This window comes from Bradyrhizobium sp. NAS96.2 (assembly GCF_001908235.1).
Classification (GTDB): domain Bacteria; phylum Pseudomonadota; class Alphaproteobacteria; order Rhizobiales; family Xanthobacteraceae; genus Bradyrhizobium.
Window position 1 is genome coordinate 1 of record NZ_LGHK01000054.1, and the last position, 40,586, is coordinate 40,586.

Consider the following 40,586-nt stretch of genomic DNA (forward strand, 5'->3'; position numbering starts at 1 on the left):
CGCAGCCTGTAAACGGAGCCCGCACCGTTGCCGGCCGCCCCCCGCGGCCCGCAAGGCGGCGGGGCCTGTAGCTCAATGGTTAGAGCCGGCCGCTCATAACGGTCTGGTTGCAGGTTCGAGTCCTGCCGGGCCCACCAAGAATATCAGTGTCGTACTGGGTCCTCGTTGCCCGTCGCGCGACGACCGCACCAGATGCGCGTACTCTTCGTTCGTGCGCAAGTTCGCGAGGACGTCGGACCAACTCGCAGGATGAGTCGATGCGACAGTATCTGGAAGATCCGCCATCCGGTTTGGCCGCCATAGACGGCTTTTTGACCTGACCGCGCGGAACGCCTGCCGCTCGCCACTCCCTTCTCCGTCGGCGGGAAAGCTGTCCGCCCTATCCAACTGCGTTGATGTGCGAACGGACGAGTGGACGATCCAGAAAGGGACGCCTCCCTCAATCGAAAAAGAGGCAATTGCAAGCTACCAGAGCCATTGGCCAAAAATCGGTCGTCGGCGTTGCTAACGCTTTTGAATTCACCGGCGATGCAGAAGTGCCGTTTGACGATTATCGGGATACCCGTGCTACTCCACCGTCAGCTCGCGGAGGCGGTCTGCACCGCGATCTTGTTCTGCGCGATGATGGCTTCGGCCCGCGCGAGATTTTCCAGGAGGCGCTGGCTCGTCAAGACAAGGAAATAATAGCCGAACTGCGGGTTCTGGAAGTAGATCTCGAGCAGCTTTTCATAAGTGATGGTTAGAACGTGCCCGTCCTCGATACATTCGATGGTCGCGGTCCGGCGGTTGTCAGGCGTGAGGAAACCGAGTTCGCCCATCAGGCGGCCCGGCGGAACATCGACGTTGATTTCAATGACTCGGAATCTGCCGGTAACTGTCAGCAGCATTTCGTTGGCTGCGTCACCTTTCTTCATCAAGATTTCGCCCTGGCGATACTTGCGCTGGGTCATGAACGGCTTGAGCCACTCCATCGACATGTCGCCCTGCGTTGCCGTGCGCGCCTTCTTCACCAGAGCGAGCATTTGATGAAGGCGGTAGGCGTTGATGGGAACCATCAGGAGATAAAGCAGAAACGTTGTGATGGCTCCAGTGAGCGCACCGAAGATGGCAAAGAATACGCAACCGATCATGTTGGCGACTCGGAGCGGGACCATGGTCTGCGTCAGAAGGGTGGCGACAAAGAAGGTCGCGCCGACCAAAGCGAACATGTTTGCCAGGGTGATGTTGTGCAGAAAGATTTCCAGCAGGCGGCTGAAGATGGCGTTCCAAGTCACGTCATTGGGATCGAGACCGATCTGAATCAGAATCTTCGCGAACCTGAGGTTGTCGGTTGCCGCATCGAGAATGCGATCCAGTATGCTGGACACGTCTGCGCTGATCATCATTTGGTTTCGCCAAAGTGTTGTGTAAGCCAATACCGGCAGCGGCTATTCCGGATGAAACCGTTGCGCCCGTCAAGTCGAACGAAAGACTCGGCAAGCGCGAGATGGAGTGAACGGGGATACCGCGACCATCCAGCCTCCTTCAAGCGGCACCGGAAGCATCGCATGCATCACCAGGGCAAGGACGGCGCCACCCCATGCATCGCCAAATATACAGCAGGCGCGCAAGCTCCGACCGGCAGGTCCAAGCTCCTTGCCATAGATTCTCGTTCCCATCCCCGACTTTTCCGTGACGAACATCACTCCGTGGACTATCCTCAGCGATAGGAGGCGACACGGGGCTGTCGCCCGCCTGGCAGAATTAGAACTGCAGCCGACCGGATATTCGGATCAGGTATGATCCAATCGATCCGGACCGATTCGATCGGCCAATCGCCTCCCTTCGCATCGGGACCGGTGAGGATCACGACGAGCTTCCGCTGCAGTCGCATAAGGGCAGCTGGATCGACGGGCGAGATCGAAACAGGCCTTCACCTTGATGCAGATGCCGCCCTAGATGCAGCTCTCGAATGCCAGCCGCTCCGTCGGCGTCAAATGCAAGCCGTGCTTGGTGCGCCGATCCAGGAAGTCGGCAGGCAACTTGGCCCACTCCTTCGCGCGCAGATACGCCGCCTCGCATTCATAGAAATCGCCGCCGAAATGCTGGCCCAGATCGGCCAGGATGCGGGTCGAGCCGAGCAGCTCGCGCGCGCGTGTCCCGTAGAGACGCGCATAGTGATGGATCAGCCTTTGCGGCAGATCGGGATAGTCGCTCGTCAGCGCGCGGGAGAAATCATCGAAGCTGCCGCCGATGTCGCCGCCCGGCAGCGGCCGGTGCGCGGTCCAGGCCGACGACAGTTTTGGAAACCACGGCGCCAGGCGCTGCATCGCCTGCTCGGCGAGCCGGCGATAGGTCGTGATCTTGCCACCGAAGATCGAGAGCAGCGGCGGCGCGCCCTCGGCGCCGTGAACCTCGAACACATAGTCGCGCGTCACGGCCGACGGATTGTCGGCATTGTCATCGTAGAGCGGCCGAACGCCGGAGAAGGCGTGCACGATCTCGCTCGGCTGCGGCGGCGTCCGGAAATAGCGTCGCAGCACCTGCAGCAGATAATCCGTCTCGTCCTCGCCGATCGCGACGTCCTCGGCACGGCCCTGATAGGGAATGTCTGTCGTGCCGATCAATGCGAGATCGTCCTCGTAGGGATTGACGAAGATCACCCGCCGATCGGTATTTTGCAGCAGATAGGCCTGCGGCCCGTCCCAGAATTTCGGCACCACGATGTGACTGCCCTTCACCAGCCGCACGCTCTGGGCAGAGTTCAGCCCGGTCACGCCCTGGATGACATCCTGCACCCATGGCCCGGCGGCGTTGACCAGCGCGCGCGCCCGCACAACCTGCGCGGTGCCGTCATCGCCCTGCATCTCGAGCAGCCAGGTCTCGCCGTCCCGGCGCGCACGCACCGCCCGCGTGCGCGGCAGGATGCGGGCGCCGTTCTGCGCGGCATCGATCAGATTGAGGATCACCAGCCTGCTGTCATCGACCCAGCAGTCTGAATATTCGAAGCCCCGCCGGAACTGCTTGTGCAGCGGCGCGCCCTCCGGGGCCTGCGACAGATCCAGGCTGCGGCTCGCCGCCAGCTGTTTGCGGCCGCCGAGATGGTCGTAGAGCAACAGTCCGGTGCGGACCAGCCAGGCCGGCCGCTGCTCCGGCGAATGCGGCAGCACGAAGCGCATCGGCCAGATGATGTGCGGCGCGGACGCGAGCAGCACCTCGCGCTCGATCAGCGCCTCGCGCACCAGGCGGAACTCGTAGTATTCGAGATAGCGCAGCCCGCCATGAATCAGCTTGCCGGAGCGGGACGAGGTGCCCTCGGCGAAATCATCCTTCTCGCAGAGCAGGACCTTCAACCCGCGGCCGGCGGCATCACGGGCGATGCCGGCGCCGTTGATGCCGCCACCGATGACCGCGATATCGACCAGCCCGTGATCCCTGCCTGCGACCGGCGCAGTGCCCGTCATCGTTTGCTGCTACGCCGTTTCTCGGCGCGACGCGGCGCCGCCTTGGCCGTCGCGCGGGCCTTGTTCGGCTTCGGCGCCTGCAAGCCGTAGGTGGAGAACCCCTTCGCGGTGTCGGCGATCTCCTCGTCGGACAGGATGATCCGCGAGTCGAGCGCGAGCGAGAGGTAGTATTGCCGCGCGATGGTCTCGAGCTCGACCGCGAGCCACATCGCCTTGTCGAGATTGGCGCCGAGCGCGATCATGCCGTGGTTGGCGAGCAGGCAGCCATTGCGGCCCTCCAGCGCCGCGATCGCGTGGTCGGACAATTCCTTGGTGCCGTAGCGCGCGTAGCCGGCGCAGCGGATGTCGGTGCCGCCGAACGCCGCCATCATATAGTGGCAAGCCGGGATCGGCTTACGCGCGATCGCGAGCACGGTCGCGTAGGTCGAGTGGGTATGGACGATGGCGCCGACATCGGGCCGGGCGCGCGTGATGTCAAGATGGAAGCGCCATTCGGTGGACGGCTGCAGCGGCCCCTCCCACGTGCCGTAGTCGCCCTCGAGCGGCATCGACGCGATCATCTCCGGCTTCATCGAATCATAGGGGGTTGCCGACGGCGTGATCAGCATCCGGTCCTTGTAGCGGGCGGAGATGTTGCCTGATGTCCCCTGGTTGAGACCCGACGCATTCATCCATCGGCACTTGGCGATAACAGCCTCGCGCAATTGTCGTTCCTCACGGGTCATACGGACTGCCTTTCTCTTCAACACGGCTTGCTCTTCAGCACGGATTGCGTGGCGGCTCGCCGGCCAGGAAGCGGCGAACCTCTTCGGCCGCCTGCTCGGCGGCCACGGTGACGGTACGCACGGAGGCGCCGGCGATGTGCGGCGTCAGCGTGACGTTGGGAAGTCGCAAGAGCGGCCAGTCCTCGGGGACGGGCTCGACCGCGAAGGTATCGAGCATGGCGCCGCCGAGATGGCCTGATGCCAGCGCGTCATGCAGCGCCTCGTAATCGACCAGCGGGCCGCGCGCGGTGTTGATCAGGAACGCGCCCGGCTTGATCCGCGCCAGCGCGTCGCGCCCGATGAAGCGGGTGGTCTCCGGCGTCACCCGCGCGTGCAGCGTGATGACGTCGGCGCGGCCGAGCAGCTCACCGAGCGCGACATGCTCGACGCCGTCATTGCGGTCCTGGGCGCTGAGCTGGACATAGGGATCGGCGACCAGGATCCTGCAGCCGAACGCCTTCAGCAGCTTGACGACACGGCTGCCGATCGCGCCGTAGCCGACAATGCCGACCGTCATCTCGCCGAGCTCGCGCCCGGTGCGGTCGGCGCGATAGAGATCGCCGCGCCACTCCCCGCCACGCAGCGCCTCATGACCGCTGCGGATCAGGCGTGTCTCGGCGAGAATGGCGCCGATGGTGAACTCCGCCACCGCACTCGCATTGCGGCCGGGCGTATTGACCACCAGCACGTTGTGGTCGCGCGCCGCCTGCATGTCGATGTTGACAGGGCCGCCCCGCGACACCGCAATAAACTTCAGCGTCGGCAACCGCTCCAGCATCGACCGCGAGATCGGCGCCAGGTGGGTGACGAGCAGCTCGGCATCGCCGATGAAGTCGATGATCTCGTCAGGCTGCCCCATGAATTCCTTCAGGCCATCGAGCTTCGAGCCGGCGTAACCGTGCTCCATCGGCTCGTCCGGCCAGGGCTGCTCCAGGGAACGGATATCGACGCCATTGCCGCAGGCCGCGCGGATATGCTCGGCGAACACCGACGGCAGCATGAAACGGTCGCCGACGATGGCGATGGACTTAGACATGGTCGCCTCCGGCGCGCAGCGCGGCGAGTTGCTTCCAGACCGGCCGCGACGCCAGCCGTGCATCGAGATAGGTCGGGAAGATGCTGGCGTAGCGCTTCGCCAGCGCGGCATCGGGCGATTGCGGGGCGCTCAGATGCGGCGTAACCCACTGCTCTGCGCAGGCGCGCATGTCGGGATAGGCATCGATCGCGACCGCGGCGATCATCGCCGCACCTGCCGCGCCGGCCTCGGCGCGGCTGCAGATCCGGACGTCGCAATCCAGCGCGGCCCCGAGGATGGCACCAAGCGCACGGCTCTTCGCCGCGCCGCCGGTGATTCGGACATCGCGCGGCAGCGACCCCATCGCGGCGTAGCAATCCCGTGCGGCGAAGGCCAGGCCCTCCATCACGCCGCGCATCAGGTCGCCATAGCGATGGCGCGAGCGCAGGCCGAAGAATTGCGCGCTGGCCTCGTGCGCGACGAACGGGCCACGTTCACCCGCATCTGAAATAAACGGATGGAACAGCACCTCGCCGGGCTTGGCCCGCAGCACCTGATCGTCGAGCCGGCGGATCAGCTCGGTCCGCGTGCGCGTCACGCCCTCCGCCGCCAGCAAGTCGCAGGCGAGATCGAGCATCCAGTCGATGTTCAGCGTCGCCGCCATGTTGGACTGCATCTGGGCATAGTGACCCGGCACCGGGAACGGCATGGTGTAGCCGGTTGCCTCGCGGTTCAGCGTCACCGCGTCGGCGCTCGACACCAGCCGCATATGCATGCCGGTCGAACCGATGATGGTGCAGCCGACCTCGGGTGACGGATCGTAGAGCCCGGCCCCGAGTGCGTTGCAGATCACGTCGACATAGCCGAGGCAGACCGGTACGCCTTCCGGCAGGCCGATCTCGATGGCCGCCGCCGTGGTGAGCGGATGCGTCATGACCGCACCGTCGACGACTTGCGGGAACAGGTGCGTCAGGTCGGCAATGCCGATCAACCCTGCGGTCTCCGCATCGAAGCCGCGCTTGCGGAAATCGCCGCAGGAGAACGTGGCTTCCGACGGATCGGTTGCACGCTCGCCGGTGAGCAGGAAATAGAGCCAGTCCTTGCAATGGAACGCGGTTGCCGCCCTGGCGATCGCCTCGGGCATATGCGCCTGCAGCCACGCCAGTTGCGGCCCCTGCTGGCAGGCATTGAGCCCGGAGCCGGTGCGGCGGTAGAGCAGCCCGTTGCGCTCGCTGGCGCGGATCTCCTCGACCAACCGCCCCGCGCGCGAGTCGAGCCACAGCAGTGCCGGCGCAACCGGCCGCCCGTCATCATCGATCAGCCAGGTGCCGTCGCCCTGCCCGGTCACCGCGATCGCCGCAATGCGTGCGGACAAGTCGGGCACCGACTTTGCCAGCGTGCGAATGACCGCGACCGTATCGGTCCAGGTCCGCGCCATGTCCTGCTCGACATGGCCGCCGGCCAGGCTGCTATACGCATTCGGCCGCGAGACGTCGGCAAGCTGCTCGCCGGCCAGTGTAAACGCCACCGCCTTGATCAGCGAGGTGCCGGCATCGATGCCGATGATGACGTCGCGGCTTGCAGAAGCAGCCATGGTCAGGACACCTCCGCATGGCGAATGCAGGTTCCGTCGTTGCCGAAGATGTGCAGGTGGCGCGGCTCCAGCGCGAACGGCACGATATCGCCCGGCCGCGCGGCGACGCGGCCCGGCGTGACCGCGATCAGCATGCGGCCGTTGCAATCGCCGGCGACATGCGACTGATCGCCGAGCCACTGGTTGGAGACGACCTTCACCCTGACATCGCCGGTCCCGACCGCGATCTTCTGCGGACGAATGCCGATCCGCACCTGCGGCGTGCCGGCGAGCGCACTCGCCGCCTCGCTGTCGAGCCCGGCGCCGTTGACGTCGAAAGCCATGTCGGTTCCGACCGACAGGCGGAAGCCGCCATCCGAGCGCGTCACGCCGGCGTCGAGCAGGTTCATCGGCGGCTCCCCGATGAAGCTCGCAACGAACAGATTGGCGGGCCGGCCCTTCAGCTCCTTCTCGCTGGCGAATTGCTGCAGCACGCCGCCTTCCATCACCGCGATGCGGTCGGCCAGCGCGCTGGCTTCGGTCTGGTCGTGGGTGACGAAGATCGCAGTCATGCCGCGCTCGGCCAGCAGGCTCTTGATCCGGCCGCGCAGCACCGCGCGCAGCTGCGGCTCGAGCTGCCCCATCGGCTCATCGAGCAGATAGAGATCGGCATCGCGCACCAGCGCCCGCGCCAGCGACACGCGCTGCTGCTGGCCACCGGAGATCGCGCGCGGATAGCTGTCGAGGATGTCCTCGATCTCGACCAGGCGGGCAATCTCGTCGACACGCCGCGTCACCTCAGCGCGCGGCAGCTGGGCGGATTTCAGTGCGAACGCGATATTCTCGCGGACCGTGAGCGGCGGATAGAGCGAGTAGCCCTCGAAGGCCATCGCGACCTTGCGCCGCGCCGGCGGCAGCTCGTGAATCCGCCGCCCGCCCAGCGCGATCGATCCGGCCGAGACGTCCTCGAAGCCTGCGATCATCCGCAAGGTCGAAGTCTTGCCGCATCCCGACGATCCCAACAGCGCAACGATCTCGCCCTTCTCGACCGCCATATCGAGCGCGCGCACCGCGTGCACCGGCGCATTGCCACGGCTGCGATAGACCTTGTCGATGCCTCGAAGCTCGAGCATGTCCATGACCATCCGCTCCTATGCCGCCTTGAGCCGGTGCGTCGGCCCGATCCGCAGCCCGGTCGCGCGATCGAACAGCATCGCAGCATCACTCGCGAAGCGGACGAAAACGCTATCGTCGGCCGCGCCCTGCGGCGCATCCGGCGGCAGCGCCGCCAGCCACTCCGTTCCATCGGCGAGACGGAGCAGCAGCACCGCCTTTTCGTGCATCGGCGTGATCGCAAGGATACGCGCCGGGATGGCGCCGTCGCCGGACGCGGATGAGACCGCGAGATCCTCCGGCCGGACGCCAAGCCAGCATGAACCGGGCGACGCTGCGCCATCGGCCGCACCGAGCCGCATCCTGGCGCCGGCAACCATCGCCGACAACATGCCATGCTCCGCGACTGGAGATACCTCGGCGAGGTTGATGGTCGGATCGCCGAACAGCCGCGCGATCGCAACCGACGCGGGTTGGGCATAGATATCGGCAGGCGTTGCGACCTGCGCGAACCTTCCATCGATCAGCACCGCGAGGCGGTCGGCGATCGCCATCGCCTCGCGATAATCCTGAGTCACGTAGAGCACCGCGGCGGTGCCACGCCGCAGCAGGTTCGGCAGCTCGAGGCGCATCTCGTAGCGCAGCTTGGCGTCGACGTTGCGCAGGGGATCATCCAGCAGCAGCACGTCCGGATTGCCGATCAGCGCACGCGCCAACGCGGTGCGCTGCTTCTGCCCGTTCGACAATTCGCGCGGGGCGTGGCCAAGCACGTGCTCGATCTTGAGCAGCTTGCTGATCGCGGCAACCCGGCTGGCGACTTCGCTGCCGCTGGCACGCAGGCCGCTTGCGATATTGTCGCGGGCGGTCATGTGCGGGAACAGAGCAAAATTCTGGAACGCCATGCCGATGCCGCGCCGCTCGGGCGGCGCGCCGACGACCGAGCGGCCGCCGACCAGGATGTCGCCGTCGTCGGGCTCGAACATGCCCGCGATCATGCGCAACAATACGGTCTTGCCGCTGCCGGATGGTCCGAACACCGCCACGATCTCGCCGGGCTCGACCGCGAGCGACAATCCGTCGGCGGGCCGCGCCGCACCGAATGCCTTGCTCACCGCATTGATTTCGAGACGCGCCATCGGATCAGCCTTTCACCGCGCCGAGCGAGAGACCTTCGACCAGATAACGCTGCGCATAGAGCGCGAGCAACAGCGTCGGCGTCACCGACAGCACGATCGCCGCAGCGATCTGGCCATACTGGATTCCCGACGCGGTGACGAAGGCGAGCGCGCCGACCGTCACCGGCTGCTTGTCGGCGGACGCCAGAATCAGCGCGAAGACGAAATTGTTCCAGCAGAAGATAAACGACAACAGCCCCGCCGCGGCGATCCCGGGTCCTGCCAGCGGCACCGCGATCCGGGTGAAGGCCTCGCGCCAGGAATGGCCCGCCAGCCGGTAGGCATGCTCGATGTCAGGGCTGATATCCTCGAAATAGCCGCGCACGATCCACAGGATCAGCGGCAGCGCGATCAGCTGATAGACCCAGACGATGCCAAAGTAAGTGTCGTTGAGCCCGAGCTCCTGATAGTACAGCGACAGCGGCAGCAGCACGAGCAGCGGCGGCGCGAAGCGGAACGACAGCAGCGTGAAGGCGATGCTCTCGCCGAGGCGGAATTTGAAGCGCGCGAAGGCATAGGCGGCCGGTACGCCGAGCAGCAGCGCCAGCAGCACCGCCGCGCTCGACAGCACGACGCTGTTGAACAGATTGCGCATGAAGGAGATCTGCAGATTGCCGGCCGCGGTGCGCAGCTGGCCGGAGATCAGCGCCTCGTAATTCGCAAACGTCGGCTCGAACAGGATCCGCGGCGGAATCCTTAAGATCTGCTCGTTGGTCTGGAACGACATCAGGAAGATCCAGACGATCGGAAACATGAAGAAGATCAGGATCAGCGTGAGCGCCACGCCGCGGAAGATGCGACCGGCAAGGCTGGAATGTTCCATCGCGCCGCTCCCCCTCACGCGTGGCCGTGCGCACGCGCGCGCAGCCGCAGCCAGTTCTTGATGAAGATGTTCGACAGGATGTTGGTGATCAGCCAGAGGATCATCAACAGCGCCGCCGACCTGCCGACATTGGTGTACTGGAAGAACTCCAGATAGGCCTGCACCTGGAACACCATCAGCCGGTCGCCCGGTCCGCCCTGCGTCATCGCATAGATGATGTCGAACTGCTGGATCGAATCGAGCAGGCGGAACAGCGATGCCGTGATGATGTAGGGCGCCAGCATCGGCAGCGTGATCCGGAAGAAGACGAAGCTCGCCGGCACGCCGTCGAGCGCCGCGGCTTCGAACGGCTGCCGCGGCAGCGAGCGCAGGCCTGCCAGCAGCAGGATCATGATGAAGGGCGTGTAGACCCAGACGTCGACCAGCACGACCGTGAACAGCGCGCTCGACGGATCGGAGGCCCATTTGAAGTCGGTGACGCCGAACAGGCCGACCAGATAGGACAGAATGCCGAAGCTCGGATTGGTCATCAGCTTCCACATCAGCGCGGCGATCGCCGGCGCCGTCATCAGCGGCAGCAGCAGCATGATCGACACCGCATTGTGGAAGCGGGTCGGCCGCCGCAGCAGCAGCGCGATGCCGAGGCCGAGCAGAAGCTCGAGCACGACCGTCACCGCGGTGTAGGTGATCGAGATCCGGAACGTATTCCAGAACGCCGGATCGGACAGGAAGTCGATGTAGTTGCCTGCACCGATAAAGCCGCGCAGGTAAGGCAGGTTCAGCCGGTAGCGCTGCAGCGAATAGACCGCCGCGGTCACGAACGGAACCAGGATCGCCACGCAGACGAGCAGCGCCGGCAGGCTCAGCAGATAGGGCAAGAGGCGCACGCGCGGCCTTGGTTTGGCCGGCGCTGCCTGCGCGTTCGTCTGGAGAAGTTGGACCATGCTCATGATGATAGGAGATCGCGTTCCACTGGCAAACGCCGCCGGCTCGGATGGGACAAGGCTCCGAGCCGGCGGATGGGTGCGGTGCGGGGGATCAGGCACCGCACAGTTGACCCGTCAGCCGAGACCGGCCTGCTTGAGCTGGCGGTTGATGCTGTCGGCGAGCTTGTCGAGCCCTTCGTCGACGCTGACCTCCTTCGCCACCATCTTCTGCAGCGAGGCGGCCCATTCCGTCGTCAGATCGAAGAACAGCGGCTGCGCCGTGAAGTAGATCTTGGCGCCGGGCGACGACATGTCGTGCTGATCGAGATAGCCGGGATAGGACTTTGCGATGCGGTCGCGGAACTCGCTGTCCTTCCACACCGAGGTGCGCACCGGATTGACGAAGTCCATCTTGCGCGCGCCGAACAGGTCGTGCTCGACGGAGGCCGCCCACTGCATGAACAGCCATGCGGCGTCCTTCTGCTTGGAGAAGGTCGACATCGCGAGCGACCAGATCCAGACATTCGGGGTCGGCGCCTTGGCAGCCGGATTGGCGGCGAACGGCGCGTAGCCAAGATGCCCCTTTTCCTTGTTGTCGCCGCCATTCATGAAGTAGCCGAGGATGTCGGCGTCGAAGATCATGCCGGAGGCGCCGGCGCCGAGATCGGTGCCGACCTGGTACCAGGTGTAGGTCGACCAGTTCTTCGGGCCCGAGGTCTGGATCATCTTCACCCACTTGTCGTGGAATTCCTTGGAGGCCTTGGTGTTCATCGCGGCCTTCAGCTTGCCGCCCTCCATCACGAAGTCCTTCTGGCCGAAATTCGAATAGGCCGACAGGAAGCCCGGATGGATGGTCGCCCAGGAGCGCGACCCGCGCACGCCGACGCCGTAGGGCCCGCCGGCGTCCTTGGTGATCTTGGCCGCAACCTCCAGCATCTCGTCGAGGTTCTTCGGCGGTTTGACGCCGACCTTGTCGAAGACGTTGCGGTTGTAGGTGATGTTGTTGAGCTCATAGCCCCACGGGATGCACCACTGCTTGGCCTTGCCCGAGCCGAGCTCGGAGCCGGCGACGCCGTCCCACGCCGTCGAGGCACGCAGGCCCGGCAGCACGTCGTCCCAGGCGAACGCCGGATTGGTCTTGGCGGGATCCTTGATGTAGGTGTTGAGGTCCTCGATCCAGCCCGCCGGACCATAGGTCCAGGTCATGTAGGCGCCGGTCATGAAGGCATCGTACTGATCCGACTTCGACGACAGCGCCGCCGTCACCTTGTCGAAATAGACGTCCTCCGGGAAGATGTCGTAGGTGACGTTCATGCCGGTGAGCGACTTGAACGCCTCGATGTCGCCGATCATCGCATCGACGTAAGGGTGCTTGTTCAGCAGCAGCTTGACGCTCTTGCCGCTCTGGGCCTTCCAGTTGAAGTCCGCGGCCATCGCCCTCGACATCGAGGAGGCGAAGGCGGCGTTGGCGGCAAGGCCCGCAATGCCGAGCTTGGCGGCGCCGTCGAGGAGATCGCGGCGGCTGATGCGTTTGGCAGCGTAGGAGTCGAACAGATTCTTCTCGCGATCGAACATGTATTTCCTCTCCTTGTTGACGCTTGTTTTATTTGTCCTTCCGGGTCTTGCTTCTTGTCTTGCCGGATGTGGTCTCCGGCTTGTCGGTGGCGAGCGCCTTTGCAGTCACCTCGTCGATGATGAGGCCGTGCAGCACGCCGCTGCGCAGCACGCCGCGCAGCGCGGTCACCTTGGCCGGCCCGCCGGCGATGGCGACGATGCGGTGCTTCCTGAGATCGGCCATGCTCATGGAGGTGGCGCGCGCCGACAGATCGGTGTCCAGCACCGTTCCGTCGGCGCTGAAGAAATGTCCGAGCAGATCGGCGCAGGCGCCGACGCGCTTCAGCTCGGCGACCTCGTCCGGCTTGATCATGCCGCTCGCCACCAGGAAGCCGTCATGGCTGACCTGGCCGATGCCGACGAACAGCAGCGACGCCTTGCGCGCCAGCGCGAACACGTCGGCGATGCCGAATTGCTGCATCAGCACGGCGCGATCGGCGACTGAATTGGCGAACACCGGCACCGGCAGCAGATAGGCTTCCGCGCCGGTGCGCTCGGCGAGGCGATGAATAACGTCGAACGGATTGGCGGCAAATTTCCGCGTCAGTCCGCCGAGCAGCGACACGAATTGCGCGTCGCGCGCCGGCGTCTGCGGCATCTGCTCGACCACGGCGGCGAGCGTGCGGCCATGGCCGACGCCGATCACCTTGTCGTCGCCGCGCTCCAGTATCTGGCGCAGGAAGCTCGCGCCTTCCAGCGCCAGCGCCTTGAGCGGCAGATCGCTCTCGCCGAGATCGGGCGCGACGCGGCAGAACGCAAGGCCGAAGCGCTGCGTGAGGTCGTTCTCCAGCGCGACGCATTCGGCGACCGGCCCCTCGACGAAGACGCGGATCATGCCCTCGCGGCTGGCGCGCGCAATCAGGCGGTGCGCCTTGGTGCTCTGGATGTTGAGACGGTCGGCGACCTCCGACTGGGTCAGCCCCGCCGCGAAATACAGCCACGCTGCGCGGGTCGCGAGCGACGCCTCGCCGTCGATCATCGGCAGCCTGTCGGGCGGAGTGGCCATGTCCGGAAAAGTCCGCTTGCAAATTTCTTCACGTCCTGCAAAAAATTGCAGAGGCCGGACGGGGCGTCAATCCCCTAAACGTGCTGCAGCGCAACCAATGTCGAAGCGCGGGCACGAGAGAGCGGTGAAGTCGGATGGGAGGTTTGTATCTCGGCATCGATGTCGGAACCGGCGGCGTCCGCGCCTGTGCAATCGATCCGCAGGCCGGCATTCGCGGCTTCGCTTCGATCGCGCTGCCTGCGCCGCGCGTCGACGGCAATGCCATCGACCAGAACCCGGAGCTGTGGTGGCAGGCGACGGAGACTGCGATCCGCAAGCTCGGCGAGACCGTCAGTCTTGGCGACGTCACGCGCATCATCGTCGACGGCACGTCGGGCACGCTGCTGCTGGTTGACGCGGCCGGCCGCCCCTGCTCGCCGGGGCTGATGTACAACGACGCGCGCGCCACCTATGAGGCCGCGCGCGTGGCGGCGGTCGCACCGCTTGAAAGCGGCGCGCACGGCGCGAGCAGCGCGCTCGCCAAGCTGCTCTATCTGCAGAACGAAGGCTATGTCGGCGATGCGCGCCACGCGGTGCACCAGGCGGACTGGATCGCGGGGCGACTCGCGAACCATCATGGCATCAGCGATGAGAACAACGCGCTGAAGCTCGGCTACGACCCGGTCGCGCGCGCCTGGCCGCCCTGGCTTGAACAACTCGGCGTGCGCGACGATCTGCTTCCCGAGGTACTGGTGCCGGGAACGCCATTTTCCGAGATGGATCCGCAGATCGCGCGCTCGCTCGGGCTGCCCGCCACAGCCCACGTCGCGGCCGGCACCACCGACGGCGTTGCGGCCTTCATCGCGACGCGGGCCGATCAGCCGGGCGATGCCGTCACCTCGCTCGGCACCACGCTGGTGGTGAAGCAGCTCGCGACCCAACCGATCTTCGCGGCCGATCAGGGCGTCTATTCGCACCGGCTCGGCGAACGCTGGCTCGCCGGCGGCGCCTCGAACTCCGGCGGCGCCGCACTGCTGCTGCATTTCACCGCCGACGAGATGGAGCGGCTGACACCGCAAGTGGAGCCCGATGCACCGACCGGGCTCGACTATTATCCGCTGCCAAAACCCGGCGAGCGCTTCCCGATCGCGGATCCCGCGCTGGCCGCGCGGATCACGCCGCGCCCGGCGGAGGACTGTCGCTTCTTCCAGGGCCTGCTCGAAGGCATCGCCTCGGTCGAAGCCCTCGCCTACCGGCAGCTGGCGCGGCTCGGCGCACCGCGCCTGCGCCGCGTCATCGGCATCGGCGGCGGCGCGAAGAACGATGCATGGACCAGGATCCGGCACCGCGTGCTCGGAGTTCCGGTCTCGGTCGCCGAGCAGACCGAAGCCAGCTACGGCGCCGCATTGCTCGCGCTGAACGGAGGTCCGCCATGAAGGCCGATGCGACCGCGATCGCCGGCCTTCACCTCATCGCCGACCGTTTCGATCATGTGCTGCTCGACCAGTGGGGCACGCTGCACGAAGGATTGGCGGTGTTCCCTGCGGCGCTGGACTGCGTGGCGCGGTTGCGCGAGGCCGGCAAGCGGATCCTGATCCTCTCCAATTCCGGCAAGCGCGCCGGCAGCAACCAGCGGCGCCTTGCCGCACTTGGTCTGCCCCCGGAGGCTTATGATGGCGTGCTGTCGTCGGGCGAGGTCACCTGGCGCGGCCTGCATGCGCGCGACCAGGCGCCCTTCGCCGAACTCGGACGCACCTGCTTTCTGATCTCGCGCGACGGGGACCGCTCGATCGTCGACGACACCGGCCTCACTGTCGCTTCGACCGTGTACGAGGCTGATTTCATCCTGCTCGGCGGCCTTGACGATGATACGGCCGAGCCTGAACGCTGGCGTAGGCTGCTGACGGCGGCCGCCGCGCGGCAATTGCCGATGCTGTGCGCCAATCCCGACCTCGTGATGTTCGGCGTCGCGGGACTGATTCCTGCACCGGGCGCGCTCGCCGCCTTCTATCAATCGCTCGGCGGCACCGTGCTGTTCGTCGGCAAGCCGCATCCACCGATGTTTACCGCCGCGCGCGATCAATTGGGACGTCCCGCACCGGAACGAATCCTCGTCATCGGCGACTCCCTCGATCACGATATCGCCGGAGGCCGCACGGCCGGCATGCTGACCCTGCTGATCGGCTCCGGCGCGCACCGCGCGACGCTTGCTCAGGCGCGCGATCTGCCGCAGGCGATCAAGACCGCGGCCGGCGCAGCGGCGCGGATGCCGCATTGGACCATGGACCATCTGACCTGGTGAGAGCCGAGATGCGACCGCCTCAAACGCTGAACGAACTGCGCCGCATGTCGGCACGCGTCGGCCGGAATATCCTGCTGGTGCAAGGCGCCGGCGGCAACTCGTCGGTCAAGGATGGCGACGTGCTGTGGGTCAAGGCGTCCGGCACCTGGCTCGCCGATGCCGAGGACAAGGACATTTTCGTGCCGGTCGCATTGTCGGCGGCGCGCGCGGCGCTGACCCAGGGCGACGAGCGCGTGCCGCTCGCGCCGAATGCCGGGACGACGCTGCGCGCCTCGATCGAGACCTCGCTGCATGCGCTGATGCCGCACCGGATCGTGCTGCATGTCCATTCCGTCAACACCATCGGCTGGGCGGTGCGCACCGATGCCCGCGACGAATTTGTCCGGCGTCTGCACGGGTTGGCCTGGCGTTACCTCGACTATCACCATCCGGGGCTGCCGCTCGCCCGCGCGGTCAGCGAGGCGATCGCGCAGAATGCGGTCGACGTCCTGATCCTCGGCAATCACGGCCTGGTGGTCGGCGCCGCCACCTGCGACGCGGCCGAGGCGCTGGTGGCCGAGGTCGAGCAACGTCTCGCGCTGGAACAGCGTCGCGCGCCGGCTGCCGATCATGACGCACTCCGGACGATCAGCGTCGGCACGACCTATCGCCTGCCGCGGGATCCGCGCAGCCACGACGTCGCCACCGATCGCTACAGCCGCGCGATCGCGACCAGCGGCTCGCTCTATCCCGATCACGTCGTCTTCCTTGGCCCGGGCCTGCCGGTCCTGGAGCGTCACGAGAGCCTGAGCGTCATGACCGCGCAGATCATCGCGAACGGCCTGCCGCCGCCGGTTGCGCTTCTCATTCCGGATGTCGGCAGCCTCATCCGCGAGGACGCGAGCGACGGCGCCGAAGCCATGCTGAGCTGTCTCACGCTGGTCACCTGCCGGCTGCCCCTGACCGCACGCGTCAACTATCTGACGGCGGAGAATGAGCACGCGCTGCTGAACTGGGACGCCGAGCGGTATCGCCGGCAGCTCACTGCCGATCGCTGATCCACCGGCTAACGCCGTCCGTCAGTCTGACGTCGCCGCAACCAGGCGCCTGATTGCAAGAGCGGTAGCCTCGCCGGTCGCGCACATTCCCGCCGGTTATCGTCTCCTGAAAACTTGCAATTGGACGCTGGTTCGGTCTGCGGGCTAATCCCACCGCGAAGCACGGCCTCCAAATCCGTGATGGCACCGATCCATCGCCGCATGCTTCGACAGGGAGAAAACACGTGTCATCTCACGCTCACGCGGAGACCAGCGAAGCCGCGCCCCGCTCGCTGGAGGCCACGCTGAAGGCGATCGGCGTTCCCCTCGCCCTTCTCGTCGCCGCCGCCATCTGGCTCAGCCCGACCCCGGAGACGCTGTCCTTGCAGGGACACAAGGCGCTGGCGCTGTTTGGCGGCATCTTCGTGCTCTATCTGACCGAGGCGATCCCATTGGCCATCGCCAGCCTGATGGTCGTGCCGCTCGCGGTGCTGACCGGAACGGCGCCGCTTCGGACCGCGCTCGACGGCTTTTCCGCCTCGCCCGTGTATCTGATCGTCGGCGCCTTCATCCTCGCGACCGCGATGGTGAAGACCCGGCTTGCCGAGCGCATCACCTACATCATTCTGGCGCGGTTCGGCAGCGCGCCGACGCGGATCACGCTCGGCGTGACGCTGGTCAATATTGCGCTCGCCTTCCTGGTTCCGTCTTCGACCGCGCGCACGGCAATCCTGCTGCCGGAATGCCTCAGCATCCTGACGATCTTCGGTGCGACAGCCCGCTCGCCATTCGCCATCAATCTGCTCCTGACCCTCACGATGACCAACGCGACGATCGGCGCCGGCGTGCTGACAGCGACGGTGCCAAATCCCGTCACGGTCGAGTTCGTCGCCAGGATGAGCGGCCACACCATCACCTATGCCGAATGGCTGCTCTACGGATTCCCGCCGGCGCTGGTGATGACCATGTTCACCTGGTGGGTCATCCAGCGCGTCTTTCCACCGGAGTTCAAGGCCGGCCACGACCAGGCCGACGCCCGCATCTCGCAGAATCTCGCCGCGATGGGACCGATGTCATCAGCCGAATGGCGCGCCCTGGCGGTGTTCGTGCTGGTGACCTGCCTGTGGGCGACGCAGGGTCTGACCGGACTCGACACCACGGTGGTGTGCCTGATGGGAGCCTGCCTGCTGTTCCTGCCGCGCTTCGGTGTGATCGACTGGAGCGATGCCAACAAGGGTGTGTCCTGGCAGGTACTGCTGATTGCCGGCGGCGGCGTGTCGCTCGGCGATATCCTTCTCAAGACCGGCGCCGCCAACTGGCTGGCGAACTCGATCTTCCATGCGCTTGGCCTCGCCGGTGCATCGGCACTCGTCGTCATCGTGGTCGTGATGTTCATCGTGCAATTCATGCACATCATGTTCGTCGGCACGACTGCCATGGCGACCGCGCTTTTGCCGATCATCCTGGCGATGGCAACGACCGCGGGCGTCAATCCGGTCGCTCTGGCGCTGCCGGCCGGAATGATCATCGGCGGCTACCCGCTGCTGATGTTCTACAACACGCTGCCGAACATCCTCGTCTACGGCACCGGCCGGCTCCGCGTCGAGGACTTCCCGCGGGTCGGCGTCATCATCTGCATCGCCGCCTGCCTGCTCTATGCCCTGTGCGCCGCGACCTGGTGGCACTGGCTCGGGCTGGTCTGATCAATCAAGCATCATCCGGAGAACACCTATGACACTGCCCCTCGCCGGCATTCGTATCCTCGACCTTTCGAACGTGCTTGCCGGTCCGTTCTGCGGCTATCAGCTCGCACGCCTCGGTGCCGAGGTCATCAAGGTCGAAAATCCCAAGGGCGGCGATCTCGCGCGCCGGCTCGGCGCCGATCCGGCAATGGCGAAGAACCTGATGGGTCTGTCGTTCGTCGCCGTCAACGCGGACAAGCAGTCCGTCGCGATCGATCTCAAGGCCGACGAAGGCAAGGAGATATTCCTCCGCCTCGTCGAGACCGCCGACGTGGTGCTGGAGAATTTCCGGCCGAAGGTCATGGAGCGGCTGGGGCTCGGCTATGAGGTGCTCGCAAAGCGCAACCCGCGCATCATCTATTGCGCGATCTCGGGCTTCGGCCAGGACGGCCCGTGGGCAGGCCGGCCGGCCTACGATCAGATCGTTCAGGGGCTGTCCGGCGTCATGAGCGTCACCGGCGATGCCGAAACTGCGCCGCTGCGGACCGGCTTTCCGATCGCCGACACGATCGCGGGCCTCACCGCATCCTTTGCGATCACGGCCGCCCTCGTCGAACAGCGGCAGACCGGGCACGGACGGAAGATCGATGTCTCGCTGCTCGAATCGACCTTGGCCGCGATGGGTTGGGTGGTTTCCAACCACCTCAACGGCAATGTCGATCCGCAACCGATCGGCAACGAGAATTTCACGGCAGCCCCCTCCGGCACGTTCGCGACGGGCTGCGGGCCGCTCAACATCGCAGCCAACGAACAGAAGCAGTTCGAAGCGCTTTGCGACATCGTCGGAAGGCCGGAGCTGAAGACCGATCCGCTGTTTCGCGAGCGGCAGTCACGCAAGGATTACCGCGTCGCCTTGAAGCGCGAGCTCGAGGTCGCTCTCGCCGCCAAGTCCGCGGCCGAATGGGAGACGCTATTCAACGCCAACGGCGTTCCGGCCGGATGCGTTCTGAGCGTGCCGCAGGTGCTGAACGAGGCGCAGATCGTCGGCCGCAAATTCGTCGAGAGCCTGAAGGCTGAGGTCTCGGGCGGCCAGACGATGCGCGTCACCCGCCCGGGCTTCCGGCTCGAGACCGATTATCCGGAACCATCGCCGCCGCCGAGCCTCGGCCAGGACACCGAGAAATGGCTCGGACAGCTCGGCTTCACACGCGACGAGATCCGAGCGCTCGGCGAGCGCGGCGTCGTCGCCTTCGACAACCGGCCGACGGTGAAGGAGACCGTCAAAATGCCGGACCTGAAGGCGCGCGCCGAAACCTCAAGCACTTAAGACGCAATCGAGGACAGATGCCATGACCGATCAAGGCTCCGCAGACCTGCTGCAAAAGGCCACCCAATGGTGGTCGACTGACATCATCGACATGAAGCCGGGCGTGATCCGGTTTCGCGGCTTCCCAATCGAGCAATTGATCGGCCGGGTCTCGTTCCCGCAAATGATCTGGCTGATGTTGAAGGGTGATCTCCCATCGGCAGAGCAAGGCGCGCTGCTGGAGGCTGCGCTGGTCTCCGCCGTGGATCACGGTCCCCAGGCGCCGTCGATCGCGATCGGACGGATGGCCGTGACCTGTGGGCTTCCCCTCAACGGTGCGATGGCCTCGGCCATCAACGTGCTGGACGAGATTCACGGCGGCGCCGGCGAACAATGCATGGAGCTGTACGCCGACATCGCGCGTCGCCAGGACGCGGGCATTGAGTTGACGACGGCCATCCAGCAGGGCCTCGACGCTTTCATCGCGGCGAATGGAAAGATCGTGCCCGGTTTCGGGCACCGCTTTCATCCGGTCGATCCGCGCTCACCGCGGCTGCTCGAACTCGTCGACGCGGCCCGCAGGGACAACGTGGTGTCCGGCCGCTTCGCCGAGATCGGCCGTGGCGTCGAGGCCGAGATGCAGCAGCGCAAGGGCCGCAAGATTCCCATGAACATCGACGGCGCAACTGCGGTCATCTATTCGGAGCTGGGCTTTTCGCCTGCGCTGGGACGCGGCCTGTTCATCCTCTCCCGTTCTGTCGGCATCCTTGCACATGCGTGGGAGCAATCGCAGCAAGGTGGCCGGATCAAAGGACCGATGCCACCGGGCATCCCCTATCGCTACACCGGACCCGCTCCGCGGGATTTCGCGAAGTGATCGCGTCGCCGACCGGAGGCGGCAACTATCTTGCCGTGCGGCCGGACTGGCTTGCGCGCGGCGTTGAGGCGGCGCTCGAACCCGAGCTGCCGATCATCGACGCCCACCATCATCTCTGGGACCGGCAAGGCTGGCGATATCTGTTCGACGAATATCTCGCCGATATCGCCGGAAGCGGCCACAACGTCATGGCGAGCATCTTCATGCAGTGCCAGGCGATGTACCGCGCCGACGGATCAGCCGCGACGCGCGTCGTCGGCGAAACCGAGTTCGTCAATGGCATCGCGGCCATGAGCGCGAGCGGCAATTACGGACCACGGCACCTTTGCGCCGGGATCGTCGGTCATGCCGATCTGCGTCTCGGAGAGGAGGTGACGCCGGTGCTGGAGGCCCACATCGCCGCAGCGCCCGGCCGCTTCAGCGGCATCCGGCATATCACCGTGTGGGATGCGGATCGAACCCTGATGAATCCGCTGAGCGCCGGTCCACCCGGGTTGCTCGGCGATGCCGCGTTTCGCGCCGGGTTTGCGCGGCTGGCGCCGTTGGGGCTGGTGTTCGACGCATGGCTGTTCCATCCGCAAATTCCTGAGCTGACCGAGCTCGCGCGTGCGTTTCCGCACACCACTGTCGTGCTCGACCATCTCGGCGGGATCGTGGGGATCGGCGCCTACAAGGATCGCCGCGCCGACATTTTCATCGAATGGACGCGCGCGATCCGTGAGCTCGCAAGATGCGAGAATGTCTGCGTCAAGCTCGGCGGCCTTGGCATGCGCATCAACGGATTTGGTTTCGAGACGCAGGACGCCCCGCCGGCGTCGGAAGTCCTCGCAGAGGCCTGGCGGCCCTATATCGAAGTCTGCATCGAGGCATTCGGCGCGCACCGATGCATGTTCGAGAGCAACTTTCCGGTCGACAAGGGCTCCTATGGCTATGGATCAGTGTGGAATGCGTTCAAGCGCCTGACGCGCCACGCGAGCGAGAGCGATCGCGCGAACCTGTTCAGTGGGACTGCCGCACGCGTTTATGGGCTCGCTCTGCCCGGCTGACCACGATGGCCGGCATGGCGGCTGCGGCATCCGTCATGCCGGGCAACGTGACCTGTTCGAGGAAGTCGCGCCCCCTGGATTTGAGCAGGCTCACGACCCGCTGCGCGGCCGGCGACAGATAGCCATCGCGGCGGGTGACAAAGCCCAGCGGCCTTCGCATCGTGGTGGTGTCGATCATCAGGCGGTCGAGCTGGCTGCCCAACCGAAGCGGATGCAGGTTCCGCGTGGAGGTGAAGCTGAGCAGCGCCGTGTCGGCGATCAGCTTGGGCAGCGTCGTGATCGAATTGGTCTCGATCTGGACCGTCGGCGGCGCAAGCCCGTGCGCTTCGAATACGTTGTCGAGCCACTGTCGCATCGCGACGGTGCGGGCCGGCAGCACCCATTTCACGGTGACCAGGTCCTCGATGGCGAGCCGCTTGCCGCACAGCGGATGGTCCTTTGCGGCGACGACGACGACGTCGTCCATGCCGAACGCCTCGTGGCTGAACTCCTGCTCGTCGGACGGAAGGATCGGGCCGATCGCTAGATCGAGTGTCCGCTCGCGAAGCGCCGCCCTGACCACGCCGCTCATTCCGATCTGTACCTCGATCGCGAGGCCCGGCGCATCGGCGATGATGGCACGGCAAATCTGCGGCAGCAGGTACTCGCCCATCGTCGCACCGCAGCCGATACTGACGCGACCGGCCGCACCGGCGGCGAAATCGGTGACCTCGCGCAGCGATTCCTCCATGGCTTCGCGCATCCGCCGGGCGCGTGCCAGCAGCACTTCACCGACGCGCGTGAGGGTGATCCCGCGCCCGGTCCGCTCGAACAGATCGGCACCCACGGCTTCCTCGAGGCGCTGAATGCATTTGGTCAGCGCGGGCTGCGTGCGGCCGAGCTTGTCGGCGGCCCGACCCATATGACCGAGATCGGCAATCACCTCGAAATAGGTGAGGTCGCGAAGGTCCACTTCTTCCTCCCGGTTATCGGTTCTTGAACATTAGCGATTGGACCGCCGTCCGCTCAGTCTGGCAGTTTTGAACCTAACACGGCCGGGCCCTATCGGGGTAACCGGCCACATGCAGGGAGGATCGGCGGATGACCGAGATCGTAGCCAACGGATCGTTCACGGAGGGCAATCCGGATGCAGGGTTGCTCGCGAGCGCCCTTTCCAAGAACACCTGGCGCCTGGTCCCGCTGCTCGGCCTCGCCTACCTCTTCAACTACCTCGACCGCACCAGCGTCGGCTTTGCTGCGCTGCAAATGAACAAGGCTATCGGCCTGAGCGCCACGCAATTCGGCTGGGGCGCCGGCATCCTGTTCTTCAGCTACTGCCTGCTGGAAGTCCCCAGCAACATGATGATGTACCGGTTCGGCGCCCGGCGCTGGCTGGCCCGCATCATGATCACCTGGGGCCTGGCGGCCGCGGCGACGGCGTTCGCAGTCGGACCCTACAGCTTTTACGCGATCCGCTTTCTGCTCGGCGTGTTCGAGGCCGGCTTCTTTCCGGGCGTGATCTGGTACCTCTCGATCTGGTTTCCGGAGAAGCACCGGACCGGCGTGCTTGCCCTGTTCATGGCCGCGACGCCGCTCTCCTCGCTGCTCGGCAGCCCGATCTCGGCGGCCCTGCTCGGCATGGACGGATTCTGGGGGCTCGCAGGCTGGCAATGGATGTTTCTGCTGGAAGGTCTTCCGGCTTGCCTGCTCGGGATTCTCTGTCTCGCGCTGCTCGCCGACACGCCCGAGCAGGCCCGCTGGCTCACGCCTGAGGAGCGGCACGCGCTTCTCGCCGCCCTTGCCGGCGACAAGCACGACAAGCCCAAAAAGGATCTGTGGGCCGCGATGCAGGATGTGCGGGTCCTGATGCTCACCGCGATCACCTTCGCCTTCACGATCGGCTCCTATGGCATCGGCATCTGGCTGCCATTGATCCTGAAAAGCCACGGCCTGAGCAACATGCAGGTCGGGTGGTTGTCGGCGATCCCCTATTTGTTCGCGACGATCGGCATGCTGTTCTGGGCACGTCTCGTCGATCGGAAGGGCCAGAAGATCTACAACCTCATGGCCGCACTGATCCTCGGCGCCCTCGGCCTCGCGCTCTCCGTTGTTTTTAGCTCGCTCGTTCCGGCGCTCGCCTGCCTGACGCTGGCGCTGGTCGGCACCATTTCGGCACGAACGGTGTTCTACACCATCCCACAGAGCTTCCTGACCGGTGCTGCGGCCGCCGGCGGCATCGCGTTCATCAATTCCGTCGGCGCATTCGGCGGCTTCGTCGGTCCTTACATGGTCGGCTTCCTGAAGGACGCGACAGGTTCGTTCAACGCCGGCATGATCGGGATGGCCGTGATCCTTGTGGTCGCGACGGCAATTGCCGGCTCGCTCAAACTGGTCGCCGGCAAGATGTGAGCAGGGCTGGCTGGTCTCGCGATGCGCCATTCGGAGACGTGCGCCGCGTCATCCCTGCTCGGCGGAGAGAAACAGGCGATAGGCCGGATTCTCGCTCTCGTTCCAGTAGGGATAGCCGAGCGCATCCAGCGCTTGCACGAACCGGGCGCGCTCCTGCGGCTTGACCTCGATACCCGCCAGGATGCGTCCGTAGTCGGCGCCGTGATTGCGGTAGTGGAACAGCGAGATGTTCCAGTCGGGTGCCAGGCTCTCGAGGAATTTCAGCAATGCGCCGGGCCGCTCCGGAAACTCGAAGCGGTAGATCACCTCGTCCCTGAGCAGCGGCGCGCGGCCACCGACCATGTAGCGCACATGGTCCTTGGCCATCTCGTTCTCGCTTAAGTCCAGGATCGGATAGCCCTCACGCCGCAGCAGTTCCATCACTTCGCGCTTCTCCGCCTCGCCGCGGCTCAGCGCGATGCCGACGAAGAGCTGCGCCGGCGCGGTCGTCTCGTTGAAGCGGTAGTTGAACTCCGTGATGGCGCGCGAGCCGAGGATGCGGATGAAGTGCCGATAGCTGCCCGGCCTCTCCGGCACGGTGACCGCAAGCAAGGCCTCGCGATGCTCGCCGACCTCAGCGCGATCGGCGATGGTGCGCAGCCGGTCGAAGTTGAGGTTGGCCCCGCTGTTCACGGCAATCAGGCTGCCGTCGCTCAGCGCGCCGCGCTCGGCATAGGCCTTCAGCCCGGCGAGCGCCAAAGCCCCGGAGGGCTCGGCAACCGATCGCACGTCATCGAAGACATCCTTGATCGCCGCGCACATCGCGTCGGTGTCCACGGTGACGACCTCGTCCAGCAGGTCGCGGCAGAGCCGGAACGTCTCAGTTCCGACCTTGCGGACCGCGACACCGTCGGCGAACAGTCCGACCTGATCCAGCGCGACGACGCTTCCCTTGGCGAGCGCCGCCGCCATCGACGCTGCGTCCGCCGGCTCGACGCCGACGACCTTGATCGACGGATTGAGGAACTTCACGAAGGCGGCGACACCGGCCGCCAGCCCGCCCCCGCCGATCGGCACGAAGATCGCCTCGATCGGATCGGGATGCTGCCGCAGGATTTCCATCCCGACGGTCCCCTGGCCGGCGATCACATCGGGGTCGTCGAACGGATGCACGAAGGTCAGGCCGCGCGCGACCTCGATCTCCCGGGCCTTGGTCTGCGCGTCGTCGAACGTGTCGCCATGCAAGACCACGTCACCGCCCAACCGCCTGACCGCTTCGACCTTGATCGCGGGCGTCGTCCGCGGCATCACGATCGTTGCGGGAATACCGAGCTTGCGCGCGGACAACGCCACGCCCTGGGCATGATTGCCCGCCGACGCGCAGATCACGCCCAGCCTGCGCTGCGCGTCCGGCAGCCTGACGATCTTGTTGTAGGCGCCGCGCAGCTTGAACGAGAAGATCGGCTGAAAATCCTCCCGCTTCAGCAACACACGTCGCGACAAGCGCTCCGAGAGCCGCGGCATCGGATCGAGCGGCGTCTCGACCGCCACGTCGTAGACCCGGGCGGTCAGGATGCTTTGGGCATAGTCGCGGAGCGCGTTGGCGGTCATCGGGTCGCTTCTGTCGATGGGACGCAATCCTTATCGGTTGCACCTGCCCATCGTCGGCGCCGACCTGGCGAGCAGACGGCACGGAACCGCCGCTGCATCCGGCTCGAAGCATCGCATGACCGGAGGCTCGAGTGAAGCAAAGACCGCCGGCAGGGGGCGTTGCCAAAATATCGAAAACAACCCCATGCAAAGGACGCGGCGGCCGGCAACTTGACACGTCGGGCAATTCAGGGATATATTTCTAGTATTCCGAAATTGGCCGACGAGCGTCTCCAGCACCGCAGCTCAATCGGTGACCCATCCAAACATGCCGCCCTGGCGTTGACCGGTTCACGCCATGGGACGCGATGTATTCCACCCCCGGCCATGGTCACCGGGCGCTTCCCAGCCCGCTTCGGTAACGATCAGCGTGTCCTCGAGCTTGATGTAGCCGCGCGCCGGATGCAGCAGCGCGGTTTCGATCGAGATCACCATTCCGCGCTCGAGCGGCCGGTCGGCGTCATACGGCGAATAAGGTACCGGGCCGGTTGCGGTGAGGCGCGGCGCTTCGTGACTGACAAGTCCGATGCCGTGGGCGGTGAAGTCGAGCACGGCGCGATGCGGCGATGATTTGACCGCAGCCTCGCCCGCCGCGATGATGTCGCCACCCATGACGCCCGGCCGGATCACGCGCCTAGCTTCCTGCTGGATGTCCTCGACCCGCTGCAGCAACTCGCGAAGCTCGCTGTCGGGCTCGCCCAGGATGCCCATGCGGCTGAGGTCGCCGATATAGCCCCGGTAGTTTCCTCCGGAATCGATCGAGATCACGTCGCCCTCCGCAAGGCGCTGGTTCGACGGCGCGCGGTTATGGCTCTTGCCGGCGGCGATCAGGCAATATTCGAAGACGAGATCGCGCTCCTGCTCCTCGCGGCGCAGATGCGCGACGACGTCGTGTTTGGTCATGCCCGGAGCGCAGCTTCCGAACGTCGCCAGCATCGCATCGACGACGCGTTCAGAGGCTTCCCTGATGAGATCGAGTTCAGCAGGAGACTTCACGGCGCGAAGCCGTTCGAGGGTGAAATGAGCTTCGCGCAGTTCGACATGGTCGAGCCCGGCACGCAGATGATCCCTGGCATCGGCCGGCAGGAAGCTCGCCTCGATACCGACGCGCTTTGCCGTAGCCCCGAGCTTCCGCACATGATCGATCGCGAGAGCCATCGCATCGATCGTTCCCCAGCTGCCTGTCTTGACCAGCGGCGTCCAGATCCGTCCGAGATCGTGCTCGAACTTTTCCATGCGGTTGCCGATGTAGATGGAGTTCTCAGGGTGTCCCTTCTGATAGACGAACACCGGCAGATAGCGGCTGGTGCCAATCGCCTCCATGACGTCGAAGAAGAAGAAGCGATAGCCACCGAGCAGATGCTGCACATTGTGGCGCGAGGTTGCGATCAGGATATCGAGGCCCGCCTCATCCATCAGCCGGTCGAGCTTTGCCGTATCGAACGGCGCCGCCGTTGCGATCGTATCGAACGCACTGTCCATGGTATGACCCTTCGTCTTCTCAGCTTGCGGTTTTCGCGGCCAGCGATTTCGGTGCGGCGCCTGCGCTCTCGCCGAACAAGGCCACCGGGCGGCCGTGCGGCTCGACGCCGAGGAACGTGAAGGCGAGCCCGATCAGGAGACCCGCGCCGGCAAGAAAGCAGAACGCCGGCATCACCGCCGCGGCGGTCGCGCTTGGATGCACGAGATTGTCGGCCCCGGCGATCAATGCAAGACACAGCGGCCCTACGATCTTGCCGACCCCGTTCGAGAGCTGGGCAAGGCCGACCGCGCGTCCCGACAGCTGAACCGGAAAGATCTCTGCGGGATACGGCCCGATGTTGGAAAATCCACCATCGAAGAACACGGCGCCGACGATCAGGAAGACCAGGAACAGCGGCACCGAGCCGGCGAAGTCATTGTGAAAATACGCGGCCAGCGCCAGCGAAACCGCGGTGCCATAGCCCATCAACTGGCCACACGGCTTGCGGCCGATCCGATGGGCGAGAAAGGCGAAGCCGGTTCGGCCGAGGACGCCGGCGAGGCTGACATAGATGAACATCTTCGCCGCCTCCTGCGGCGCGACGCCGAGCAGCAGCGCGACGATCGTCGGTCCCCACAGGAACACGCCGTAATTCGCGGTGCTGGCACCGAACCAGATCAGGACCGTCAGCCAGAACCGCCGCTGCTCGGCAAAGAGATCAGCGAATGTCGCCGGGTTGGCTGGCGGCAGCGCGGGCAGCGTGAACGCATCGCCGCCGACCCGATAGAGTTTCCGGATGCTCGCCTGCGCCTCGCGCACGCGGCCCTTGCTGATCAGCCAGCGCGGCGATTCCGGCATGATGATCATGGTCAGAATTCCGAGGATGATCGGCAGGAAACCGACCGCCGCCAGTCCGCGCCAGCCGACCAGCGGCAGCAGGAAACTCGCCGTCACCGACGCCGACAGCACGCCGAAGGCGACCGGGACGACCACGAGGCTCGTGACCAGCGTGCGATGACGGGTCGGGGCGAATTCGACGATCGCCGGAACCGCCGCCGCCGCGCCCGCGGCAAGGCCGAAGCCCACGAAGAAGCGCAGGACCGCGAACGCAACCCAGCCGTCTTCCGGAATGAACGCGATCGCGCCCGAGGTCAGGCCGCACAGCAGAACGCCCGCCACCGCCAGCGGCTTGCGCCCGAAACGATCGGCGAGGATCCCGGCGGCGAACGCCCCGAGCATCGCCCCGATACCGGCGCTCATCAGCATGATCGAGGTCTGCCCGAACGTCAGGTGCCATTTCGGCGCCAGCACCGAGACCAGAAACCCGACCACGAAGAAATCGAAGAAATCCACCACGCCGGAGATGGCGAAGATGATGATCGATAGCCAATAGCGCGTCGTCACCGGCGCTTCGTCGAACGGCACTGCGTTCGTTTGCTCTGCCATGGTCTCCCCCTGTTGTTGTCAAGCCGCCTTCTTTTTTGAATTCAGAAATGCCGTCACCGCCTCCGCCACCCGCTCGGGGGCCTGGATCGAGGCGACATGGCCGGCGTTCGCGATGGTCCTGGTTTCGACGCGGACAAGATCGCGGGCGAGCACGAATGTCTCCGCATTCGGGATCAGCCGGTCGTCAGCACCCGCCAGCAGCAGGGTTGGACGATCGAAGCTCGCCAGATCGGCGGCGACCGGCTGCGCCAGCAGAGCGCCACGCCGCGCCTTCTGACCGTCGTCGCGGGTCGAGCCACGGAAAATCTCGATCAGTTCGGGCCGGGCGCGCAGATAATCCGGCGGGAAAAAGTACTCCGCGATCTTCGGCGCGTTGGCGATGGTGTCGCCGCGGTACGAGGCGAGCGTACGGAAGACGTCCGCAGTAACGTCCAGCGGGCTCCTGTTGACTTTCCAGGTGCTGCTCAGGATCAGGCGATCGATGCAGCCGGGATGGCGCGCCGCCAACACCTGCGCGATCAGGCCGCCGAGTGAGGTGCCGAAGACATGGGCACGATCGTAGCCGAGCCCTCGGATCAAGGCGGCGGCATCGTCGGCCAGATCGGCGAGCGAATAGGACGACGCAGGATTCCTGGTGGCGCCGGAATCGCGCTGATCATAGGCGATCACGGTGAAATGCGTCGCCAGCGCCGGCGCAAGGCCGTCGAACATCGAATGATCGGCCTCGCCGCCATGCAGCAGCACGATCGGCTCGCCGCGTCCGGTTTTCTCAAACGCCGTGACCACGCCGCTCGATTCGAACGATTGCATCGGAGCCTCCGTCAATGCAGCAGCGTCGAGAGCGCGCCGGCGAGCTCTTTCGCGGGATCCGACGGCAGCCATGGCATCCGCCACGCCACATGCCCGTCGGGGCGTACCAGTACAGCGCCGCGCATCCCGAGTTGGAATCCGTCTGTCGGGTCGGCCGACGGCAACTGCTTCAGCGAGAGCGGCAAGCGGGTCTTCTCCGACACCTGCTTCCCCGCCTCGAGCCACTCGCTGCCGAGCGGACCGGTGACGACGGTGAATTCCTTGTCGAACCAGTCGAGCGTCGATTTCTTGCGCGACGGCTCGAGCCACATATGCGGAAAGCGCGCGCCGGGGCGGTCGGTCGGCGTGTAGTAGCGGGAGTTCAACGCCTTCGCGACGGTGCCGTCGGGGATCACCGCGCCCTCCTCGTAATTGTGCCCGAGGTTCTGGCCGATGCTATGGAGGTGATTGTCCATGTCGTTGATCCAGAACTTGATCCGGTCCGGATTGCGCGAGCGCACCGCGTCGTCGGTCAGCCCAAAGCGCAGCCGGTTGCCGTAGCTGAAATTGGCGTTGGACTGCGCGATCGGGCGGCGTTCGCTGGAATAGCTGTCGAGCAGCTTTTCATCCGCGAGGCCCTTCAGCACGAAGGCGAGTTTCCAGGCGAGATTGTGCGCGTCCTGAACGCCGGAGTTCAGGCCGAAGCCGCCGGTCGGCGGAAAGCGGTGCGCGCAGTCGCCGACCAGAAACACCCGGCCCTTTCGAAAGGTCTCGGCCACCTGCATGCTGACGCGCCAGATCGAGCGGTTCAAAAGCGTGACGTCGAGATCGGGAATGCCGACATGGCCGCGCGCGATCTCGATGAACTCCTGGTCGGTCCACGGCCGCTCGCGATCGTCCTTGGTCAGACCGATCTGCGTCACGGTCAGCCAGCGATCCCGGCCATTGGTGTTCAGGATGCCGGCGCGCGGCAGATCGGGCCTTTCGGGGACGATGATGAAGCCGGCGGCCTCGCGTGCGATCGGCAGCCGCGACAGGTCGGCGCGCCAATATTCATTCGACATCACCGCCAGCGTCGACGGCCCGACCATGTCGATCCCGGCGCTGCGCCGCGTCTGGCTCCCCGCGCCATCGGCCGCGATCAGATAAGTCGCCGTCCAGTGGGTTACCTCGCCGGTCTTTTCGCAACGCGTCGTGACGTTGACGCCGCTGTTGGTCTCCTCGAACGATTCACAGGAGGTGTTGAACAGCACCGTGGCGTGTCTGGACTTCTCGACCACCCGCAGGATCTCTTCCTCGACCGCGTCCTGGGCGACCAGGCTCTTCCAGGCCGGCGTATGACCGACATTCGGTTCGGGACGGGTGCGGCCGAACTCGTGACCTGCGATGCTGTCGAGGAACACGAACATGTCGGAATTGTCCTGCAGCCCGCGGTCGCGGATCGCCTGCTCGATCCCCCACTGCCGGAAGATCTCCATGGTGCGAACCCAGCAGCCGCGCGACTTGGGATGATCTGTCGTCGTCGGGCTCTTCTCGACCACCACGCAGTCGATGCCGAAGCGATCGAGCAGCAGCGACATCGCAAGGCCGACCGGCCCGCCGCCGGCGATAAATACGGACGTCTGGCGTGCCTCATCGGTGGCGATGCCCATGCTGGTGTCTCCTCGGTTTGATCGTTGAGCGGAGACTGCTCTCTTTTTGCTATCTCACAAGAATATGTTTGATATGGTTTCCATCTCGATTTGAGATGGAGCTGGCATCATGGACCTGCGGCAGATCCGCTATTTCGTCGCCGTCGCCGAACGTGGCGGCTTTGCCGCCGCAGCCAGCACGCTGAACGTCGCCCAGTCGGCGCTCAGCCGCCACGTCAAGGAGCTCGAGGACGAACTGGGCGGCGCGTTGCTCGAACGCGGCGCGCGCGGCGTCTCGGTCACGGAATCCGGCAAGGTGCTGCTCGCGCGCGGCCGCTGGCTGCTGGGGACGATCGACGACATCAAGGCCGAGGTGCGCACGGAAAATCGCGAGCCCAGCGGTACGGTGCGGATCGGCGCGCCGCCGAGCCTCGGCGATGTCATCTACGCGCCGCTGGCCCAGACGTTCGTGAAGCAGTTTCCGCGCGTGCGGCTCGAGTTGAATGAGGGACTGACCGAGAACCTGTCCGAACGCCTGCTACGGGGTGAGCTCGACCTGGCGATCGTGACGACGCCGTCCCCCAACGATCACCTCGACTATGAGATGCTCGTCGTCGAGCAGGTGTTCCTGATCGGACCGCCGCGCGATCCGCTGCTGAAGCGCGGCAGGCTGACCCGCAAGGAGTTCGACACGCTGCCATCCGCCGTGGCGCCGCTCAGCCGCAACCCGTTCCCGCCGACCATGCTCTGCGCGGTGCGGGTCGACAACAGCACCCCGATGAAGCGCATGGTGGCCTCGGGCCTCGGCTATGCCTTGCTGCCGTTCTCCGGAATTCACCAGGAGGTCGCTGCCGGCGTGCTGTCGGCAGCGCTGTTGCCATGGATGCACGCCGACCGCGTCCTGGCGCTGCCGCGCGGCCGGCCGGTCAGCCGCGCAACGCGTGAGGCGATTGCCGCGCTGAAGACGATCTGCCGAGCCTTGATCGCCGAGGGAATCATCCTGACGGCACCGGCGCGCAAGGTCTGAGCCCCACTTGCCACCGCAGCGACCTGCTACGGAACCCGGCGTAATTTATGTTTCAGTAAGCAAGTTGTAGCTAGGATCGATCAGTGCGTTGCGTATGGGAGACTTCCAAGTGATCGACTTTGACGAACTTCGTAGTATCGCCGCGGATGTTCGTATCTTCATCGACGCATCGGAAGACAAGGGCGGTGCCTTGAAGGCCATCGTCGACGCCTATGACGTCGTGCTCGGCATTTTCCCGGCCGGCCCCGGAATGGACCTTCATGTGGTCAAGGGCAACGAAGTGCTCAATCACATCGCACAGACCCAGGCTTCGACCGGCTTCACGCACACCGCCATCGCATTCCAGACCCGCGAACAGGCTGTTGCGCTTGAGCACTTGATGGCGGCCTAGCGATCGACGCGGAGCTGCCAAAAGCTGCGCATTTCGCTTTAGGATCAAACAATTGCCCGCCGTGCAGCGGGTGATATGCACTTTGTGCCAGCCCCGCGCCCAAGGTGCGCGGTCTGTCAATACGACATCCCGGTCCCGTCAATTCCGCGGCGTCGTCCGCGTTGCCTTCCCGAGCAAAACCGGCAAAAATCCCATTGACGATTCAGCCGTGGGACGCGTGGGTATGGGCAAGCACCTGTCGGTTTACACCGGCGAGCTTGACGGCTTCGAGGGACTCCACGACGCCGTCAAAGGTTCGCATGTCGAAGTCATGCAGCTCGAGCGCGGCAAGCTGCGGGGCACCTTGTCCCATGTCGGGATCGGCGATTTTTCGCTCAGCATCGGCGCGTTCAATGTCGGGGTCCGCACCCAGCGCACGTCCGCCGACGACAAGCTGATCATCGGAATGCTGCTCCATGCGACCGACCGCGTCACGCATTGGGCGTTCGACATGCAGCCGGCCGACGTGCTGGTGATTCCTCCGTCGGTCGAGCATGACGGGGTGTTTCACCGGGCCTCATCCTATGCCGCGATTCGCTTCGACATGGCCGATCTTCCGGACCTGTTCGGCGGCGAGCCGCGGCTTGCCGACGCCGAAACATGGCAGGCGAAGAACCACTTTCGCGCCGACCCCGCCATCGGCATGAGCGCTGCCGACCGGCTGCCGCAGATCATCGCGCATCTTGCCCGCTATCCGGACGCGCTGTCGGAGGCGTCGGCCGAATTCTGGAAGCGCGCGATCATCGACTGCGTGACCGCGACGGTCGTCACCTCGCTGCCATCAGACGGAACCAGCTATCTGCCGTCGGCGATGAAGCTGGTGCGCGACGTCGAGGACTATCTGCGCGCCGTGGGCGCCCGCCCGGTCCATGTCTCGGAAATCTGCACCGAGCTTCGGCTGTCGCGACGCAGCCTGCACCGCGCCTTCCACGAGGTGTTCGGCGTCGGTCCGGTGACGTTCCTGCGCTACAAGCGGCTTTGCATGATCCGTTCGATCCTGCGCGAAAGCCGGCCGGAGCAGACCACCGTTTCCAAGGTCGCGATCGAACAGGGCTTCATCGAGCTCGGGCGTTTCTCGCAATATTACCGCGCGATGTTCGGGGAATACCCGTCACAGACGCTTGGTTACGCCGGATAGAGCGCAGGCTCATTTCGATCGCCCCGGATCGCCATTGCCGGACAGCACCTGCGCGGCGCCGCCGACGCCGCGGCGGAAGGCTTCATCGAAGGTGACGCCGCGGAATTGCCATTTGTAGTCCCGGCCGTGCCAGGCCATCCGCCATTGCGTGGCCCAGCCGAGGTCCTTGTCGTCCCAGACCAGCTGCCCGACCAGGGTGGCCTCGCCACCTTGCGGCGCCACGATCGAACTCAGCTTCGCCGGCTGCGTCTTCAGGAGTTCCGCCGCGGAGATGTTGGCACGTGTCAACGCGGCGGTGTCCGGCAGCACGAAGCGCATGCCGCGCTTGCCGGCGGCAGCCGCGAGTGCATCGCGCTGCAAATCGGACTGCGTGCCGTCCGAGGTGACGATATAGTCCTTCGGGCCGTGCAGCATCTCGACGAAGACGCCGAGCACCGGTCGCTGCGATCGCCACGGCTTGAGCCCGAGCTTGCCGAGAATGCCGTCGATCTTGGTCTCGTCGAACGCCACCGTCAGGTCGTAGGGCCGGTCGCGGGTGCCCTGCTCGTCATGATGCGGCTTGCCGGCATACTGGTCGTGATAGTCGAAACTGCTGACGAACTCCTTGGCCCTGGATTTGTAGCCCGCGAGACGGCGGTCGCTTGCCAGCATCGGCTGGCCGGAGACCTTGATCAGGACGTCCTCCAGACATGCACCGAAGCCGATGATGCGGTTCGGCTCGCCCTGTCCGGTGACGACGGTCTGCGCGCGGTAGAGGCTGTCGTCGGCTGCCGCCATCACGATACCGCAACAAGCCAGAGCCGCGACGAGCAGCACGCGAGCTACGCTGCGTGCAAGTGTGGCGATCGGATCGCGTTTCGTCTCAAGCAAGGCAGCCATGGTCACCTCCGCCCGGTCACTTCATCGACGGCACAGATTGGCGCTATTTTTCCGTTGCGCCAAGGCGCGCTATGGCCACGCGCGGCAAGCCTGACATATGCTCGGTGCATGTGCGGCGGCGCCGGGAGCGCGGCCCAAGACGAGAACATCGACAAGAACACCCAGGAGACGTCCCGTGAAATGCTATGAGTTGCAAGGCCCCGGCGGCGTCGACGCGCTTGCGCTGGTCGACAAGCCGGTCCCGCAGGCCGGCCACGGCGAAGTCCTGGTGCGGCTGAAGGCGGCGACGCTGAATTATCGCGACCTGCTCACGGTCAAGGGCGGCTACGGCTCGCGGCAAAAATTTCCGCTGGTGCCGGTCTCCGACGGCGCAGGTGTCGTCGAGTCGGTCGGCCCCGGAGTGAGAAGTTTCGCCCCCGGCGATCGCGTGACCGGCAGCTTCTTCGAAAGCTGGCTCGGCGGCGAGCCGAGCGAGGCGCGGATGCGCGCAGCACTCGGCGGCAGCGTCGACGGCGTACTGACCGAGTACCGCGTCTTCCCGGAGCACGCGCTGGTGCGCACGCCGGACCATCTCAGCGACATCGAGGCCGCGGCATTGCCATGCGCCGGCCTCACCGCGTGGAGCGCGGTGGTCAAGCTCGGCGACATCAAGCCGGGACAAACGGTGCTGACCCAGGGCACCGGCGGCGTCTCGCTGTTCGCGCTGCAATTCGCCAAGATGTGCGGCGCCCGTGTCATCGCCACCTCCTCCAGCGATGCCAAGATCGCGCGGCTGAAACAACTCGGCGCCGATGTCACGCTCAACTACAAGACCACACCCGACTGGGGCAAGAAGGCGCGCGAGCTGACCGGGCGCGGCGTCGATCTCGTCGTCGAGGTCGGCGGCGTCGGCACGTTGAACGAATCGATCCGTGCCACCAGGATCGGCGGCACGATCGCCTTCATCGGCGTGCTCGCCGGTCCCGCCTCCTCCGACTCCCGGCTGCCGCTGATGGTGATGCAGCAGCAGCGGCTGCAGGGCGTCACCGTCGGCTCGATCGAGGACCTGCAGGCGCTGTGCGACGGCATCAGCATGCACGGCGTCAAGCCCGTGATCGACAAGGTGTTCGCCTTCGATGAGGTCAAGGACGCATTCGCCCACATGGCGAGCGGCGCGCATTTCGGCAAGATCGCGATTGCGATCGGCTAAAACATGATGAGGTGAAGTCGAATCGGTCCAGCGGCACGCCCGCCGCACCTCTCCCGCTTGCGGGGGCGGGAGAGGGGACGCAACGCCGATGCGGCTATGGCTTGATCCAAATTCATCATGCTCTAGAGAAGGTCCGCGACAAGGCCTAGCGCCCCGTGAATTGCGCCTTGCGCTTCTCGACGAAGGCCTGGCGGCCTTCCCTTGCGTCGGCGCTTTCGCGGATCACCTGCTGCAGCTCGATCTCGCGACGGAACTGCTCGGCGTAGCTCGCGTGCTCGCTCTCCTCGAGCAGCTGCCGTGTCGCGACCAGCGCGCGCGTCGGGCCATCGGCGAGGCGGGCGGCGAGCGCTTTTGCCTCGTCGAGCAGCTTCGCGTCATCGACGACGTCGCGCACCAATCCCCACTCCTTGGCCCGCTCGGCCGACAGCGGCTCGTTCAGCAGCATCAGGTCGAGCGCGCGCTGGCGCCCGATCAGGCGCGGCAGCAGCCAGGTCGAACCGAGGTCGGGCACCAGGCCAATCCGGCTGAACACCTGGATGAAGCTCGCCGAGCGCGCGGCCAGGATGATGTCGCCGGACATCGCAAGGCTGAAACCTCCGCCGGCCGCGACGCCGTTGACCGCGACCACCACCGGCATCTGGCACTCGCGCAAGGCCTGCAGCGCCGGCCAATAGTGCTTCATCACGCCGACATAGATGTTGTCGCCGAGCGAGTTGAACGCCTTGAGATTCTGCCCGGAGCAGAAGCCGCGCCCCTCCCCGGTCAGGATCAGGGCGCGAATACCGGGGTCGACACCCATCTCGCCGACCGCGCGCGCGAGATCGCCGAGCAGTTCCGGCGTCATCGCGTTCAGGCTGGCCGGATCGTTCAGCGTCAGGATGCCGACCTTGCCGTCCCGTTCGCGCTTCACACCGCTCATTTTCCGCTCCCTGAAATTGGTTCTTGTTGTTGCACTGACAGTGCCATGCCTGACATGCTACGCCAACGTGACCCGCCCGCAACAAGAACAGCGAAAGCAACGCCATGTCCGACCAGTTCTCCAACTCGCAAGTGATCCGCAAGCCGGCCGTCAGCGCCAAGGGTGGCATCGTCGCGGCGCAGTCGCGCAAGGCGGCCGAGGTCGGCGCGGAGGTCTTGGCAGCGGGCGGCGATTGCGTCGACGCCGTGATCGCAACCACCTTTGCCCTCGGCGTGCTGGAGCCGTGGATGAGCGGCGCCGGCGGCGGCGGCGCGATGGTGCTGTATCGCGCCAAGGAGAACCGCGTCGAGGTGATCGACTATGGCATGCGCGCGCCCGACGGCCTGCGCCTGGAGGATTATCCGCTGACCGGCGGCGCGGCCTCCGACCTGTTCCCCTGGGCCCGCGTCAAGGACGACCGCAACCTGCACGGCCCCGGCTCGATCGCGGTGCCCGGCGTCGTCGCCGGCATGGAAGGGGCACATCGCCGCCACGCCAAGATGCCGTGGAAGGATCTGCTGGCGCCGAGCGTCAGGCTCGCCGGCGAAGGCCTGCTGGTGGATTGGTGGACCACTGGGATGATCGCAAGCTCCGCTGCCGATCTGCGGCGCTATCCGGCCAGCGCCGCGGCGTACCTGCTGGATGGCCTGCCGCCGAATGCGCAGTGGGGCATCAAGTCTGTGGTCCGCATGCCGCAGGATGCGCTGAAGGCAACGATGGCGCAGCTTGCCGCGGCGGGGCCACGCGATTTCTACGAGGGCGATCTGGCGCGCAGCATCGCCGACGATATCCAGGCCGCCGGCGGCGCGCTGTCGGTGCGCGATCTCGCCGCCTTCGGCGCCCATCTGCGCGAGCCGCTCAAGATTCCCTATCGCGGCGGCACGGTCCATGCGACGCCGGAACTGACCGCGGGGCCCACCATGGCGCGCACGCTCGGTCTCCTGCAGAAGGCGCTCACGCCCGCTCAGGGCGGTCCGGACGCTGCGACCTACGCGGCCTATGCTGAGGCGCTGCAAGCCGCCTACCGCGAACGCCTGAAGGACATGGGCGACGTCGACGGCCGCCGCGCGCTCGGCGCGGAAGCGATCGCACCAAGCTGCACCACGCATTTCTCTGCGGTCGACCGCGACGGCAACATGGCCGCGGTGACGCAGACCTTGCTGTCGACCTTCGGCTCCAAATTCGTGACGCCGAACACCGGGCTCACCATGAACAACGGCATCATGTGGTTCGATCCGACGCAAGGCGCCCCGAATTCGCTCGCGCCCGGCAAGCGCTGCCTGACCAACTACACGCCCGTCGTGGCGCAGGCCGCCGACGGCCGCACGCTTGCCGTCGGCGCCTCCGGCGGCCGCCGCATCCTGCCCGCGGTGTCGCAGCTGCTCTCCTTCGTGATGGATTTCGGCATGGATCTCGACACGGCGATCCATCAGCCGCGGATCGACGCCAGCGAAGGCACCGTCGTGATCGGCGATGTCCGCCTGCCGCAAGCTGTGCGCGAGGCGCTGCGCGGCCGCTTCGACTATGAGGAGGCCCGCATCCAGACCCAGCCGAAGAAGTTCGCCTGCCCCAGCATCGTGCTGCGCGACGGCACGACAAACAGCGGCGCCACCGAGCCGTTTCATCCGTGGAGCGATGCAATCGCTGAGGGGTGAGAAGGTCACGGCGCGCACAACAACAACAATTCCGGGGAGGCCGTCATGAACTACGAGCAGATCACATGCGACATCGACGGCTCCCTGATGATCGTCACGCTCAACCGGCCCGACAAGCTCAACGCCTACACCGGCACGATGGGCGCGGAGATCGCCGACGCTTTCCAGCGCGCCGACGAGGACGACAGCGTCCGCGCGATCATCGTCACCGGCGCGGGCCGTGCGTTCTGCGCCGGCGCCGACGTCTCCGGCGGTGCCAACAGCTTCGACACCTCCGGCAGCCACGGCGCCGGCGTGTTCGCAAGCGCCGGCCAGCGCAGCGGCCGCTTCGTCGAGGCGATCTTCAACTGCCGAAAGCCATCGATCGCCGCGATCAACGGCGCTGCGGTCGGCGTCGGCATCACCATGACGCTGCCGATGGATATCCGCATCGCGTCTCGCGGCGCCAAGATCGGCTTCATCTTCGCGCGCCGCGGGCTGGTGCCGGAGGCCGGCAGTGCCTGGTTCCTGCCAAAGCTCGTCGGCCTGCCGCAGTCGCTGCGCTGGTGCCTGTCCGGCCGCACCTTCGATGCGGACGAGGCGCTGCAAGGCGGCCTCATCAGCGAGGTGGTCGAGCCGGACGCCTTGCTGGAGCGGGCACGGCAGATCGCCCACGAGATGACGGCGGAGACCTCGGCCGTGTCGGTCGCGCTGACCCGCCAGATGCTCTGGCGCTTCGCCGGCGCGCCCGACCCGTTCGAACTGCTCGCGATCGACAAGCCGATGTCAGTCGAGCGCGGCGGCCACGCCGACGTGCGCGAGGGCGTGCAGTCCTTCATCGAGAAGCGGAAGCCGGCCTTTCCGGGCAAGGTTTCGCAGGACATGCCGAGCCAGTATCCGTGGTGGCCGGCGGCGGAGTGACGCGGGGTCGCGGCGCGGAGACTTTCGTGCTTCGAACCGATGTCGCGCGTCACCCACCACCGTCGTCCCGGCGCAGGCCGGGACCCATACTCCGCGGCCGATGTTGTGAACGGGACTCGTCGCTCCAGCGGCGCGCGACAATCAGCGCCTGTGGTTATGGGTCCCTGCTTTCGCAGGGACGACAGCGAGTGTGTTGCGCAGACGGTGAGTCAAACTTCCGCATTCTCGCGACATGATTTGTCCGAGCTCTGCATTTGTGGCGTGGTACGAATCCATCGCTGCGCTATAGTGAAAAGCCTCGGTCAACGATGGGTTGGAGCACCGCCGAATGATTACCTGCTACCTGCGTTATGAGATCAGGCTGGGCAAGCTCGCCGACTTCGAAGCTTATGCTGCCATGTGGCTTGAGCTGGTGCCGCGGTTCGGCGGTATCCATCACGGCTACTTCCTGCCATCCGAAGGCGCGAGCGACGTCGCGTTGGCGATGTTCAGCTTTCCGAGCCTCGCCGCCTACGAGCAATATCGGAAGGATTCCGCCGCCGATCCGGACGTGCAGAAAGCGATAGCTTTCGCCAAGGAGACGGGCTGCTTCACGCGCTATGATCGGTCGTTCTTCCGGCCGTTGTTCCCGAAGGCGACGTAAGGTCTGGGAAGCCAGCTGCGGGGTCATTCGCGCCGATCGACCACTCCCCGGTTTCGATCGCCTACACCCCGAGCTTGTCCCGCACCCGCCCGGTGAGCACCGCCGTGGTGACGCCGACCCGCCAGAAGCCGTGCATCGGGATCGGCTTGATACCCGTCACGGGCATGTCGATCTCCGCCTTGGCACCGCCGATCAGGCGGCGGGCGAGTTGCGCGCCCATCGCGGTCGAGAGCGCGACGCCGCGGCCGTTGCAGCCGAGCGAGATCAGCAAATCCTCCGCGGGCTCATGGACATGCGGATAATGGTCGGCGGTGATGGCGAGGCGGCTGTTCCAGCCATGGGTCCAGCTCGTGCCCTTGAGCTGCGGCCACAGCCGCTCGGCGTAGCGGATCAGATAGGCGACGTCGGTCGGCTTGCTGATCCAACGCATCGGACCGCGACCACCCATCAAGAGCCGATTGTGCTGGTCGATGCGGTAATAGACCGTGATATGGCCGCTCTCGTAGAGCACCGGGCGGCCTGGCATGATCGAACGCGCAACGTCGTCGGACAGCGGCGCGGTGGCTGCGATCGACGAGAACACCGGCACGATGGTACGGCGGAGCGCGGGCCAGAGATCATCGGTAAAGCCATTGGTCGCGAGCAGCACCTTGTCGGCGTGCACGACCGCACGCGGCGTCTCGATCCGCCAGCGATTGCCGTCGCGGCGCAAGGACAGCGCCGGCGTCTCGCCCTGGACGGCAACGCCGGCCCCGATCGCCG

General features: G+C 65.7%; 35 protein-coding genes and 1 tRNA gene. 16 read left to right on the forward strand and 20 right to left on the reverse strand.

Features of this window, described 5'->3' with window-relative positions; all coding sequences use genetic code 11:
- Positions 1-61: 61 nt before the first annotated feature.
- Positions 62-137: transfer RNA gene (locus AC628_RS13490), tRNA-Ile, on the forward strand.
- 441 nt (positions 138-578) lie between these two features.
- Here AC628_RS13490 and AC628_RS13495 read toward each other — a convergent pair.
- From AC628_RS13495 to AC628_RS13545, 11 genes are all read right to left on the reverse strand, one after another.
- Entirely contained in the window at positions 579-1,385 is an 807-nt protein-coding gene (locus AC628_RS13495) for a Crp/Fnr family transcriptional regulator (protein ID WP_074127293.1), read from the reverse strand.
- A gap of 549 nt (positions 1,386-1,934) precedes the next feature.
- Positions 1,935-3,443, reverse strand: a complete 1,509-nt coding sequence (locus AC628_RS13500) for a glycerol-3-phosphate dehydrogenase (RefSeq protein WP_074127294.1) — start codon at positions 3,441-3,443, stop codon at positions 1,935-1,937.
- Positions 3,440-4,168: a class II aldolase/adducin family protein gene (locus tag AC628_RS13505; protein WP_074127295.1), complete on the reverse strand. Its 729-nt coding sequence runs from the start codon at positions 4,166-4,168 to the stop codon at positions 3,440-3,442. Before AC628_RS13505 ends, AC628_RS13500 begins: the two co-directional genes overlap by 4 nt.
- A 34-nt stretch (positions 4,169-4,202) precedes the next feature.
- On the reverse strand, positions 4,203-5,243 hold the full coding sequence (locus AC628_RS13510; RefSeq protein ID WP_074127321.1) for a 2-hydroxyacid dehydrogenase: 1,041 nt from the start codon (positions 5,241-5,243) through the stop codon (positions 4,203-4,205).
- Positions 5,236-6,816: an FGGY-family carbohydrate kinase gene (locus AC628_RS13515; RefSeq protein WP_074127296.1), complete on the reverse strand. Its 1,581-nt coding sequence runs from the start codon at positions 6,814-6,816 to the stop codon at positions 5,236-5,238. Before AC628_RS13515 ends, AC628_RS13510 begins: the two co-directional genes overlap by 8 nt.
- 2 nt (positions 6,817-6,818) lie before the next feature.
- Positions 6,819-7,934, reverse strand: coding sequence for an ABC transporter ATP-binding protein (locus AC628_RS13520; protein WP_502689734.1), 1,116 nt, complete (start codon positions 7,932-7,934; stop codon positions 6,819-6,821).
- 12 nt (positions 7,935-7,946) lie between these two features.
- The gene (locus AC628_RS13525) at positions 7,947-9,044 is read right to left on the reverse strand and encodes an ABC transporter ATP-binding protein (protein WP_074127297.1); all 1,098 of its coding nucleotides are present in this window, start codon (positions 9,042-9,044) and stop codon (positions 7,947-7,949) included.
- Between the two features lie 4 nt (positions 9,045-9,048).
- On the reverse strand, positions 9,049-9,906 hold the full coding sequence (locus AC628_RS13530) for a carbohydrate ABC transporter permease (RefSeq protein ID WP_074127298.1): 858 nt from the start codon (positions 9,904-9,906) through the stop codon (positions 9,049-9,051).
- A gap of 14 nt (positions 9,907-9,920) precedes the next feature.
- Complete coding sequence (locus AC628_RS13535) at positions 9,921-10,850, reverse strand: carbohydrate ABC transporter permease (protein WP_199196619.1); 930 nt, start codon at positions 10,848-10,850, stop codon at positions 9,921-9,923.
- 117 nt (positions 10,851-10,967) lie between these two features.
- Positions 10,968-12,407: an extracellular solute-binding protein gene (locus AC628_RS13540; protein ID WP_074127299.1), complete on the reverse strand. Its 1,440-nt coding sequence runs from the start codon at positions 12,405-12,407 to the stop codon at positions 10,968-10,970.
- Positions 12,408-12,435: 28 nt separating this feature from the next.
- Positions 12,436-13,452: a sugar-binding transcriptional regulator gene (locus AC628_RS13545; protein ID WP_074127300.1), complete on the reverse strand. Its 1,017-nt coding sequence runs from the start codon at positions 13,450-13,452 to the stop codon at positions 12,436-12,438.
- A 134-nt stretch (positions 13,453-13,586) separates the two neighbouring features.
- Here AC628_RS13545 and AC628_RS13550 point away from each other — a divergent pair, with 134 nt between their 5' ends.
- The 7 genes from AC628_RS13550 (at position 13,587) to AC628_RS13580 (ending at position 21,660) form a co-directional block, all read left to right on the forward strand.
- Positions 13,587-14,867, forward strand: coding sequence for an FGGY-family carbohydrate kinase (locus AC628_RS13550; protein ID WP_074127301.1), 1,281 nt, complete (start codon positions 13,587-13,589; stop codon positions 14,865-14,867).
- Complete coding sequence (locus AC628_RS13555; RefSeq protein ID WP_074127302.1) at positions 14,864-15,733, forward strand: TIGR01459 family HAD-type hydrolase; 870 nt, start codon at positions 14,864-14,866, stop codon at positions 15,731-15,733. The genes AC628_RS13550 and AC628_RS13555 overlap by 4 nt, the downstream gene beginning before the upstream one ends.
- 8 nt (positions 15,734-15,741) lie before the next feature.
- The gene (locus AC628_RS13560; RefSeq protein WP_074127303.1) at positions 15,742-16,770 is read left to right on the forward strand and encodes a class II aldolase/adducin family protein; all 1,029 of its coding nucleotides are present in this window, start codon (positions 15,742-15,744) and stop codon (positions 16,768-16,770) included.
- Between the two features lie 224 nt (positions 16,771-16,994).
- The gene (locus AC628_RS13565; RefSeq protein WP_074127304.1) at positions 16,995-18,452 is read left to right on the forward strand and encodes an SLC13 family permease; all 1,458 of its coding nucleotides are present in this window, start codon (positions 16,995-16,997) and stop codon (positions 18,450-18,452) included.
- 28 nt (positions 18,453-18,480) lie between these two features.
- Complete coding sequence (locus AC628_RS13570; RefSeq protein ID WP_074127305.1) at positions 18,481-19,758, forward strand: CaiB/BaiF CoA transferase family protein; 1,278 nt, start codon at positions 18,481-18,483, stop codon at positions 19,756-19,758.
- Positions 19,759-19,780: 22 nt separating this feature from the next.
- Positions 19,781-20,614, forward strand: coding sequence for a citryl-CoA lyase (locus tag AC628_RS13575; RefSeq protein WP_074127306.1), 834 nt, complete (start codon positions 19,781-19,783; stop codon positions 20,612-20,614).
- Entirely contained in the window at positions 20,611-21,660 is a 1,050-nt protein-coding gene (locus tag AC628_RS13580) for an amidohydrolase family protein (RefSeq protein ID WP_210190199.1), read from the forward strand. Before AC628_RS13575 ends, AC628_RS13580 begins: the two co-directional genes overlap by 4 nt.
- Here the strand turns inward: AC628_RS13580 and AC628_RS13585 are convergent.
- Entirely contained in the window at positions 21,614-22,612 is a 999-nt protein-coding gene (locus AC628_RS13585; protein WP_083632848.1) for a LysR family transcriptional regulator, read from the reverse strand. The two genes, AC628_RS13580 and AC628_RS13585, sit on opposite strands and share 47 nt — an antisense overlap.
- Before the next feature lie 128 nt (positions 22,613-22,740).
- Between AC628_RS13585 and AC628_RS13590 the strand changes: the two genes are divergently transcribed.
- Positions 22,741-24,048 (forward strand): MFS transporter, encoded by a 1,308-nt coding sequence (locus AC628_RS13590; protein WP_074127307.1) that lies wholly within the window; start codon positions 22,741-22,743, stop codon positions 24,046-24,048.
- A gap of 48 nt (positions 24,049-24,096) precedes the next feature.
- Here AC628_RS13590 and ilvA read toward each other — a convergent pair whose 3' ends face one another.
- The 5 genes from ilvA to AC628_RS13615 all read right to left on the reverse strand — a co-directional run bounded on the left by ilvA (position 24,097) and on the right by AC628_RS13615 (position 31,026).
- The gene (ilvA, locus tag AC628_RS13595) at positions 24,097-25,638 is read right to left on the reverse strand and encodes a threonine ammonia-lyase, biosynthetic (RefSeq protein WP_074127308.1); all 1,542 of its coding nucleotides are present in this window, start codon (positions 25,636-25,638) and stop codon (positions 24,097-24,099) included.
- A 330-nt stretch (positions 25,639-25,968) separates the two neighbouring features.
- On the reverse strand, positions 25,969-27,159 hold the full coding sequence (locus AC628_RS13600; RefSeq protein WP_074127309.1) for a M24 family metallopeptidase: 1,191 nt from the start codon (positions 27,157-27,159) through the stop codon (positions 25,969-25,971).
- A gap of 19 nt (positions 27,160-27,178) precedes the next feature.
- On the reverse strand, positions 27,179-28,585 hold the full coding sequence (locus AC628_RS13605; protein ID WP_074127310.1) for an MFS transporter: 1,407 nt from the start codon (positions 28,583-28,585) through the stop codon (positions 27,179-27,181).
- A gap of 18 nt (positions 28,586-28,603) precedes the next feature.
- Positions 28,604-29,395: an alpha/beta fold hydrolase gene (locus AC628_RS13610; RefSeq protein WP_074127311.1), complete on the reverse strand. Its 792-nt coding sequence runs from the start codon at positions 29,393-29,395 to the stop codon at positions 28,604-28,606.
- 11 nt (positions 29,396-29,406) lie between these two features.
- The gene (locus AC628_RS13615; protein WP_074127312.1) at positions 29,407-31,026 is read right to left on the reverse strand and encodes an FAD-dependent monooxygenase; all 1,620 of its coding nucleotides are present in this window, start codon (positions 31,024-31,026) and stop codon (positions 29,407-29,409) included.
- A 109-nt stretch (positions 31,027-31,135) separates the two neighbouring features.
- Between AC628_RS13615 and AC628_RS13620 the strand changes: the two genes are divergently transcribed.
- The 3 genes from AC628_RS13620 (at position 31,136) to AC628_RS13630 (ending at position 33,600) form a co-directional block, all read left to right on the forward strand.
- Entirely contained in the window at positions 31,136-32,032 is an 897-nt protein-coding gene (locus AC628_RS13620) for a LysR family transcriptional regulator (RefSeq protein WP_074127313.1), read from the forward strand.
- A gap of 109 nt (positions 32,033-32,141) precedes the next feature.
- Complete coding sequence (locus AC628_RS13625) at positions 32,142-32,423, forward strand: hypothetical protein (RefSeq protein WP_074127324.1); 282 nt, start codon at positions 32,142-32,144, stop codon at positions 32,421-32,423.
- A 223-nt stretch (positions 32,424-32,646) separates the two neighbouring features.
- Positions 32,647-33,600 carry a helix-turn-helix domain-containing protein gene (locus AC628_RS13630; RefSeq protein WP_074127314.1) on the forward strand — a complete coding sequence of 318 codons (954 nt, stop codon included), beginning with the start codon at positions 32,647-32,649 and terminating at the stop codon, positions 33,598-33,600.
- Positions 33,601-33,609: 9 nt separating this feature from the next.
- On the opposite strand, the gene AC628_RS13635 is transcribed toward AC628_RS13630, so the two are convergent.
- On the reverse strand, positions 33,610-34,479 hold the full coding sequence (locus tag AC628_RS13635; RefSeq protein WP_074127315.1) for a DUF2066 domain-containing protein: 870 nt from the start codon (positions 34,477-34,479) through the stop codon (positions 33,610-33,612).
- A 175-nt stretch (positions 34,480-34,654) separates the two neighbouring features.
- On the opposite strand from AC628_RS13635, the gene AC628_RS13640 reads away from it, so the two are divergent.
- Positions 34,655-35,668, forward strand: coding sequence for a zinc-dependent alcohol dehydrogenase family protein (locus AC628_RS13640; RefSeq protein ID WP_074127316.1), 1,014 nt, complete (start codon positions 34,655-34,657; stop codon positions 35,666-35,668).
- 145 nt (positions 35,669-35,813) lie between these two features.
- On the opposite strand, the gene AC628_RS13645 is transcribed toward AC628_RS13640, so the two are convergent.
- Entirely contained in the window at positions 35,814-36,587 is a 774-nt protein-coding gene (locus AC628_RS13645) for an enoyl-CoA hydratase-related protein (RefSeq protein ID WP_074127317.1), read from the reverse strand.
- A gap of 104 nt (positions 36,588-36,691) precedes the next feature.
- On the opposite strand from AC628_RS13645, the gene AC628_RS13650 reads away from it, so the two are divergent.
- The 3 genes from AC628_RS13650 to AC628_RS13660 all read left to right on the forward strand — a co-directional run bounded on the left by AC628_RS13650 (position 36,692) and on the right by AC628_RS13660 (position 39,824).
- Positions 36,692-38,281, forward strand: a complete 1,590-nt coding sequence (locus AC628_RS13650; protein ID WP_074127318.1) for a gamma-glutamyltransferase — start codon at positions 36,692-36,694, stop codon at positions 38,279-38,281.
- A 45-nt stretch (positions 38,282-38,326) separates the two neighbouring features.
- Positions 38,327-39,181 (forward strand): enoyl-CoA hydratase-related protein, encoded by an 855-nt coding sequence (locus AC628_RS13655; RefSeq protein ID WP_074127319.1) that lies wholly within the window; start codon positions 38,327-38,329, stop codon positions 39,179-39,181.
- A 328-nt stretch (positions 39,182-39,509) separates the two neighbouring features.
- Complete coding sequence (locus AC628_RS13660; RefSeq protein WP_074127320.1) at positions 39,510-39,824, forward strand: NIPSNAP family protein; 315 nt, start codon at positions 39,510-39,512, stop codon at positions 39,822-39,824.
- A 61-nt stretch (positions 39,825-39,885) separates the two neighbouring features.
- Here the strand turns inward: AC628_RS13660 and AC628_RS13665 are convergent.
- Positions 39,886-40,586, reverse strand: a 701-nt coding sequence (locus AC628_RS13665) for an NAD(P)/FAD-dependent oxidoreductase (protein ID WP_143201585.1), incomplete at its 5' end; no start/stop codon positions are given.

Excerpts from the sequence above, each read along its gene's own strand:
- AC628_RS13645 (WP_074127317.1), bottom strand. The coding sequence starts at position 36,587 with ATGAGCGGTGTGAAGCGCGAACGGGACGGCAAGGTCGGCATCCTGACG.
- AC628_RS13560 (WP_074127303.1), top strand. The coding sequence starts at position 15,742 with ATGCGACCGCCTCAAACGCTGAACGAACTGCGCCGCATGTCGGCACGC.
- AC628_RS13615 (WP_074127312.1), bottom strand. The coding sequence starts at position 31,026 with ATGGGCATCGCCACCGATGAGGCACGCCAGACGTCCGTATTTATCGCC.
- AC628_RS13650 (WP_074127318.1), top strand. The coding sequence starts at position 36,692 with ATGTCCGACCAGTTCTCCAACTCGCAAGTGATCCGCAAGCCGGCCGTC.
- AC628_RS13570 (WP_074127305.1), top strand. The coding sequence starts at position 18,481 with ATGACACTGCCCCTCGCCGGCATTCGTATCCTCGACCTTTCGAACGTG.
- AC628_RS13635 (WP_074127315.1), bottom strand. The coding sequence starts at position 34,479 with ATGGCTGCCTTGCTTGAGACGAAACGCGATCCGATCGCCACACTTGCA.
- AC628_RS13505 (WP_074127295.1), bottom strand. The coding sequence starts at position 4,168 with ATGACCCGTGAGGAACGACAATTGCGCGAGGCTGTTATCGCCAAGTGC.
- AC628_RS13515 (WP_074127296.1), bottom strand. The coding sequence starts at position 6,816 with ATGGCTGCTTCTGCAAGCCGCGACGTCATCATCGGCATCGATGCCGGC.
- AC628_RS13555 (WP_074127302.1), top strand. The coding sequence starts at position 14,864 with ATGAAGGCCGATGCGACCGCGATCGCCGGCCTTCACCTCATCGCCGAC.
- AC628_RS13590 (WP_074127307.1), top strand. The coding sequence starts at position 22,741 with ATGACCGAGATCGTAGCCAACGGATCGTTCACGGAGGGCAATCCGGAT.
- AC628_RS13530 (WP_074127298.1), bottom strand. The coding sequence starts at position 9,906 with ATGGAACATTCCAGCCTTGCCGGTCGCATCTTCCGCGGCGTGGCGCTC.
- AC628_RS13520 (WP_502689734.1), bottom strand. The coding sequence starts at position 7,934 with ATGGACATGCTCGAGCTTCGAGGCATCGACAAGGTCTATCGCAGCCGT.
- AC628_RS13610 (WP_074127311.1), bottom strand. The coding sequence starts at position 29,395 with ATGCAATCGTTCGAATCGAGCGGCGTGGTCACGGCGTTTGAGAAAACC.
- AC628_RS13600 (WP_074127309.1), bottom strand. The coding sequence starts at position 27,159 with ATGGACAGTGCGTTCGATACGATCGCAACGGCGGCGCCGTTCGATACG.
- AC628_RS13630 (WP_074127314.1), top strand. The coding sequence starts at position 32,647 with ATGGGCAAGCACCTGTCGGTTTACACCGGCGAGCTTGACGGCTTCGAG.
- AC628_RS13535 (WP_199196619.1), bottom strand. The coding sequence starts at position 10,850 with ATGGTCCAACTTCTCCAGACGAACGCGCAGGCAGCGCCGGCCAAACCA.
- ilvA (WP_074127308.1), bottom strand. The coding sequence starts at position 25,638 with ATGACCGCCAACGCGCTCCGCGACTATGCCCAAAGCATCCTGACCGCC.
- AC628_RS13655 (WP_074127319.1), top strand. The coding sequence starts at position 38,327 with ATGAACTACGAGCAGATCACATGCGACATCGACGGCTCCCTGATGATC.
- AC628_RS13575 (WP_074127306.1), top strand. The coding sequence starts at position 19,781 with ATGACCGATCAAGGCTCCGCAGACCTGCTGCAAAAGGCCACCCAATGG.
- AC628_RS13660 (WP_074127320.1), top strand. The coding sequence starts at position 39,510 with ATGATTACCTGCTACCTGCGTTATGAGATCAGGCTGGGCAAGCTCGCC.
- AC628_RS13550 (WP_074127301.1), top strand. The coding sequence starts at position 13,587 with ATGGGAGGTTTGTATCTCGGCATCGATGTCGGAACCGGCGGCGTCCGC.
- AC628_RS13525 (WP_074127297.1), bottom strand. The coding sequence starts at position 9,044 with ATGGCGCGTCTCGAAATCAATGCGGTGAGCAAGGCATTCGGTGCGGCG.
- AC628_RS13495 (WP_074127293.1), bottom strand. The coding sequence starts at position 1,385 with ATGATGATCAGCGCAGACGTGTCCAGCATACTGGATCGCATTCTCGAT.
- AC628_RS13500 (WP_074127294.1), bottom strand. The coding sequence starts at position 3,443 with ATGACGGGCACTGCGCCGGTCGCAGGCAGGGATCACGGGCTGGTCGAT.
- AC628_RS13510 (WP_074127321.1), bottom strand. The coding sequence starts at position 5,243 with ATGTCTAAGTCCATCGCCATCGTCGGCGACCGTTTCATGCTGCCGTCG.
- AC628_RS13545 (WP_074127300.1), bottom strand. The coding sequence starts at position 13,452 with ATGGCCACTCCGCCCGACAGGCTGCCGATGATCGACGGCGAGGCGTCG.
- AC628_RS13620 (WP_074127313.1), top strand. The coding sequence starts at position 31,136 with ATGGACCTGCGGCAGATCCGCTATTTCGTCGCCGTCGCCGAACGTGGC.
- AC628_RS13605 (WP_074127310.1), bottom strand. The coding sequence starts at position 28,585 with ATGGCAGAGCAAACGAACGCAGTGCCGTTCGACGAAGCGCCGGTGACG.
- AC628_RS13540 (WP_074127299.1), bottom strand. The coding sequence starts at position 12,407 with ATGTTCGATCGCGAGAAGAATCTGTTCGACTCCTACGCTGCCAAACGC.